At 57.3% G+C, this 57,671-nt stretch carries 52 protein-coding genes and 1 tRNA gene (2 of these 53 cut by a window edge); 34 read left to right on the top strand and 19 right to left on the bottom strand.

Going from position 1 to position 57,671, the window contains the following annotated elements; all coding sequences use genetic code 11:
• The 3 genes in view from B145_RS0106350 to B145_RS0106340 are tightly spaced (at most 31 nt apart) and all read left to right on the top strand, a layout consistent with a single transcriptional unit that may run on beyond the window.
• Positions 1 to 343, top strand: partial view of a class I SAM-dependent methyltransferase gene (locus B145_RS0106350; protein WP_018605988.1) — the final stretch only. The gene continues 398 nt to the left of window position 1, outside the view; the window shows 343 of its 741 coding nt (coding positions 399-741); its start codon lies beyond the left edge, outside the window; the stop codon is at positions 341 to 343.
• Between the two features lie 17 nt (positions 344 to 360).
• Positions 361 to 825 (top strand): ribonuclease HI, encoded by a 465-nt coding sequence (rnhA, locus tag B145_RS0106345; protein ID WP_026258882.1) that lies wholly within the window; start codon positions 361 to 363, stop codon positions 823 to 825.
• A gap of 31 nt (positions 826 to 856) precedes the next feature.
• The gene (locus B145_RS0106340) at positions 857 to 1,327 is read left to right on the top strand and encodes a thioredoxin family protein (protein ID WP_018605983.1); all 471 of its coding nucleotides are present in this window, start codon (positions 857 to 859) and stop codon (positions 1,325 to 1,327) included.
• Between the two features lie 49 nt (positions 1,328 to 1,376).
• On the opposite strand, the gene B145_RS0106335 is transcribed toward B145_RS0106340, so the two are convergent.
• From B145_RS0106335 to dinB, 5 genes are all read right to left on the bottom strand, one after another.
• A complete protein-coding gene (locus tag B145_RS0106335) occupies positions 1,377 to 2,465 on the bottom strand; it encodes a potassium channel family protein (RefSeq protein ID WP_018605981.1) in 1,089 nt (362 codons plus the stop codon).
• 169 nt (positions 2,466 to 2,634) lie between these two features.
• Positions 2,635 to 4,440, bottom strand: a complete 1,806-nt coding sequence (gene tfpB / locus B145_RS0106330) for a type IV pilus assembly ATPase TfpB (RefSeq protein ID WP_018605980.1) — start codon at positions 4,438 to 4,440, stop codon at positions 2,635 to 2,637.
• Entirely contained in the window at positions 4,437 to 4,994 is a 558-nt protein-coding gene (locus B145_RS0106325; RefSeq protein ID WP_018605978.1) for a flavin reductase family protein, read from the bottom strand. Before B145_RS0106325 ends, tfpB begins: the two co-directional genes overlap by 4 nt.
• Positions 4,995 to 5,102: 108 nt before the next feature.
• On the bottom strand, positions 5,103 to 5,765 hold the full coding sequence (locus B145_RS0106320; protein ID WP_018605976.1) for a pseudouridine synthase: 663 nt from the start codon (positions 5,763 to 5,765) through the stop codon (positions 5,103 to 5,105).
• A gap of 10 nt (positions 5,766 to 5,775) precedes the next feature.
• Positions 5,776 to 6,930, bottom strand: a complete 1,155-nt coding sequence (dinB, locus tag B145_RS0106315; protein WP_018605974.1) for a DNA polymerase IV — start codon at positions 6,928 to 6,930, stop codon at positions 5,776 to 5,778.
• A 328-nt stretch (positions 6,931 to 7,258) separates the two neighbouring features.
• On the opposite strand from dinB, the gene ppdK reads away from it, so the two are divergent.
• The gene (gene ppdK / locus B145_RS0106310; protein ID WP_018605973.1) at positions 7,259 to 10,051 is read left to right on the top strand and encodes a pyruvate, phosphate dikinase; all 2,793 of its coding nucleotides are present in this window, start codon (positions 7,259 to 7,261) and stop codon (positions 10,049 to 10,051) included.
• Positions 10,052 to 10,151: 100 nt separating this feature from the next.
• Complete coding sequence (locus B145_RS0106305; RefSeq protein WP_018605972.1) at positions 10,152 to 10,895, top strand: metallophosphoesterase; 744 nt, start codon at positions 10,152 to 10,154, stop codon at positions 10,893 to 10,895.
• 6 nt (positions 10,896 to 10,901) lie between these two features.
• On the opposite strand, the gene B145_RS0106300 is transcribed toward B145_RS0106305, so the two are convergent.
• The 8 genes from B145_RS0106300 to B145_RS0106265 form a co-directional block, all read right to left on the bottom strand.
• The gene (locus B145_RS0106300; protein WP_018605971.1) at positions 10,902 to 11,549 is read right to left on the bottom strand and encodes a bacteriohemerythrin; all 648 of its coding nucleotides are present in this window, start codon (positions 11,547 to 11,549) and stop codon (positions 10,902 to 10,904) included.
• Positions 11,550 to 11,729: 180 nt separating this feature from the next.
• Positions 11,730 to 12,164 (bottom strand): RICIN domain-containing protein, encoded by a 435-nt coding sequence (locus B145_RS27270; protein ID WP_018605970.1) that lies wholly within the window; start codon positions 12,162 to 12,164, stop codon positions 11,730 to 11,732.
• Positions 12,165 to 12,716: 552 nt separating this feature from the next.
• Positions 12,717 to 13,850: an ABC transporter permease gene (locus tag B145_RS0106290; RefSeq protein ID WP_018605969.1), complete on the bottom strand. Its 1,134-nt coding sequence runs from the start codon at positions 13,848 to 13,850 to the stop codon at positions 12,717 to 12,719.
• The gene (locus tag B145_RS0106285; protein ID WP_018605968.1) at positions 13,847 to 14,794 is read right to left on the bottom strand and encodes an ABC transporter ATP-binding protein; all 948 of its coding nucleotides are present in this window, start codon (positions 14,792 to 14,794) and stop codon (positions 13,847 to 13,849) included. The genes B145_RS0106290 and B145_RS0106285 overlap by 4 nt, the downstream gene beginning before the upstream one ends.
• Positions 14,791 to 15,750 (bottom strand): HlyD family secretion protein, encoded by a 960-nt coding sequence (locus B145_RS0106280; protein ID WP_083917640.1) that lies wholly within the window; start codon positions 15,748 to 15,750, stop codon positions 14,791 to 14,793. Before B145_RS0106280 ends, B145_RS0106285 begins: the two co-directional genes overlap by 4 nt.
• Positions 15,737 to 16,408 (bottom strand): TetR/AcrR family transcriptional regulator, encoded by a 672-nt coding sequence (locus B145_RS24600; RefSeq protein ID WP_018605966.1) that lies wholly within the window; start codon positions 16,406 to 16,408, stop codon positions 15,737 to 15,739. Before B145_RS24600 ends, B145_RS0106280 begins: the two co-directional genes overlap by 14 nt.
• Before the next feature lie 159 nt (positions 16,409 to 16,567).
• Positions 16,568 to 17,266, bottom strand: coding sequence for an aspartate/glutamate racemase family protein (locus B145_RS0106270; protein WP_018605965.1), 699 nt, complete (start codon positions 17,264 to 17,266; stop codon positions 16,568 to 16,570).
• Between the two features lie 32 nt (positions 17,267 to 17,298).
• Positions 17,299 to 18,057, bottom strand: a complete 759-nt coding sequence (locus B145_RS0106265) for an energy transducer TonB (RefSeq protein WP_018605964.1) — start codon at positions 18,055 to 18,057, stop codon at positions 17,299 to 17,301.
• A gap of 126 nt (positions 18,058 to 18,183) precedes the next feature.
• On the opposite strand from B145_RS0106265, the gene B145_RS0106255 reads away from it, so the two are divergent.
• The 5 genes from B145_RS0106255 to B145_RS0106235 all read left to right on the top strand — a co-directional run bounded on the left by B145_RS0106255 (position 18,184) and on the right by B145_RS0106235 (position 24,715).
• Positions 18,184 to 19,356, top strand: coding sequence for a M20 aminoacylase family protein (locus tag B145_RS0106255; protein ID WP_018605962.1), 1,173 nt, complete (start codon positions 18,184 to 18,186; stop codon positions 19,354 to 19,356).
• Between the two features lie 2 nt (positions 19,357 to 19,358).
• Entirely contained in the window at positions 19,359 to 20,630 is a 1,272-nt protein-coding gene (locus tag B145_RS0106250; RefSeq protein WP_018605960.1) for a tetratricopeptide repeat protein, read from the top strand.
• A gap of 74 nt (positions 20,631 to 20,704) precedes the next feature.
• Positions 20,705 to 23,206, top strand: coding sequence for an ABC transporter permease (locus B145_RS0106245; protein WP_018605956.1), 2,502 nt, complete (start codon positions 20,705 to 20,707; stop codon positions 23,204 to 23,206).
• The gene (locus B145_RS24595) at positions 23,203 to 23,934 is read left to right on the top strand and encodes an EI24 domain-containing protein (RefSeq protein ID WP_018605954.1); all 732 of its coding nucleotides are present in this window, start codon (positions 23,203 to 23,205) and stop codon (positions 23,932 to 23,934) included. The genes B145_RS0106245 and B145_RS24595 overlap by 4 nt, the downstream gene beginning before the upstream one ends.
• Before the next feature lie 16 nt (positions 23,935 to 23,950).
• Positions 23,951 to 24,715, top strand: coding sequence for a competence/damage-inducible protein A (locus B145_RS0106235; protein ID WP_026258880.1), 765 nt, complete (start codon positions 23,951 to 23,953; stop codon positions 24,713 to 24,715).
• A 55-nt stretch (positions 24,716 to 24,770) separates the two neighbouring features.
• Here the strand turns inward: B145_RS0106235 and B145_RS0106230 are convergent, their stop codons facing one another.
• A complete protein-coding gene (locus tag B145_RS0106230) occupies positions 24,771 to 25,553 on the bottom strand; it encodes a hypothetical protein (protein WP_018605951.1) in 783 nt (260 codons plus the stop codon).
• A gap of 106 nt (positions 25,554 to 25,659) precedes the next feature.
• Entirely contained in the window at positions 25,660 to 27,495 is a 1,836-nt protein-coding gene (locus B145_RS0106225) for an ABC transporter ATP-binding protein (RefSeq protein WP_033406481.1), read from the bottom strand.
• Between the two features lie 309 nt (positions 27,496 to 27,804).
• Between B145_RS0106225 and B145_RS0106215 the strand changes: the two genes are divergently transcribed.
• Positions 27,805 to 28,086, top strand: a complete 282-nt coding sequence (locus B145_RS0106215; RefSeq protein WP_018605946.1) for an HU family DNA-binding protein — start codon at positions 27,805 to 27,807, stop codon at positions 28,084 to 28,086.
• Between the two features lie 213 nt (positions 28,087 to 28,299).
• Here the strand turns inward: B145_RS0106215 and acnB are convergent, their stop codons facing one another.
• From acnB to B145_RS0106200, 3 genes are read right to left on the bottom strand one after another with little or no spacing between them, the layout of a single operon-like run.
• Positions 28,300 to 30,891: a bifunctional aconitate hydratase 2/2-methylisocitrate dehydratase gene (gene acnB / locus B145_RS0106210; protein ID WP_018605944.1), complete on the bottom strand. Its 2,592-nt coding sequence runs from the start codon at positions 30,889 to 30,891 to the stop codon at positions 28,300 to 28,302.
• Entirely contained in the window at positions 30,884 to 31,924 is a 1,041-nt protein-coding gene (locus tag B145_RS0106205) for an HpcH/HpaI aldolase/citrate lyase family protein (RefSeq protein ID WP_018605942.1), read from the bottom strand. Before B145_RS0106205 ends, acnB begins: the two co-directional genes overlap by 8 nt.
• A gap of 21 nt (positions 31,925 to 31,945) precedes the next feature.
• Complete coding sequence (locus B145_RS0106200; RefSeq protein WP_018605940.1) at positions 31,946 to 32,938, bottom strand: malate dehydrogenase; 993 nt, start codon at positions 32,936 to 32,938, stop codon at positions 31,946 to 31,948.
• Positions 32,939 to 33,156: 218 nt separating this feature from the next.
• On the opposite strand from B145_RS0106200, the gene B145_RS0106195 reads away from it, so the two are divergent.
• The 13 genes from B145_RS0106195 to hemH all read left to right on the top strand — a co-directional run bounded on the left by B145_RS0106195 (position 33,157) and on the right by hemH (position 48,694).
• Entirely contained in the window at positions 33,157 to 33,885 is a 729-nt protein-coding gene (locus B145_RS0106195) for a GntR family transcriptional regulator (RefSeq protein WP_018605939.1), read from the top strand.
• Positions 33,886 to 33,933: 48 nt separating this feature from the next.
• Positions 33,934 to 34,338 carry a succinate dehydrogenase, cytochrome b556 subunit gene (gene sdhC / locus B145_RS0106190; protein ID WP_018605938.1) on the top strand — a complete coding sequence of 135 codons (405 nt, stop codon included), beginning with the start codon at positions 33,934 to 33,936 and terminating at the stop codon, positions 34,336 to 34,338.
• The gene (gene sdhD / locus B145_RS0106185; protein WP_018605937.1) at positions 34,332 to 34,679 is read left to right on the top strand and encodes a succinate dehydrogenase, hydrophobic membrane anchor protein; all 348 of its coding nucleotides are present in this window, start codon (positions 34,332 to 34,334) and stop codon (positions 34,677 to 34,679) included. Before sdhC ends, sdhD begins: the two co-directional genes overlap by 7 nt.
• On the top strand, positions 34,680 to 36,452 hold the full coding sequence (gene sdhA / locus B145_RS0106180; RefSeq protein ID WP_018605936.1) for a succinate dehydrogenase flavoprotein subunit: 1,773 nt from the start codon (positions 34,680 to 34,682) through the stop codon (positions 36,450 to 36,452).
• Positions 36,453 to 36,474: 22 nt separating this feature from the next.
• On the top strand, positions 36,475 to 37,185 hold the full coding sequence (locus B145_RS0106175; protein ID WP_018605935.1) for a succinate dehydrogenase iron-sulfur subunit: 711 nt from the start codon (positions 36,475 to 36,477) through the stop codon (positions 37,183 to 37,185).
• Entirely contained in the window at positions 37,182 to 37,460 is a 279-nt protein-coding gene (locus B145_RS0106170) for an FAD assembly factor SdhE (RefSeq protein ID WP_018605934.1), read from the top strand. The genes B145_RS0106175 and B145_RS0106170 overlap by 4 nt, the downstream gene beginning before the upstream one ends.
• A gap of 5 nt (positions 37,461 to 37,465) precedes the next feature.
• The gene (gltA, locus tag B145_RS0106165) at positions 37,466 to 38,770 is read left to right on the top strand and encodes a citrate synthase (protein WP_026258878.1); all 1,305 of its coding nucleotides are present in this window, start codon (positions 37,466 to 37,468) and stop codon (positions 38,768 to 38,770) included.
• Between the two features lie 117 nt (positions 38,771 to 38,887).
• Positions 38,888 to 41,737, top strand: coding sequence for a 2-oxoglutarate dehydrogenase E1 component (locus B145_RS0106160; RefSeq protein ID WP_018605932.1), 2,850 nt, complete (start codon positions 38,888 to 38,890; stop codon positions 41,735 to 41,737).
• Positions 41,738 to 41,771: 34 nt separating this feature from the next.
• Positions 41,772 to 43,028: a 2-oxoglutarate dehydrogenase complex dihydrolipoyllysine-residue succinyltransferase gene (gene odhB, locus B145_RS0106155; protein ID WP_018605931.1), complete on the top strand. Its 1,257-nt coding sequence runs from the start codon at positions 41,772 to 41,774 to the stop codon at positions 43,026 to 43,028.
• Positions 43,029 to 43,101: 73 nt separating this feature from the next.
• On the top strand, positions 43,102 to 44,526 hold the full coding sequence (gene lpdA, locus B145_RS0106150) for a dihydrolipoyl dehydrogenase (protein ID WP_018605930.1): 1,425 nt from the start codon (positions 43,102 to 43,104) through the stop codon (positions 44,524 to 44,526).
• Between the two features lie 91 nt (positions 44,527 to 44,617).
• Positions 44,618 to 45,733, top strand: a complete 1,116-nt coding sequence (gene zapE / locus B145_RS0106145; protein ID WP_018605929.1) for a cell division protein ZapE — start codon at positions 44,618 to 44,620, stop codon at positions 45,731 to 45,733.
• Between the two features lie 350 nt (positions 45,734 to 46,083).
• Complete coding sequence (gene pap / locus B145_RS0106140; protein ID WP_018605928.1) at positions 46,084 to 47,568, top strand: polyphosphate:AMP phosphotransferase; 1,485 nt, start codon at positions 46,084 to 46,086, stop codon at positions 47,566 to 47,568.
• Between the two features lie 28 nt (positions 47,569 to 47,596).
• The gene (gene hemH, locus B145_RS0106135; RefSeq protein ID WP_018605927.1) at positions 47,597 to 48,694 is read left to right on the top strand and encodes a ferrochelatase; all 1,098 of its coding nucleotides are present in this window, start codon (positions 47,597 to 47,599) and stop codon (positions 48,692 to 48,694) included.
• 62 nt (positions 48,695 to 48,756) lie between these two features.
• On the opposite strand, the gene aroG is transcribed toward hemH, so the two are convergent.
• Positions 48,757 to 49,839, bottom strand: a complete 1,083-nt coding sequence (gene aroG / locus B145_RS0106130) for a 3-deoxy-7-phosphoheptulonate synthase AroG (RefSeq protein WP_018605926.1) — start codon at positions 49,837 to 49,839, stop codon at positions 48,757 to 48,759.
• Positions 49,840 to 50,006: 167 nt separating this feature from the next.
• Between aroG and secG the strand changes: the two genes are divergently transcribed.
• The 10 genes from secG to nuoH all read left to right on the top strand — a co-directional run.
• Complete coding sequence (secG, locus tag B145_RS0106125; protein WP_018605925.1) at positions 50,007 to 50,357, top strand: preprotein translocase subunit SecG; 351 nt, start codon at positions 50,007 to 50,009, stop codon at positions 50,355 to 50,357.
• A 69-nt stretch (positions 50,358 to 50,426) separates the two neighbouring features.
• Positions 50,427 to 50,511 (top strand) — tRNA-Leu (locus B145_RS0106120).
• Positions 50,512 to 50,578: 67 nt separating this feature from the next.
• Entirely contained in the window at positions 50,579 to 50,953 is a 375-nt protein-coding gene (locus tag B145_RS0106115) for an NADH-quinone oxidoreductase subunit A (RefSeq protein ID WP_026258876.1), read from the top strand.
• A gap of 45 nt (positions 50,954 to 50,998) precedes the next feature.
• On the top strand, positions 50,999 to 51,475 hold the full coding sequence (locus tag B145_RS0106110) for a NuoB/complex I 20 kDa subunit family protein (protein ID WP_026258875.1): 477 nt from the start codon (positions 50,999 to 51,001) through the stop codon (positions 51,473 to 51,475).
• 14 nt (positions 51,476 to 51,489) lie between these two features.
• Positions 51,490 to 52,089, top strand: a complete 600-nt coding sequence (locus tag B145_RS0106105; protein ID WP_018605922.1) for an NADH-quinone oxidoreductase subunit C — start codon at positions 51,490 to 51,492, stop codon at positions 52,087 to 52,089.
• Positions 52,082 to 53,335, top strand: coding sequence for an NADH-quinone oxidoreductase subunit D (locus tag B145_RS0106100; RefSeq protein WP_026258874.1), 1,254 nt, complete (start codon positions 52,082 to 52,084; stop codon positions 53,333 to 53,335). The genes B145_RS0106105 and B145_RS0106100 overlap by 8 nt, the downstream gene beginning before the upstream one ends.
• 13 nt (positions 53,336 to 53,348) lie before the next feature.
• Positions 53,349 to 53,825, top strand: a complete 477-nt coding sequence (gene nuoE / locus B145_RS0106095) for an NADH-quinone oxidoreductase subunit NuoE (protein WP_018605919.1) — start codon at positions 53,349 to 53,351, stop codon at positions 53,823 to 53,825.
• Positions 53,822 to 55,147 carry an NADH-quinone oxidoreductase subunit NuoF gene (gene nuoF / locus B145_RS0106090; RefSeq protein WP_018605918.1) on the top strand — a complete coding sequence of 442 codons (1,326 nt, stop codon included), beginning with the start codon at positions 53,822 to 53,824 and terminating at the stop codon, positions 55,145 to 55,147. Before nuoE ends, nuoF begins: the two co-directional genes overlap by 4 nt.
• 2 nt (positions 55,148 to 55,149) lie before the next feature.
• Positions 55,150 to 57,483: an NADH-quinone oxidoreductase subunit NuoG gene (nuoG, locus tag B145_RS0106085; protein WP_018605917.1), complete on the top strand. Its 2,334-nt coding sequence runs from the start codon at positions 55,150 to 55,152 to the stop codon at positions 57,481 to 57,483.
• Positions 57,483 to 57,671: the 5' end (the start) of an NADH-quinone oxidoreductase subunit NuoH gene (gene nuoH, locus B145_RS0106080; protein WP_018605916.1), read on the top strand. It continues 867 nt past the right edge of the window; 189 of the gene's 1,056 nt are visible here — the first part of the coding sequence; it begins with the start codon at positions 57,483 to 57,485; the stop codon falls past the right edge of the window. Before nuoG ends, nuoH begins: the two co-directional genes overlap by 1 nt.

Genomic DNA, 57,671 nt, shown 5'->3' with positions numbered 1-57,671 from the left:
CTTTTCCGGCAATCTGGGGGAAATGCCTTGGCAGGGGCAATATATTTCAATGCTCCGGCTCAAGGATTGGCTCTCCCTGCTGGGGTTTGAAGTTCGCCACACGGAATTCGGCTGTTTTGCCCCACCGCTTGCCAGCGAGGAGTGGCTCAGGCGCTGGTCCTTCATGGATGCGCTCGGCCAAAGGTTCTGGCCGGTTGCGGGCGGAGCCTATATCCTGCAAGCCGTCAAACGGGTGCCCGGCATGCGCTTGATTACGCCTCGATGGCGTAACGCGAAACGGCGCAAGGCAATGGTCCCCGCAGTTCATCATTCAACGGAAAATCAATGGAACAAGCATCAGTAAGTAAACAAGACGAAGCGATTCAGGTGGTGGATATCTATTCCGACGGAGCATGCTCCGGCAACCCTGGCCCTGGCGGCTGGGGAGCCCTTTTGCGTGCGGGGAAACATGAAAAAGAAGTTTGGGGAGGCGAACCTGCCACCACCAATAACCGCATGGAACTCACTGCAGTAATCCGCGCCCTGGCGCTGCTGAATCGCCCCATGAAAGTACGCGTGCATACTGATTCGCAATACGTGCAAAAGGGTATTTCTGAATGGATTCATGGCTGGAAAAAACGCGGCTGGAAAACGGCTGACAAACAGCCTGTGAAAAATGAAGATCTTTGGCGGGCGTTGGACGAGGAAGCCGCCCGGCACCAGATCGAATGGCTATGGGTCAAGGGCCACGCAGGCCACCCCGAGAACGAGCGCGCCGATGCGCTCGCCCGGCAAGGTGTGGATGCCACGCGCAAGGCCGGACATTCGGTGAGCACCGGAACCTGATTGTTATGTAATTCGTATAAACGGGGATGCAATGCAAGTCTGGAAAAAGTCGCTGATCTGTTTGAGTCTGCTGCTGGGTGTCAGTCTAAGCTATGCGCAAACTACCTCACCGCTGCCTTATGACGAGCAGGCGGATGCCCATGCCGAGATCAAACACGCAATCGAACAGGCCAAATCCCACCACAAAAAAGTGCTTTTGGTCTTTGGCGCCAACTGGTGCCCCGATTGCCGTTCCCTCTCAGCCCAAATGCATGAAGGTGGCTTGGCGAAAAAGCTCAAGCAGCGCTACGTGGTGGTCAAGGTCAATGTCGGCAATTGGGATCGCAACATGGATATTGCCGCCGAATATGGTAATCCACCCAAAAAAGGCATCCCCGCCATTGCGGTACTTAGCACCAATGGTCAATTGCTCAATGCCACGTTGGCAGGGGAGTTGAGCGTAGCGCGTTCCATGAGTACAGAGGATGTGCTGAAGGTCTTTGAAAAAGTCAGCTCTCAATAATATTTTGGTTTACTATTTTTGGGCTGTAGCAAGAATGCTTATATTCTTGTCATGCATTCTTCAACAGTTCTTCAAACTCCATACGCCCGGCTGGCGTGGTCATGGTGACGAGCACTTGGCCGGGGTGCAGTTCGAAGTCGTCTTGCGGGTTGAAGTGCCAGTCTTTACCGATGCGCACGGCGACCAGCACGTATTCCGGGCTGCGTAGTTTCAGGTTGCCCAGAGGGCGTGGGGTGAAACGATGGGGGATGGGGGTTTCCTCCATGCGGACTTTCTGGTCGGAGCGTTGCATTTCTTCAAGCAGGTTTGCCAGATGAGGGCGAACCATCATGGTGACGATGCGTGTGCCGCCGGTGAAATCTGGCAGCACCACCTGATCGGCACCCGCCTTCTTGAGCTTTTCCTCGTTGCGCACCTCGTGGCAGCGTGCTACCACACGTAGCTTGGGATTGAGCTGTTTGGCGGTGAGCGCGATCATCATGTTCTTGGCGTCGTCGTTGGACACGGCAAAGATGCCGATGGCGCGGTCGATTCCTGCGGAGATGAGTTGATCGTCATCGGTGGCATCCCCGTGCTGCCAGATCAGGCGGTCATCGCGGTCCGCCAGTTCCAGCAACAGGGGCAAGTCTTGCTCAATGGCGACGAAGGGTCGCCCGGTGGCGATCAGTTCGCCCCCTACGTTTTGCCCCACCCGGCCATAGCCGCAGACGATGAAATGATTGTTCAGACGGTCGATTTTCTTGTTCATGCGTCGTCTCCGCAAGCTGACATCAAAGTCGCTTTCCAGGAAGAATACAGTCAGGCTGGTGAAGAGAAAGGTGACTGCGCCAAAGCCTGCGAAGGCGATCAGGCCGGCAAAGAGTCTTGCCCAGATTCCATGCAAAGGCACCACCTCACCATAGCCTACCGTGGTGATGGTGATCAGGGTCATGTACAGCGCATCGGAGAACGTGGCGGTGCCACGGCCAATCCACAGAAAACCCAGCGTGCCCAGCAGCGTCATGACGACCATCAGCCCGGCGGCAAAATAGATGCGGAGCAGGATGCGCGGCAGTTGCCCTCGGCTATGTGCCGGTTCAACGCGTTTTTTGCGGTGTTTGCGCTTGAAAAATTTTGGAGGCCAGAAGCGGCGTTTCATTGCAGACAGAATTCCCGAGCCAAAGATGCCAAGCCTGTTGTGTGGATGCGCCAGATAAACCCACCCTGTTATCAGGGTGGGACATATTATCCATGCTTCCTATCTGCTTGGGCCAGCCCGTTGTTGGTGAGTGGTGCGAATCTCACCACACTATCTGGCAAGGAGGGGGTCAAGAACCATCGGCCGCCGGGGTATTGCGCAGGATTTCTTCAGCGGTCGTCAGGCCCGCTGCAACCTTCATGGCGCCTGCGATGCGTAGCGGGCGCATGCCTTCACGGCAGGCGGCTTCGCGCAGAGCGGCCAGATCCACTGTATCGGTGACCAAGGTGCGCAGCGTGGGGGTCAGCGGCATGATTTCGTAGATGCCGGTTCGGCCATGAAAGCCTGTCATCCGGCATTCGAGGCAACCCGTGGGGTTGGCGACGCGGGCAGGCGGGTTGGACTTCCAGGGGCGAACCATGTCATGCCAGAGTTGTTCGTCGGGCTCTGTCATGGTACGGCAGTGCGGGCAGATTGTACGGGCGAGCCGTTGCGCCAGTACCCCCAGCACGGTGGCGCGGATCAGGTAGGCGGGCACGCCCAGGTCCAGCAGACGGGCGACGGCGGAGGGGGCATCGTTGGTGTGCAGGGTAGTGAGCACCAGGTGCCCGGTCAGAGCGGCCTGCACGGCCATTTCGGCGGTTTCCAGATCGCGGATTTCACCAATCATGATGATGTCCGGGTCTTGCCGCATCAGGGTGCGCACACCGCTGGCAAAATCCAGGTCCAGGTTATGCTGTACCTGCATCTGGTTCAGGTTCGGGTAGACCATTTCGATCGGGTCTTCCACCGTACAGACGTTGACTTCGGGTGTAGCCAGCTCGCGCAGCGTGGAATACAGCGTGGTGGTTTTGCCTGAACCGGTCGGGCCCGTGACCAGGATAATGCCATGCGGTTGGTGAATCAGCGATTGCCAGCGTTGTTGCTCCTCGTCCGAGAAGCCAAGTTCCAGATAATTCTTGAGCAGAACGTCGGGGTTGAAGATCCGCAGCACCAGTTTTTCGCCAAATGCTGTTGGCATGGATGAGAGGCGTAGTTCGATTTCTTCGCCTTTTGGCGTTTTTGTTTTGATCCGCCCGTCCTGTGGGCGGCGTTTCTCCACCACATCCATGCGAGCAAGGTGTTTGATGCGGTTGATGATGGCGCCCATTACCTGAACGGGGGCCTGGTAGACCATCTGCATCACCCCGTCGATGCGGAAACGCACCAGGCATACATCGCGCCGAGGCTCGATGTGAATATCGCTGGCGCGCTGCTCAAAGGCATATTGCAACAACCAGTCTACGATATGGACAATGGATTGGTCGTTGGCATCCAGCGAGCTGGAGTTGCCAAGCTGGACGAGCTGCTCAAAATTGGTGATGCTGTTGGGCAGGTTCTGATGCTGGTCAAGTGCATGTCGCACCGAGCGGGCGAGGCTGTAGAACTCGGCCAGGAAGCGCAAGATGTCCGCCGGATTAGCGACCACCCGGGTAATCTTGCGGCGCGTGACCTGTTCGAGCACGCTGATCCATTCGCGCTGGAAGGGTTCCGCAGTGGCTATGACAACTTCATCAGCATTGACGGCTACGGGTAGAATGTGAAAGCGCGTGGCATAAGCGTGAGAAACCACTGTGCATACGGCGGATACATCAATCTTGAGCGGGTCGATGTGGTAGTAGGGCAGGCGGACGGCCCCCGCGAGCCATTCCGTGAGCGTTTCCACGTTCAGGGTTTTGTCTGGCGTGCGGGCATCTGGCAGATTGCGTTCGCCAATGAGGATCAGCGGGTGGGTATCCTGCCACTTGCGTGAGCGTGTGGCGAGCATGTCGGCCACATCCCGGTTGGTCAGCAGGCCATCTGCGGCGAGCATGCGCAGAATCTCGCGGGCATCCAGTTTTTTGTCGCCCTGGGGGTGGCCGCTGGCTTGTGATTTTTCCTTGACGGGGGCGTTCATGCCGAAACCTCCAGCGTTTCACCGGTGACAAAGAAGTTGCCACCTGCAACATAGTGTAGGGTATGCCATTCTTCACTGCTGAAATTCCAGTGCCCATCGGCAAAAGCCCGGCTATCAGCCGCAGCCGCCACAACTTCGGCAAGGAATAGATCGTGCTGGGCGGCTATGTCCGGGTTGGGGATGACACGGCACTCAAGCCAGCCTGCGCAGCCGCCGATACGCGGTGCCTTGACGATTTCCGCAGGCAGGGCTTCTAACCCGTAGTGGGCAAATTTGTCTGTATCCCGCCCCGAGCTTGAGCCGACCTGCAAGGTGGCTTGGGCGAGGCGGCGACAGGGAATGTTGAGCACAAATTCGCCTGAGGCGTCGATCAATTCGCGAGTATAGGTGTTTTTGTCGATGACCACGCTGATCTTGGGCGGGTCGAAATCCAGCGGCATCGACCATGCTGCCGCCATGACGTTGCGCGCCGGGCCATGTGCGCTACTGACCAATACAACAGGGCCGTGGTTGAGAAGACGATAGGCTTTTTTCAATTCAACAGGCAGGATCATGGCTTAACACGCAAATATCAGAATTACCCACATTATTACGCGGCAACCCCGTGTTCGTCTTTGCATTACGCCTTTTTACCAGTAGATATTTTGTGTTAAGACCCCGGCTCAGAAAGGCGTTGCGCTGCGAAATAGCATGTGTCGCCCGTCGGCTGGGTGCGTGATGTCCAATTGTTCAGCATGCAGCATCAGCCGACTGGAGGCATCGCGCACTTCAGGCGGAGCATAGAGGTCGTCCCCCAGGATCGGGTGGCCGAGTTGCTGCATGTGCACACGGAGTTGGTGCGAGCGCCCTGTTACCGGCTCCAGCTCCACACAGCTTGTGTGGGTGTGTGGGTCTCTTGCCAGCACGCGGTAACGGGTCAGCGAGGGTTTGCCCAGTTCAAAATCCACCTTCTGGCGGGGGCGGTTGGGCCAGTCGCAGATCAGGGGGAGGGCGACCTCGCCGGATTCGGCTTCCAAAATACCTGCCACCCGTGCCACATAGCGTTTGTGGACTTTGCGTTGTTCGAATGCCATCGACAGCGCCCGATGCATGACCGCACCCCGGGCCAGGATCAGCAGGCCGGAGGTTGCCATATCCAGCCGGTGCACGATCAAGGCATCGGGGAATTCCGCCTGTACGCGGCTGGCCATGCAATCGGCCTTGTCTTCGCCCCGGCCCGGCACGGAAAGCAGCCCGGCAGGTTTGTCGACCACCACCAGGTAGTCGTCGGCATGGATGGGCTCAAGGGCCTGCCGGGGTGGCGGCGTGTAGGGGCTGGATATCATTGATCTTGCTTCAGGTGTTAAAGGGGAGTTCGGCTTGTACGGCAGCCGTGGCGTCGTCAGTCTGGCTATCGAGTTGCAGGGCAGAGACGCGCACACCCAAGAGGCGCAAGCGTCGCTCCAGCGGAACGCGTTTGAGGCATTCCCCGGCAGCACGGCGGATGATGGCCGCGTCACGGGTGGGAGAGGGCAGACTGAGGTCACGGGTGACGGTGCTGAAATCGTCGTAGCGTAGTTTGATGCCAATCGTTTTGCCTGTGCACGCCTTGCGTGCCAGATCTTCGCTGACCCGCTGGCACAGGTGGGTGAAGATTTCGCTCAGGCGGGCGCGGTCGTGCCGGGGATGGAGGTCATGCTCAAAGGTGGTTTCGCGGCTGATCGATTTGGGGTCGGAGTGCGTGACCACCTCGCGCTCATCTTGTCCGTGTGCGGCCTGATGCAACCAGGTGCCGTAATGCAGACCGAAATGTTCCACCAGCCATTGCGGTGCTGCTGCCGCGAGTTGCCCGATGGTCTCTATCCCCAGTGCCTTGAGCTTGATTTCAGCCTTGGGGCCGATGCCATTGACCTTGCGCACCGCCAGGGGCCAGATGCGGGTGGGCATATCTTCCAGGCCAACGACGGTCAGTCCGTCAGGTTTTTCCAGGTCTGAGCAGATTTTGGCGAGCAGCTTGTTGGGACAGATGCCCATTGAGCAGGAAAGGCCCGTGGTTGCACGAACGGATTGTTTGATGCACTGGGCCAGTTCGCGCGTTTCGCCTGGGATGTCGGTGAGGTCGATATAGATTTCATCAATGCCTCTGTCTTCAATCAGTGGGGCGATTTCGGTGACTGCGGCCTTGAAGAGACGGGACAGGCGCCGGTATTCCTCAAAATCTGCGGGTAGCAGCAGGGCGTCTGGCGCGAGCTGGGCGGACTTCATGATGCCCATGCCAGAGAACACGCCTAGCGCTCGTGCTTCATACGTGGAAGTCGTGACCACGCCGCGCCCCACATAGTCGCGCAGGCAGGCGCATTGCAGGCTGCCGTCGGCCATGAGCGTGGGGGCAGGCACGCTGCGCCCGCCTACCACGACCGGCTGACCGCGTAGCGTCGGGTAACGGAGCAACTCCACGGAGGCGAAGAACGCATCCATGTCGAGGTGGGCGATACGGCGTGGAACGGACATGAGAAGACGGGATCTGATACGTGCCCGGCGCAAGGCAGGGCATAGGGGCTGCAAGGTAAAGGCTTCTACTTTACGGGTATTTCGCCGCTTGTCCAGATGCTGACAAAAGAAGCCTGCCCGATAGGGCGAACAATTTGCATATAAGTGGAGACAATGTGAGAAAGGGAAGTCGCTATGCTGATCGAGTGGTTATTGAGCATAGTGAAGAGGGCTTGATCAATCTCAGATCGATGCGTTTTGACAATGCGACGAGCGCACGTGATTTCTCTACAGTACCGAATGGCAACACACTTGAAGTGCTGCCTCTAACAACATGGAGAAGACAAAAATGGTCCGCTATGTGTATCCGTTTGAAGAAGGTGACGGCAAGAATAAGATGCTGCTTGGCGGCAAGGGTGCCAACCTTGCCGAGATGACGCAAATCGGTCTGAATGTTCCTCCCGGTTTCACGATTACCACCGAGGCCTGCCTAGCCTACCTGGAAAATGATCGCCTCCCGCCTGGCCTGATGGATGAAGTGCTCACCAGCATCCGTGATCTGGAGCAGAAAACCGGCAAAGGTTTTGGCTCCTCCACCAATCCGCTGTTGGTGTCGGTGCGCTCGGGTTCTGCCATGTCGATGCCCGGCATGATGGATACGATTTTGAACCTGGGCCTGAACCCCACCACCTTGAAGGGGCTGATCGAAAACACGCGGAATCCGCGCTTCGGTTTTGACGCATGGCGACGCTTCATCCAGCTCTTTGGCAAGATTGCCCAAGGCATTCCTGATGAAGAATTCGATCACGCCATGGAAAGCATCAAGCGCAAGACCGGTGCCCAGCAGGACGTGGATCTTGGCGCCGAAGATCTGGAAGCGCTGGCCAATGAATTCCTCAAGATCATTGAACACCATACCGGCCAGCCTTTCCCGCTGGACCCGTATGCCCAGTTGGAATATGCCATTTGTGCAGTCTTCAGATCCTGGATGGGCAAGCGCGCCATTGATTATCGCCGCCAGTTCAAGATCACCAAAGATATGGCCAACGGTACGGCCGTCAACGTCTGTACCATGGTATTCGGCAACATGGGTAATGACTCGGGCACTGGCGTAGGCTTTACCCGCAATCCCGGCAATGGTGAAAACGCCATCTATGGCGAATATCTCGTCAATGCACAGGGCGAGGACGTGGTGGCCGGTATCCGCACGCCGAAGCCCTTGGCACTCATGCAGATCGATATGCCGGACATTTACCGGCAATTGATGGAATTGCGCGAACGCCTCGAACGTCACTACAAGGAAGTACAGGATTTTGAATTCACCATTGAGCACGGCAAGCTCTACTGCCTGCAAACCCGCAACGGCAAGATGAATGCCCGTGCCATGGTGGTGACTTCGGTTGAAATGCTCCGCGAAGGGCTGGTTACCAAAGAGCAGGCGCTGTTGCGCGTCAATCCTTCCCTGCTGGAACAATTGATGGTGCCCACACTTGCACCCAACTCCAAGGTTGAAGCGCTGTGTGTCGGCTTGCCAGCCTCTCCAGGGGCGGCTTCCGGCAAGGTGGTGTTCGATGCCGATACCGCTGAATTGCTTGGCAAGGCAGGCGAGAAGGTGATTCTGGTACGTGAAGAAACCAAGCCGGAAGATATTCACGGCTTTTTCATGGCGCAGGGGATTCTGACTTCGCGTGGCGGCAAGACCTCTCACGCTGCTGTGGTGGCGCGTGGTATGGGCAAGCCCTGCGTGTCGGGCTGTGATGCCATCCAGATTGATGTGCATGCCAAACGCGCCAAGGTTGGTGTGATGAGTTTTGGTGAAGGGGATGTAATCACCATTGATGGGACGACCGGCAAGGTGTATGCGGGCCGGATTCCTACCGTGGATGCCGAATTCTTCGACGAACTGGACACGCTGCTCAAGTGGGCTGATGAAGTGGCAACCCTCAAGGTGCATGCTAACGCCGACACCCCGCGGGACGCAGAACGCGCCCGCCGGTTTGGCGCAGTAGGGGTGGGGCTGTGCCGTACCGAACGCATGTTCAATGATACGGATCGCCTGCCCATCGTGCAGGAGATGATTCTGGCTGAAACGCCGGAAGCCCGTCAGGCCGCGCTGGATCGTCTGTTGCCCTTCCAGCGTGGGGATTTCATCGGCATCTACAAGGCCATGGAAGGGCTGCCGGTGACAGTACGCCTGCTTGACCCGCCGATTCACGAATTCCTGCCTACCGCCTCACAACTGGAATTCGAGATCGACCACTTGCGTAACCTCAAGCGGGCCGTGCGCAGCATGGGTGAGTTGCCGGAAACCCTCAAAATGCTTGATCCCGCCTTGCACACCCAATATGTCGACAGTCTTGACCACTTGGGCGCCAATCTGGCGGAATATCAGCAGAACAAGCGTTTCGATCTGTTGATTGAAAAGCGCGAAGTCATGCTCCGCAAAGTGCGCGCACTCTCCGAAGTTAACCCGATGCTGGGTCACCGTGGTGTGCGTCTGGGGCTCACGAATCCGGAAATCTATACCATGCAGTTGAAGGCATTGGTGGAGGCCGGGGCGCAGTGCGTGAAGGAAGGTATCAAGGTCAAGGCCGAAGTGATGGTGCCGCAGGTGTGCACGACCGAGGAACTCAAGCGCGTCAAGGACATTTTGGACAAGGAGCTGGATGCCGCTGAGAAGAAATTCGGTGTGCGCCCGATCATTTCCTTCGGCAGCATGATCGAAGTTGTGCGCGCGGTATTGCGTGCGGCGGACATCGCCAAGATTGCAGAGTTCTTCTCCTTTGGCACGAACGATCTGACACAGGCTGCGTTCTCCTTCTCCCGCGAAGATGCCGAGAACAAGTTTCTGCCCTTCTATCAGGAACAAGGCATCCTCAAAGAAAACCCCTTTGAAGTGCTGGATGTGAAGGGCGTTGGCCGCCTGATGGAGATGGCTGTGAAGTGGGGCCGCGAAACCCGGCCAGACCTCAAGGTCGGTATCTGCGGCGAGCAAGGCGGTCAACCTGATTCGGTGCGTTTCTGTCACCACATCGGGCTGACCTACGTTTCCTGCTCCGCGCCGCGTGTGCCGATTGCCCGCTTGGCGGCCGCACAGGCTAAGCTGCGCGAAAATGAGTACGACCCGCAAGTACTGCTCTAGGTCAGGGGGTTGATACAACAGAAAAGGGGCTTTGCGCCCCTTTTCTTGTTTGCGTGGTAGTCTCCCGTTGGTGATTTTAGATATGTAGCGGCGGCACCTTATGCAAATCCAGATTCTCAGCGACCTGCATCGCGAGTTTTTCGGCCAGGATGTTGAACCCTGCCTTGCGGATGTCGTTGTGCTGGCCGGAGATATCGATATCGGCAATCGTGGCGTGCTCTGGGCGCAGGAGACATTCATCGGCACACCGGTCATCTACGTGTGCGGCAATCATGAGTACTATGGCAAGGCTTATCCCAAGCTTTTGGCAACGCTCAAGGATCTGGCAAAGGGATCGAACGTTTTCGTTCTGGAAAACGATAGCGTTGTGCTCGATGGGGTACGTTTTTTAGGCTGCACGCTCTGGACGGATTTCTCTTTGTTGGGCGATCCACGCATAGCGGGTGCGGAAGCCAACAACAAGATGAGCGATTATATGAAAATCCGCGTCAGCCCGGATTATCGCAGGATGCGCTCAATCGATACCGCGATGATCCACCGGACATCGCGGGAGTGGCTTGAGCAGGAACTCGCTGTGGCAACAGAGAAGACCGTGGTTGTGACCCATCATGCCCCCAGCGCCACATCTTTGTTCGAGGGGTTCCAGAAAGAACTCCTGAGTGCGGCGTATGCCTCGAATCTGGATGGAGTGGTACAGAACAGCCAAGCCCGCCTGTGGGTGCACGGGCATATTCATTCTTCATTTGATTACATGTTGGGTGATACGCGCGTAATATCCAACCCGCGTGGCTACCCCGATGAGCGCAATGAAGATTTTCAGGCCGACTTGGTGGTGGAAATTTAGCTTGTATTACATTGAAGCGGTGCTCTTGGCTTCAAGCTGGCGGGCTTTTTCTTCCAGGAATTGAATGGTCTTCTGCAGAATCCGGGTGCGGGATTGCACGATATCTTCTATTTTTTCCTGCTCCTCTTTCAGCGCATGATTGCGTTGGAGTGCAATATCGCATAGTCGTTGCATGGCCGTGAGGACGACATTGATGCTGCTGGCTTGATTGCCGGGTTCTTCCTGATCGTATGCGTGAGCGGGAGAGCTGCCATTGCGGATGCTGTGGACCTGTTTGACCATGATCTGGTCCGTACCCATGATGTGATGGACAAGCCAGCCGATCAGGAATTGGAGAACGATTTCAACGTCCAGACTCGTTCTAAAATCAGCACGCATGATCGTAAGCTGCCGCACAAATTCCCGATGTGCCTGAGTGTGTGTCGTGACATGGCGAGGGTCACATCCAACGTCAGACATGAAGACTTCCTCGTGCCTGAAGTGATTGCCCGCGTAATCCACCAACGCATCAAAAATCGGTTCCAGCCGCTCCATCGAGGCGTTTTCGTCGCGCATGCGGAACAGCCTGTTGATGAGGTTGACCAAGCCGTGATGTTCTTTGTCGATGACCGCCTCACCCGTGAGATAGCGTTCATCCCATTCAAAGACATCCATGTGTTGGCCTCCCGATGGCGTTTTTCACGGATTCATTGGATCAGAACAAGGGTCATCGGGCAAGCAAGAAACCCTTTAGGCCGTATTTCATGGCCGACATCACGCCCCCTATAGCTTGCAAGCACGTTTCAGAATGCCTGAACCGGGTGTGCACGGATATGCACACCCGTGATGGATCAATCAAACAGTTGCAGCTTCTTTGGCGGCATCGGCCATGAAGTTTGCGTAAGACATGAATGCCCATTGTTGGGCCGGGGAGCCGTTGAAGGTATACAGCCAAACCACCCCACCTGGATTACGGCTTTGGACATCAATTGCCAGTTTCGTCCCCTTGAGCATGATGAAGCCAGGTTTGCTCGCAAAGTCCCACGTGGCGACATTGTCGACCGTCAGAATCAGAGCGTTTCCGCTGCTGGGAGAACCCGCGTAGCCCAGATACAGTTGGCCGCTCGCGTAGTTCAGGCGAATGATGCCGGCGTCCTTGTCGACTTCCCATTTTGCGTAGTCGGAGCTGATCTGTTTAAGATGTACGTTGGAGCCTGAGCACGGGTCGTCCGCAGCAATGCCGAGGGAGTGATTTTCTTGCCAACGGATTACACCAGATTTTTCAGCCATTTTTTCCTCCTGCACGATTTATGCTGATTTTTACTGATTACATAGAAGTTTGGCTTCGGTATTCTTGATTCCCCAAGCCAATACATGCAGTCGCACAGCAATTTGGTAATCACTGGTGTGCTGCCACCTAGTATTAGCATTGGAGAAATAAACTTACCATGGCAATTCGGGCAGGATGTTGTGAGGCTTATGTGGCTGGATTTTTGATGGTGAAAAGCAATGCGCTTTCATAAACAGTATTTTGATTTTTTACGCCAATTTATTGGATAAATAGCTTGGTTTGGCTAATGGTCTATTTCGAATGGTGTATGACTTTATGATTTGCAAATTCTTAAACCATTTTTGAAAAAGTATCTGGAAAGCCATATTTGGCGAAGAAGTGCTTTGGCTGCGCTTTTGGCGGGTGGGGCCTTGTTGTGTCAGGCACGGTTTGTTGTGTGTGCTCGTCTAGCGAATCAAAATGTTTTATGCGTAGTAGAAATAATATTTCAACCCACAAAAAATACGTTGATTCTAATAGGGGTATTCTCTAGCAGGGCATGAATGTGAAGCCTAATCCAGTGTGCGGCGGAAGCGTACCAGCCCGATACACATCACAACCAGCATGAACAGCAGCAGTGGCCAAAGTTCTGACCAGCTTTCCGTGAGACCATTACCCTTGAGCATGACTCCGCGTGAGATGCGCATGAAATGCGTGTTGGGCAGGATTTCTCCTATGTATTGCGCCCAGCGTGGCATGCCCCGGAAGGGAAACATGAAGCCGGAGAGCAGGATGGAAGGTAGGAAGAAGAAAAATGACATTTGCAATGCCTGCATCTGATTGCGCGCTACACTCGATATGGTGATACCCACCACCAGATTAGCGGCAATGAAGATAATGACTACGGCAACTAGCAGCCACAGGCTGCCTATGAAGGGAACGGCGAAGAGCCATCGGGCGGCGGAGAGTACCAATATCATGGAAACCAGCCCCACGATGATGTAAGGCAGAATCTTGCCGATCATCACTTCCAGAGGGCGCACCGGGGTGGCAAGCAGATTTTCCATGGTGCCGCGTTCGACTTCGCGGGTCAGCCCCAGCGCGGTGGACATGATCATGGTCATGGTTAGAATGACTCCGATCAGGCCTGGTACGACATTGTATTGCGAGAGGGCATCCGGGTTGTAGCGTCGATGAATGATGATTTCATAGGGCATGCTGGTGGTGGCTGCATAGGCAAGCGGGCCTTTGAGGTCGTGGCTGAGCAGGCTGGTGGTCATCTGTTGCAGGGCAGAGATGGCATTTCCGGTGGCAGAGGGGTCGGTCGCATCCGCCTCGATCAGCAGCTGTGCCTTCTCGCCACGTAACACATGGCGCGTGAAGTCCGCCGGAATGATAATGGAAAATTGCACCTCGCCACGCGCCAGCATTCCTTCTGCATCACGCTCGCCAATTGAGGTGGATTGAATGTCGAAGTAGCCCGAATGCTGCATGGCCTGCACGATGGAGCGTGAAAAGGTGCTTTGTTCATGCGAAACGACTACGGTAGGCAGGTGCTTGGGGTCGCTGTTGATGGCATAACCAAATAGCGTGAGTTGCAGCAGCGGGATGCCGATCATCATCGCAAAGGTGATACGGTCGCGGCGAATCTGGATGAATTCTTTTTTGACGACGGCGAGCAGGCGAGCGAAGCTGAAGATCGTCATTTTTTTGCCTCCAGCCCATAATTGTCCTGGGCCTTGCCCATCAGGTGGATGAATAAATCTTCCAACTGTGGAGTGCCCAGGGTCCAGTGTTGTTGTGGATTGTCTCGATAGGGGGCTGTGGCTGCGTCCAGCGCGGCAAGGTCTTCACCGCTCACATGCAGGGTGTTGCCAAAGCGCGTCACCATATCAATGCCATGCAGATCGGTGAGGCTGTCGGCCAGATCGGAGATGTCTTCACCAGATATGCTCCAGGTATGAAAACCGCTATTGGCTACAAGCTCCTTTGGCGTACCGCTGGCCATCAGCCGCCCATAGGCGATATAGCCCAGGCGGTGGCAGCGTTCAGCCTCATCCATGTAGTGGGTGGACACCAGTACGGTAATGCCTTCTGCAGCAAGTTTGTGGATCTCTTCCCAGAAATCGCGTCGCGCCTTGGGATCAACGCCCGCCGTGGGTTCGTCCAGCAGGAGGAGCTTTGGCTCATGCAGCATGCATGCAGCCAGTGCCATGCGCTGCTTCCACCCGCCGGAGAGTCCGCCCGCGAGTTGTTTCTGCCGTCCTTGCAGGCCCAGGCGTTCCAGGGCGTGATCGACGCGTTCGCGGCGTCGGTCCATCTCGTATACACTGGCAATGAAGTCCAGATTCTCGCGGATCGAGAGGTCTTCATAGAGGCCGAAACGCTGTGTCATATAGCCCACTTCGCGTTTGATCTTGGCAGCTTCGTGCATGATGTCATAGCCCAGGGTGTGGCCTTCTCCACTATCAGGTGTGAGCAGGCCGCACATCATGCGGATGCTGGTGGTTTTGCCTGAGCCGTTCGGGCCGAGAAAACCGAAGACTTCGCCACGACGTAGCTGCATGCTCAGCCCATCGACTACGGTTTTGTGGCCGTAGCGTTTGGTGATGTGGCGGACGTCAACGGCCAGATCCACCTCATCATTCATGGTGTGGCTCCTGTCAAAATGTCGACAGGCAGGCCGGGGCTGAGTCTGCCAGGATTGTCAGGCAAGGCTTCAACCATGAACACCATGCGGGCGCGGTTTTCCTGGCTGTAAATGACAGGCGGGTTGAATTCCGCGCTTTTGGCAATGTAGCTGATCCGCGCACCAAAGGGCTCGCCACAGCCATCGCAATGAGCACGGATGCGTGTGCCGATTGCATACTTTGGCAGTGCGTCCTGTGGTACGAAGAAGCGGAGCTTCAGCGCCCCTGGCATCAGCATGCTGACTATCGGTGAGCCTGCTGGCACCCATTCCCCTTCGCGATAGAGCGTGTCATCAATGCGGCCGGAGGCGGGCGCAGAAACCGCTTTCTGATCGCGGCGAATTTCGTTTTGCGTGAGCACGGCGCGGGCGGTGGCGATGTCCGCCTCGGCTGCGGTGCGGGTATCCTGGCGGGCGGCCAAGCGTGCGACTTGCAGATTGGCGCGGATCTCTGCAAGCTTGGCCGCATCTGCCCGTTGGCGGGCTTCCAGGCTATCGAGCGATGCGCCGCTGATGAAGCCGCTGGTAGCCAGAGCACGCTGCCGTTTCAAATCGGATTCACTCAGGGCCAGTTGTGCTTCGGCCTGTTTTTCTTGCGCGGCCAGCACGGCAATTTCTTCGCGGCGCTTACCTTTGGCGAGGTCCGCTGCGGTAGCATCCTGATGTTTGAGGCGGGCATTGGCTTCGGCAATGGCGGCATTTTCCTGATCCTGGTCGAGTATGAAAAGTGGCGTGCCTACTGCTACGTCCATGCCTTTGGCAACCTTGAGCGCTACCAGTCGTCCTGCAGTAGGGGAAGCCAGGCGTGTGTATTCTGCCTCCACATAACCGGGCAGGCCGGGTGGGGGGGATTTGCTACAAGCCGTAAGCATTGCGGCTGTGAGTGCTATGAGCAGGATGCGTTCAATCCACATCATCAGCCTCCCATTGTTGACGTAGCGCCTGCAGCCCGCCCCAGGTGAAAGTGGCGATATGTTTGGTGGTGTTGGCGATCATGGCTTCATCCTGAAAAAACTCCGGGGCCACGCGGCTGATCACAGGCCGTCCGGTGGCGTAGATGATGCATTGGCCCATCAGCGAGAACAGTGCCCGGCGTACCACTGTGGCAGGCACCTTTGGCCCCAGTGCATCGGCCAGGAGTACCTGTAGATACTGCACCTGTGGCAAGGTGAAATGCTCGATCATCACCTCCAGGGCATCTGTGGGGTTGCTCAACTCCCGCAGCATGAACTGTGCAATGCGGCTGGGCATGCGTGTATCCAGAAAGCGCCGCAGAATCGCCTCTACTGCAATCTGCAAGCGTACCTGGGGCGAAGCATCGGCGGGCATCGGGTCTAGCGGTGTCTGTGTCAATGCCACTTCGGCGTGGTGGCGCAGCACGGCCAAGTACAAACCTTCTTTGCTGCCGAAATGGTAATTGATGGCCGATAGCCGTTGCTCCGCGCGCCGGGCAATCTCCTGTACGCGGGCAGCCCGGAAGCCGTCTTCCAGAAAAACCTCGGTCGCCGCCTGGATCAGCCGCGCCCGTGTTTCATCACCTGTGGCATGGCGTGGGGGCGTCGAAGATTTGAACATCTATATGGAAAAATGTTTTGGAAAAGTTTTTCTAGTTTAGGTGTGCTTTGAGCCAAATACAAGGAAGATGTTGTCGAGCCGGGTTAGTATTTGCCAGGGCATGCGTACCCTGGCGCCGCCTTGGAACCTGTTCTTACGCGGCGGGCAGGCAGATCGATATTATGTCTTTGAGATGGCTTGCAAGGCTGCAGCGGTGGCATGCAGGCTGGCGGTGTCGAAGAGTGGTACGGTGGCGTCTTCGGCGCTGACAAGCAGCGCAATTTCAGTACAGCCCAGTATCACCGCCTGGGCACCCTGGGCCACCAGATCGGCGATGATGCGTCGGTATGCCAGCCGGGAGTCTTCTCGTAGCTTGCCCAGGCAGAGTTCATCGTAGATTACACGGTGGACGATCTCTCGGTCGGCTTCTTCTGGAATCAAGACCTCTATGCCATGGCGTTCGCTCAGGCGCTGGCGGTAGAACGCCTGCTCCATAGTAAAGCGTGTGCCAAGCAGGCCTACTTTATGCAGCCCCGCTTGTTTAACGGCTTCGGCGGTGGGGTCGGCGATGTGGAGCAGGGGGATGGTGACGGAGGATTCGATTACGCCAGCCACCTTGTGCATGGTGTTGGTACACAGCACGAGGAAGTCCGCACCCGCTGCCTGCAGGGCTCGTGCTGCGTCGGCAAGGCGTTGCCCGGCGCTATCCCAGTCGCCTGCATGTTGCAGGTGTTCGATCTCCTGGAAGTCCACGCTGTAGAGCACAAGCTTGGCCGAATGCAGGCCGCCCAGGTGGTCGCGCACGGTTTCGTTGATCTGCCGGTAATACGGCACAGTGGATTCCCAACTCATGCCGCCAATCAGGCCAATGGTTTTCATGTGTGATGTGCTGCTGTGATGAAGCAAATAGTCTAGCGCGCCTGGAAGCTGAAAGGCACCACTACGCTACTCGCTTGCCCGCTCTGACAATGCCATTGCAGCGCAGCCTTGCGTACGGCATTCTCGAAATAGCCGGGTGGGGTGGCTTCCAGGATGTCTACGCCGGTGACATGTCCCTCCGCATCAAGCAACAGGCGGGCGCGGACTTCACCGCGATTGATGGAATCCTCAAGCGCCAGTTTTGGGAAGGCAGGCTTGATCTGGCTGGGGCAGCGGATGGATAGAGCGTCTTGGCCACTGCGTGGTGGGGCAGACGCACCACCTCCTGCCATTCCTTTATCTGCAGCGCTAGACGGGGGATTGCCGGGTGGGGCTGCGTTGACTGCGCCCGCTGCGGCGATAGGGGAGTGTGGCTCGGTGCTGGCAGCTTGTGGTGCGGCGGGCATTTCCGGGGGCGGTGGAGCGGGGATGAGCCGAGGCGGGATGATCGGCTCGGGGGCTTTTGGCCCGGTGGCTTGGCGCTTGGCTTGTGCGGATTGTGCGGGTTGTGGACGCGCAGAGGGCGCCTCCCGAATCGTAGCGGGTGCAGGTGTCGGGCCCAGTTCGGCGTGAAGCTGGCGGGGTGAGGCGGATGGCAAGGGGCGGTATCCGGTGGCAAGCGCAGCCAGGACCAGCAGGGTTGTGCTGATGCTCAAGCCCCAGGCCAGCGGCCAGCGCAGGGCGTCCCAACGCGTTTGGGCGCTGGTCAGTGGAAAGGTCTGCGAGGAAGGTGGCTGGGTGTAACGGAGCATGGCGGGCGCTAGTGTAGCTGCTTGCCGGGCGGGTGCCAAAACGCCTGGGTCTGCATACCGTGCAGAGCAGGCTTTCACGAAAGGGGATATCATTTCTGGCTTGGCGTTGTTTCAGGTGTCTGTTCTATGAAGCTTGTTCCCGAAATCGTGGCGCGTCAGGCTGAACTTACGCGTATCCGGCATGACATTCATGCCCACCCAGAGCTGGCCTATCAGGAAAAACGTACTTCCGCCCTGGTGGCGGAGCGGCTGAAGGCCTGGGGGATTGAGGTGCATGAGGGGCTGGGCGGCACGGGCTTGGTGGGCGTGATCCGCAACGGCAACTCTCCCCGGATGATCGCGCTACGGGCGGATATGGATGCACTGCCGATTGAGGAAGCCAACAGTTTTGCGCATCGTTCCCAACACGCAGGCTGCATGCACGCCTGCGGGCATGACGGGCATACCACCATGCTGCTGGGGGCGGCAGAATACTTGGCTTCGCATCGTGATTTTGATGGCACTGTGGTGCTGGTCTTCCAACCTGCCGAGGAAGGGCAGGGTGGGGCTGCTGCGATGATTGCAGATGGCTTCTTTGAGCGCTTCCCGGTCCAGTCCATCTACGGCATGCACAACTGGCCGGGTATGCCTGCTGGGCATTTCGGGATTGCACCGGGGGCGGTGATGGCCAGCGCGGATCGTTTCGATATCCAGATCACCGGCAGGGGGGCGCATGCGGCCATGCCGCATCAAGGCACCGACACTGTGCTGGCAGGCTGCCAGCTCGTTTCCTCACTGCAGATGATTGCTGCGCGCACGGTTGACCCCTTGGATGCAGCGGTGGTTTCTGTGACCCAGTTTCATGCCGGGGATGCCTACAATGTGATGCCAGAGCGGGCCGCACTGGCCGGTACGGTGCGGGCTCTTGGCCCGCAGACCCGTGATTTTGTGTTGGCCAGCGTTCAGCGAGTGTGCGATGGCATTGCGGCGGCTTATGGGGTTGGGATCGAATTGTCATGGAAAGGCGGGTATTATCCCGCCACCATCAACACTTTGCCTGAAGCGCAGGTCTGCCGCGAGGTGGCCGAGGCTGTGGCCGGGCAGGGTAAGGTGGAGTGGGCGCCATTGCCTAGCATGGGGGCCGAGGATTTTTCCTTCTTCCTCCAGCATCGCCCAGGTTGTTATGTGTGGCTGGGTAATGGCCCGACCGAGGGCGGGTGTTTATTGCACAACCCGTCTTACGATTTTAATGATGATGCGCTGGTCGTCGGGGCCAGCTATTGGGTTCGGCTTGCCGAGGCCCTATTGAAGAAAGCATAAAAATGTCTATTTACCGTTTCGTCGCTTCGCCTGTTTTGTGGGTGGCGCTGGCCATGGGGATGGCTGGTTGTTCTACGTCTTCAACCAAGCAGGAACAGGCCCAGAATGCCGGCCTGTGTTTCCGGGATTCCTGCTGCAATCAGGCGCCCTCTTTGGCTTTTATGCCCCACCGCCTGCGTTGTGAAGCGCTGGGTGCAGAAAAGATGGCTTTGTGGGCAGAGGCGGATCGCAACCTGACAGAATCGATCCGTCTGGCACGTGCGGCCACGGGTGAGCAGGCGCGTTCAGGCGCACAGGTGCTGTGTCTGTCTCTGACGGATATTGCACGAGTTGGTGATGCACAAGGCAAGCTTGAGCGGGCGGTGAATCAGTATGACGAGGCGGTACATGTTTGTCAGGGCGCCTATGGCGACAAGAGTTCGGAGTTCGCCCGTGCACAAGTGGGCTTGGCCAATGCTCGCATTGATAGTGGCAGGCTGAATGAAGCGGATGTCGGTTTGCAGAACCTGCTGGAAATCGCCCGTCTGCATGAGGACAAGGAATTGCGTAGTGCAGCGCTGGATGCTGCCGGGCGACTGGAAGACAAGCGGGGCGATCACTCCAAGGCTCGTAGTCTGCTCAAGCAGGCATTGGAACTGCGCCAGCAGGTGTTTGGCGAGCGCAGCATAGAAGCTTCACACTCCATGGTGCACCTGGGTGACAATGCCATGCTGCTGCGCGGTTGGAGCGATGCGCGAGGCTGGTATCTGCGTGCCATCGATGTGATCGAGCAAAGTGCGGGCAAGCGTAACCGCTACTATTTCAATGCTAAGAGTGCGCTGGCCGCAGCTTATATGCATGATAAACGCTATGAGTCATTGCCCCCTGTGTATGAAGACCTGCTCAAGCTGAGCCGTGAATTGTTCGGCACCCAGAGTGAGGAATACGCAGGTACCCTGAACGATGCTGCTGCCTTGCAATATATGCAGAAGCAATATGCTCCGGCGTTTGATCGTTTCCGTCAGGTTGTGGATATCCGCCGCACGACCATGCCAGGGAGCCTGCTGCTGGGCTGGACGGATCTGAATGCCGCCAAGGCCAAGCTGGAGATTTCCTCCTGCGGCCCGGCCCGGCCCTATCTGCAAGAGGCTCAGGATATCCTCAAGCGCCAGGTCAACAGCAAGGACCCGGAGCTGGCTGATTACGTGATGGAATACCAGCGCGTTTCACAGTTGTGCCTGGTTCGTCCGGATGCCAATCAGACTGCACCGGGCAAGGGCCGGAAAAAGCGTTGAGAATCTGCCGCAGGGAATTCTCTGATCGTCCGGCGGTCTATGGATGAATATGCCTTTTACCGCTGGGAGCATTGATGAATGATCTGAGGCTGGCGCTGCGCATGCTGCGGCGTGATTTGCGTGCTGGGGAACTGAGCCTGCTGATAGTGGCCTTGCTGCTGGCGGTGGTAGCACTCAGCAGCGTCGGTTTTCTGACTGACCGGGTCGCTCAGGGTCTGCGCCGCGATGCCACGCAGATGCTGGGGGGCGACCTGCTGGTCAGCGCCGACCATCCTGTAGCAGAAGCCCTGGCGCCTAAGGCGCGTGAGCTTGCTTTGCGGGTGACGAACACCGTCACCTTCAACAGCATGGTCACCACTGCTGATGCTGCGCAGCTCGCCGCAGTCAAGGCGGTGGAGGCGGCTTATCCCTTGCGTGGCAGCCTCCAGATTGCCCCCAACCTTACCGATACGCCGCAGGAGGCGGGCCGGATTCCCGCAGTGGGTGAAGCGTGGTTGGACGAGCAATTGATGGCGGCGCTGCAACTCAGGCCAGGGGATAAACTTCAATTGGGTTATCTGAATCTGCGGGTGGGGGCATTCATCCGTTATGAGTCAGACCGTGGGATGGGTTTTGCCAGCTTTGCCCCCCGCATCATGATCAACACGGCAGACCTCGCGGCCAGTGGTTTGATGCAGGAAGGCAGCCGGGCACGCTACCGCATGCAGTTGGCGGGCAGGCCTGAGTCTGTCGCGCGTTTCGAAGCCTGGGTGCGTCCACGCCTGGGGCGGGGCGAGACGCTGGAAAGCCTGGATAACGCCCGGCCTGAAATCCGTAACGGTATGGATCGCGCCGCCCGTTTCCTGCGGCTGACCGCCATGCTGGCCGTGGTGCTTGCGGCCGTGGCTATCGGCCTGTCTTCACGGCGCTACCTGCATCGGCACTTCAATTCCTGTGCGGTGATGCGTTGCTTTGGCGCCCAGCGTGGGCAGCTGCTGCGCTTGTATCTTACTGAATTCTTCGTGCTGGGGTTGGTGGTTGCCCTCGTTGGTTGCACGTTGGGATATGCTATCCAATTTGGCTTGCTGTATCTGGCGCGTGACCTGATCAATATGGAACTGCCCGCTCCCGGTATGCTGCCGGTGGTACACGGCATGATCATCGGTGTGGTGTTGATGCTGGGTTTTGTTGCCCCCCAGTTGCTCAAATTATCTGCTGTACCACCCATCAGCGTGCTGCGCCGTGAGTGGGGCGGTGCACAGGCCATCAGCCTGGGGGCCTGGGGATTTGGGGCCGCCTTGCTGGCGGCGCTGATGTTCTGGCTGGCGGGTGAATGGCTTTTGGGCGCAATGGTGATTGGTGGCTTTGCCGTGGCAATCCTGCTTTTTGCCGGACTGGGCTGGTTGGCTTTGAGTGCGCTGGGGCATATCCGGGGCCTTGGGCAGCAATGGGGCTTACGCTATGGATTGGCCAGCCTGCACCGCCGCCGGGCTGCCAGCGTGGTGCAGGTGGTGGCTTTGGGGCTGGGGCTGACTGCACTGATTTTGCTGGGACTGGTGAGCCGGGATCTGATGGCAAGCTGGCGGGGCAAGATCGGCCCCGAAGCCCCCAATCGATTTGTCATCAACATCCAGCCACCACAAAAGGACGCTGTACTGATGTGGCTGCGCGAGCATCAATTGCCGCAGGCACGGCTGGAGCCGATGATCCGGGGGCGCATGCTGAGTATCAATGGCAGACCGGTTGCGGCCAAGGATTACCCCGATGAGCAGGCCAAGAGTCTGGTGGAACGCGAATTCAGCTTGTCGTGGAGCGACCGGCTGCCTGTTGATAACCGCATTGTGGCAGGTGCTTGGCATGGTGCCAGCCATGAGCCGGTCTTCTCGATGGAGCAGGGGATCGGGCGCACACTTGGAATCAAACAAGGGGATAAGGTGGAATTCCAGGTTGGTGGCCAGCGGGTCAGTGCCCGTGTTGGCAGCATCCGCAAGCTCTCCTGGGATTCCATGCGGGTGAATTTTTTCTTTATTGCGGCTCCTGGCTTGTTGGATGATATGCCATCAAGCTATATCACCAGCTTTTACCTGCCGCCTGCCAAGAGCGGGTACGTGCGTGATCTGGTCACTGCTTTCCCGAATCTGACTATTGTTGACGTCACGACCGTGTTGGCACAGGTACAAAGTGTGAGCGAGCGGCTGACGCTGCTGGTGCAGTTTGTATCTGCATTTGCGTTGATAGCGGGCATCATCGTACTGGTTTCTGCGCAATTGAGCACCCATGATGAACGCGTATATGAAGTCTCTGTATTGCGCGCATTGGGTGCACGCATGGGGCAATTGCGCGCAGCCTTGCTCGCGGAACTCGCTGTGCTGGCTGCAATTGCCATCCTTCTTGCGGCGGCTGCTTCGCAGATCTATGGTTATTGCCTCGCGCGTTTTGTGTTTGAGATGGAGTATCACGCCGATATGGTGAGTCTGGCCCTTGTTGCGGGCTTGGCTTTCCTGGGGATATTGGGCTTTGGTTGGCCCGCGTTGCGCCACGCCATCATGGGGACGGTGGCTGAAGGTTTGCGTGAAAGCGAGAGCGGGGCGCAATGATCAAGGATATCTCTGGCGCATATCTGAAAGCTTTTCGTAGTCTGTTTTCGCGTGATGTATTTGTGCACATGCTCTGGCCCGCAGGGGTTTCCCTTGTGGTGTGGGTGTTGGGTTTGTGCTTTGCATGGGGGCCGGTCAGTGATGGCTTGCAAGGCTGGCTGGCGTCCTGGCCGGTGTTGGGGGTCTGGTTGAACAATGCCTGGGTCAGTGTAGCAACGGGGGTTTTATTGAAGCTCTTGTTGCTGATGCTGTTGATTTATTTTGCATATGTGTTGGCCGTTTTAATTTTTGCTGTATTTGCCATGCCGATGATGGTTGAGTGCGTAGCCAAAACTGATTATTCCGGCCTTGAACGCAGGGCGGGCGGCTCCCTGTGGGGGAGTGCAGCCAATGCGGGGGTGTCGGTCTTTCTGTTCGGTTTTCTCTGTGTGCTTGGGTTGCCGATGTTGTTTGTTCCGGTCGTCAATGTGGTGGTTGTCGTGGTGCTGGCTGCGTGGTTCAATGCCCGCTGCTTTTCATATGATGCGCTCATGAGCCACGCGGATGCGCAGGAATTGCGGCAAATTCCGCTTGCCCGCCGTGGCACTTTGTTTGTGGTGGGGACCGTTGGCGGACTGCTGGGTTTGGTGCCCGTGGTGAATCTGCTCGCACCTGCCTTATCCGGGCTGGCATTTACCCACTATCTGTTGCAGGCTTTGCAACGTGAGCGTCAACAAGGAGCTGGTTGAAATGGTAGATCAGGCGGTGAAGATCGGGTTGGTGATTATCGGTGACGAAATTCTTTCGGGGCGTCGTCAAGACAAACATCTGCCCAAGGCAATCGAATTGCTCTCTGCCAGAGGTTTGCGGTTGAGCTGGGTGCGTATCTGTGCAGACGATGCGCCCAGTCTGGTCGACGTCTTCCGGCAGACTCTTGCAAGTGGGGATATCGTTTTCTCATTTGGCGGTATTGGTGCGACCCCGGACGACCATACGCGTGCTGCCGTTGCAAGCGCCACGGGGCTTGAGTTGGTGCTGCACCCGGATGCCGAGCGTGAAATCCGCGCAAAGTTCGGAGAGGAGACGACGCCTTATCGCCTGGAGATGGGGCATTATCCGGTGGGGAGCAGGATTATTCCGAACCCTTATAACCGCATCCCCGGGTTTTCTTATGCCAGTCACCACTTTTTGCCCGGATTTCCGCAAATGGCTTGGCCGATGATGGAATGGGTACTCGACACCGAATATGCGGATCTGCATGATGTGCGTTCCTGGGCGGAGGATTCGATCGCCGTTTTCAATGCCACCGAAAGCAAACTGGTCGACATCATGCACACGCTTGAGGCGCTTTATGGGGTGACGGTTTTCAGTCTGCCCCACCTGGGGAGTGAGGAGCTGCCTGCGCATATCGAACTGGGTGCCAAGGGCAAGCCGGAGGCTGTGGCGTTGGCCATGGCAGAGATGCGCGCCGAGGTGGCGCGCCGTGCCTACCCGGTCAGCGAGATCAAGGAATTACGTACAGATCACTGAGTAATGATGAAGTCATGAAGGGCGGCCTCTGTGCCGCCCTTTTTGCATGGCTGATTCAGCGTGGATCAGGGGTGAAGCCAGGGAAGGGGTTGGGGGTATACCCCAATTGGGTACGGGATTGGGGGATGACGCCCATGGCGATCAGGCGTGCCCGACTGTCATAGCGTAGGCGGACGATTTCGTTGGGGCGGTTGTCTGCGCGTTCGAATTCGGTATAGCTCGTGGGGTCATATAGGCGTTCTCCGTGGCCAGTTCCCAGGCGTTTGGCCCGGGTTTCTGCACGGGCCAACTCACCTTCCCGCGCTGCGGGTGCCGGGGCATTTGCACGGCCAGCGATTGAGTCTTGTGCACTTGCTGCAGGCGCAAAGCTTTCTTCGATGCGGATCGGCTCCTGTTCCTGGAATACAGCGGCCCCGATAATGCCGACGTTGTCTGGGCGATGGGTGCGTGCCGCATAGCTATCGGCGAGTGAGGTAAAGTAGAAGGCGGCCGTTTCAGTTGTACTCTTGCGCCAGCCGGTGATCTCCGCCGAGGCATGTGGATTGAGTACATAGCCGCTTTGTGATGGATCGGCGCTTGCACCAGTGATGGCGTTGACGCCATCGACCGATAGCACTACCAGAACCCGGGCAGATGTGCAGTTGGTTATTTGTATTGCATATCGTGCGCCCGGTTGTCCGGCCACGAAGTCCTGTCGTTGGTAACGATAAATGTCCAACGGGGATGAGGTATTGCGATCAATGATCTCCATGTTGACGAGCTTGCCCGTCGCGTGGGCGGGCAAGCTAGCAAACAGTCCGATGGCAAGGGCCAGGATAGGGGTGATGAAGCGGCGCATGACAGTCTCCGTAGAAGCAAGGTGTATGCATTGAACGGATGAACTGCCGGGTTGGGGTTAAGAAGCCAGAACTATTGCACTCCATTTTGTTCCGGCTTCTAAGGCATCATTCCTCTGTTTCTTCCCCCAGGAAGCCGCCGCTTTGATGCGCCCAAAGCCGAGCATAGAGGCCGCCTTTGGCAAGCAGGCTCTGGTGATCGCCTTCCTCCACGATGTGCCCCTGATCAATTACAACCAGACGATCCATTGCTGCGATGGTGGAGAGGCGGTGGGCGATGGCCACCACGGTCTTGCCTTCCATCAGGGAGTACAGGCTTTGCTGGATGGCGGCTTCCACTTCGGAATCCAGCGCGCTGGTGGCTTCATCTAGCAACAGGATGGGGGCATCCTTGAGCATGACGCGGGCAATGGCAATGCGTTGGCGTTGCCCGCCAGAGAGTTTGACGCCACGCTCGCCCACGTGGGCGTCATAGCCTATGCGCTCATGCGGATCGGTGAGTGTGGCGATGAACTCGTGAGCCTCGGCACGCTTGGCGGCACGGATCATGTCTTCGTCATTGGCATCCGGGCGCCCATACAGCAGGTTGTCGCGCACGCTGCGGTGGAGGAGCGAGGTGTCTTGCGTCACCATGCCGATCTGGGCACGCAGGCTTTCCTGGGTGACGGCAGCAATATCCTGCCCATCGATCAAGACACGGCCAGATTCCACATCGTAGAAGCGCAGCAAGAGGTTGACCAGGGTCGATTTGCCCGCGCCGGAGCGCCCGACCAGCCCGATCTTCTCGCCGGGGCGGATGCGCAGGGAGAAGTCCTTGATGATCCGGTCTTTGCCGCCGTAGGCGAAACTGACGTTGTCGAACACGATTTCGCCTTGGCTGACCTTGAGGGGCTTGGCTCCCTGCTGGTCAGTGATGGCATATTGCCGGGAAAGGGTGTTCATGCCGTCTTCTACGGTGCCGATGTTCTCGAACAGGCGGGCGGTTTCCCACATCACCCAGTGTGAGATGCCGTTGAGCCGCAGGGCCATTGAGGTGGCCGCTGCGACTGCACCGATTTCGGCTTGCCCGTGTGTCCATAGCCACAGCGAGGTGCCAGCCGTGGCGATCACCAACAGGATGTTGAGGGTGTAATTGACGATCTCAATGCCGGTGACAAGGCGCATCTGTATATGCGCAGTACGCATGAAATCCCGCATGGCCGTGCGTGCGTAGCTGGCCTCGCGGCTGGCGTGGGAGAAGAGCTTGACGGTGGCAATGTTGGTATAGGCGTCCGTGACCCGTCCCGTCATCAGCGAGCGGGCATCGGCCTGTTGTTGCGAGACCTTGCCCAGGCGCGGAACAAAGTAGCGCAGGGCCAAACTATACAACGCCAGCCAGATCAGGAAGGGAGCGAGCAGCCAGATGTTGAAGCTGGCAGCAACCACCACCATGCTGAGGAAATAGATGATGACGTAGACCAGAATGTCAGTGACGATCAGTACGGCGTCCCGCACCGCAAGGGCGGTCTGCATCACCTTGGCGGCCACGCGTCCAGCGAATTCATCCTGGTAAAAGCTCAGGCTCTGGCCGAGCATCAGGCGGTGGTAGTTCCAGCGCAGCAGCATCGGGAAATTGGCGGCCAGTGTCTGTTGCTTGATCAGGGCCTGGATGAAGGCCACCAGGGGGCTGAGCAGAAGGACTACCGTCAGCACAATCAGCGTTCGTCCTTCTTCCTGCCACAGTTTGTCCGGGTGGATGTGCCCAAGCCAGCTCACCACATTGCCCATCGCGCCAAACAGGAAGGCTTCGAATGCGCCAATCAGTGCGGTGAGCACTGCCATGACGAGGATGTAGGGACGCAGCCCATGGGTTCCCGCCCATAGGAAAGCAAGCAGGCGGCGGGGCGGGGTCTGCGGAGTTTCATCGGGGTAGGGGTCAACAAACGACTCAAAGCGCGACAGCACGTACTTCTCCAGGGAGAGAATGATGGGGGAATCGACAGACGGTTGATTGTTGTGTTTCTCTGTCAATGGAGAATTATGCACAGTTTGACTCAGACTGACCACGCCGAAATCCCCGCCAAGCCTGGGGGCCCATACCGATTTTGGGAGGCTGCGATCAAAAAAGTGGGCTTCGGACGATTTTTTTTGCTAAAGATGCCCCTTCAGGCGGCGAATGGCATCGCTTATCGTCTCGACTTCAGCTAATGTTCACGCTCAGGACGCCCTTGTGGCGCCGCGTTTTATCCATTCACAATAAGCGAGATCATCCAGATGAACAAAACAGACCTGATTGCAAACATCGCGGCTGAAACCGAACTGTCCAAGGTTGCCGTGGCCAGCGTGCTCGACAAATTCATCGAAACCGTTCAGGCCACCGTGGGTGGCGGCGAAGAAGTTGTGCTGGTTGGCTTTGGCACCTTCAAGGCTTCTGCCCGTGCAGCCCGCACCGGCAAGAACCCCCGTACTGGCGAAACCCTGAAGATTGAAGCGACGACTGTTCCTTCCTTCAAGCCGGGCGCCAAGTTCAAGGAAATCGTCGCCAAGGCCAAGTAATGCAAGGGTGAGTCCAGCATCTCGTATGCTGGGCAACTGTTGTCGCAAGAAAAAGCCGTTTGGGTTTCAATGGCCCACGCGGTTTTTTTTGCCAGTTTCTTGCACGAAATAGTCAAAGAATAGTCAAAGGCCCATCTGGTTTTACCGGATGGGCCTTTGTTTGCTACGGGTACAGCCTCTCTGTTAGCGCTGGGAGCGCCTTGTAGGAGCCTTTTATACTGCCTCGGCTTTTTCCTTATATTCCTCGATCTGGTCGAAATTCATATAGCGGTACACTTTGCCGGAGTCCGCGTTGATCACACCCATATCGGCGTGGTATTCGGCCACGGTGGGGATGCGCCCAAGCTTGGAGGCAATGGCGGCCAGCTCTGCCGAAGCAAGGTAGACGTTGGTATTGAGCCCCAAACGGTTCGGGAAGTTCCGTGTGGAGGTGGATACCACCGTAGCCCCTTCACGTACCTGGGCCTGGTTGCCCATGCACAGCGAGCAGCCGGGCATTTCGGTACGCGCGCCAGCGGTGCCGAATACGCCATAGTGGCCTTCCTTGGTCAGCTCAGAGGCGTCCATCTTGGTCGGCGGCGCAATCCACAACTTGACCGGGATATCGCGCCTGCCTTCGAGCAGCTTGGAGGCTGCGCGAAAGTGGCCGATGTTGGTCATGCACGAGCCGATGAATACTTCGTCAATCTTGGTGTTCTGCACTTCGGAGAGGAACTTGGCGTCGTCCGGGTCGTTCGGGCAGCACAGGATCGGTTCCTTGATCTCAGCAAGATCGATCTCGATGACAGAGGCGTATTCGGCATCAGCATCGGCTTCCAGCAGTTGCGGGTTCGCCAGCCATTCTTCCATCTTCTGGATGCGGCGCTCCAGCGAGCGCTTATCCTGATAGCCGTCGGCGATCATGTTCTTGAGCAGCACGATGTTGCTGTTCATGTACTCGATGATCGGTTCCTTGTTCAAGCGGATGGAGCAGCCTGCGGCAGAGCGCTCGGCGGAGGCGTCCGAGAGTTCAAAGGCTTGCTCGACCTTCAGGTTGGGCAGCCCTTCGATTTCCAGGATGCGGCCCGAGAACACGTTCTTCTTGCCAGCCTTGGCCACGGTGAGCAGCCCTTGTTTGATGGCGTACAGCGGGATGGCATGCACCAGATCGCGCAGGGTGATGCCCGGTTGCATGCTGCCCTTGAAGCGCACCAGCACCGATTCCGGCATGTCCAGCGGCATCACACCCGTGGCTGCGGCAAAAGCGACCAAGCCGGAGCCAGCGGGGAAGCTGATGCCGATGGGGAAGCGGGTATGGGAGTCGCCGCCCGTGCCCACGGTATCTGGCAACAGCATGCGGTTGAGCCAGCTATGGATCACGCCATCGCCGGGGCGCAGCGAGATGCCGCCGCGATTGGCCATGAACTTGGGCAGATCATGATGCATCTTCACATCCACAGGCTTTGGGTAGGCCGCAGTGTGGCAGAAGGATTGCATGACCAGATCGGCAGAGAAGCCCAGACAGGCCAGATCCTTGAGTTCATCGCGGGTCATCGGGCCCGTGGTGTCTTGCGAGCCGACCGAGGTCATCTTGGGTTCGCAGTAGGTGCCTGGGCGCACACCTTCACCTTCAGGCAGGCCGCAAGCCCGGCCGACCATCTTCTGGGCCAGCGAGAAGCCCTTGCTACTATTGGCGGGCACTTGGGGCAGACGGAACAGGGTGGAGGCAGAGAGCCCCAGGAATTCACGTGCCTTGGCTGTGAGGCTGCGACCAATGATCAGGTTGATACGGCCACCGGCGCGCACTTCATCAAGCAGCACCAGGGTTTTGAGCTGTGATTCGCCAACGGTGGCACCACCCTTGAGGGCTGTGATTTTACCCGTTGCGTGGTCGATGCGTAGCTCGACTTCGTCGCCCATGTCCATCTTGGAAACGTCGATTTCAATCGCCAGTGCGCCAGCATCTTCCTGGGTGTTGAAGAAAATCGGGGCGATCTTGCCACCCAGGCAGATGCCGCCGAACTTCTTGTTCGGCACGTAGGGGATGTCTTCACCAGTCCACCATAAGACCGAGTTGGTGGCGGATTTGCGGGAGGAGCCAGTGCCGACCACGTCCCCCACATAGGCCACCGGCTTGCCCTTGGCGGCTAGATCCTGGATCAACTTGATTGGGCCACGCTTGCCGTTTTCTTCCGGGGTGATGCCGGGGCGGGCGTTCTTGAGCATGGCCAGAGCGTGCAGTGGGATGTCTGGGCGGCTCCAGGCGTCTGGGGCAGGGGAGAGATCGTCAGTGTTGGTTTCACCGGCGACCTTGAAGACGGTCAGCGTCAGGTTCTTGGGCACTTCGGGGCGGGAGGTGAACCACTCTGCATCAGCCCAGCTCTGAATGATTTCCTTGGCGTGGGCATTGCCTGCCTTGGCCTTTTCGGCCACGTCATGGAAATAGTCGAACATCAGCAAGGTCTTCTTGAGACCTGAGGCGGCGGTGGCGGCCAGATCGGGTTTGTCGAGCAGATCAATCAGCGGCTTGACGTTGAAGCCGCCGACCATGGTGCCCAAAAGTTCAGCAGCCTTTTGGGCAGAGATCAACGGGCAGGTTGTGCTACCCAGCGCCAAGGCCGCCAGAAAGGAAGCCTTGACCTGTGCTGCATCATCCACGCCGGGTGGTACACGATGGGTGATCAGGTCAAGCAGGGTCTGTTCCTCACCTGCGGGGGGATTCTTCAGCAGTTCGATGAGTTCCGCTGTCTGCTTGGCGTCGAGTGGCAGAGGGGGAATGCCAAGGGCGGCGCGCTCTGCGACGTGTTTGCGATAGGCTTCAAGCACGGTGATGTCCTCCTGAGGTGTGGCTCGGATTGAGCATGTTTTGGGCGAAGAAGCGCTGCCGCGTGGCTTCGGGCAGCGTTGCTCCGGTGGCCTGTGCACGTTTGAGCACCTGCCAGTAATAGCGGTAAGAGGCGCGATCATGCAGGCGGTTCCCTTGGCGGGTGGGCCCCCAGTTCGCGTCCTGAGCGTGTTCGATGATGCGCGTGGCTTCCTCAATATCCAGGCTGGCCGGTTGCATGGCCCGCAGGATTGGATCGATCTGCGCAGGGTGGATGCTCCACATGCGCAGAAAGCCGTAATCCGTTCTGGCTTGGTGGGCATCGGCTTCCACCTGTTCCAGATTGGCCAGCTCAACGCTTACGTTGTGCGCAGGCACCACTGCATGTGCCAGTGCTGCTGAGGCTGTTTCGGCCTTGGCACGGGTAATGAGCGGGTGGGTGAATTGGCCTGGGCTGGTCATGCAGGAGGAAGGCAGCGCGCCGTGATGGGCACTCACAAAATCCATCAGCCCAAAGTCCAGTGTCTCCACCCCAGGCAGGGCGGCAATCTGCCAGGCCTGATGGACTGCGCCGTGGGTTTCGATGATGACGTGAAGCGGAATTTCCCGCCCCAGGCCACTGCGGACCTCAATGGCGCGCAGATGGGCCATGACCCGTTCCACATCTGATACGCCGCGTGCCTTGGGGAGACTGATGTATGCCAGTCGCCAACCCGCCAGTCCAACGATGAGGTCCAGGTCCTGCTTCCAGGCCGGGTGCGTAATGTCGTGGATGCGGGCGCCAATACGGTTGAAGCGGTTGTCGCTATGCATGAGCAGGGCGGCAACCAGTTCTGCATGGGCTTGCTCATCGCCCGCCTTGGCGCCATCTTCGCAGTCCAAGGTGATGTCAAACACTGGTCCACGCTCGGCCTGGATGGCAATGGCCTTGCGCATGAGTTTTTCGCTGCCAGCGAAATGCTCAATGGCTGGAATGCTCGGCAGCAGCTTCTCTTCGCTGTAGAGCACCAGATCGGGGTGGACGGATGTATTCATCGACTTGGGCGAGATCGCGGGTCAGACCAGAAGATCAGCAACGCCTGCGCGCTCTTCTTCCAGTTCCTTGAGGGTCAGATCCATCCGCTCGCGCGAGAAAGCATCGATTTCCAGGCCTTCAACACGCTTGTATTCGCCGTTGGCAGTAATCACGGGTACGCCGTAGATGATGCCTGCGGGGATGCCGTAGGAACCGTCAGACTCGATACCCATGGTGACCCACTCACCGTTGCTGCCTAGGAACCAGTCGTGCATGTGGTCGATGGCGGCATTGGCGGCCGAGGCTGCGGACGATAGGCCACGTGCTTCGATGATGGCTGCACCACGTTTGCCAACGGTGGGTAGGAATACATCACGGTTCCAGGCGTCGTCATTGATCAGCGCCTTGACCTTGTCGCCGTTGGAAGTCACGAAGCGGTAATCGGCATACATGGTGGGCGAGTGGTTGCCCCAGACGACCAGACTCTTCAGGCTGGAGACCGGGCGGCCGATCTTGCCCGCCAGTTGCGAGAGCGCACGGTTGTGGTCCAGGCGCAGCATGGCGGTGAAATTCTTGCTTGGGACGCGCCCAAACTTCTTGGCGCTTTCCTTGGCGATGTAGGCATTGGTGTTGCAGGGGTTGCCTACGACCAGCACCCGGCAGTCCGGGGCTGCGTATTGGCCGATAGCGGCACCTTGTACGGTGAAAATCTTGGCGTTTTCAGCCAGCAGATCACGCCGTTCCATACCGGGGCCGCGTGGGCGGGCACCGACCAGAAGGGCCGCCTGGGTGTCTTTGAAAGCGACTGCAGGATCATCGGTGGCGATCACCCCTGCCAGCAGTGGGAAGGCACAGTCTTCAAGCTCCATGATCACGCCTGCCAGCGCCTTTTGTGCCTGGGGCAGATCCAGCAGTTGCAGGATGACGGGTTGATCCTTGCCCAGCATTTCGCCACTGGCGATGCGGAACAACAGGCTGTAACCAATTTGCCCGGCTGCGCCGGTAACGGTGACTCGAATGGGTGACTTGGACATCTGAAGGCTCCTTGAACTCTGCTGAGGCAACCTGGGTTGCCGCATTGATGGTTTTTTTTGCCCCTCGTCGGGTGCGGTGGTTCCAGGCGGATATTGCCTAAATCTGCAAGGGAAGTATATGGGAGGGATGGTTAAAATGTCAAAATATATCTTATATCTTATATAAGACACTAAATAAATTATGGACTTGACGTGTTCTTTATGATTGAATTACCAGCATGGCAAAAGACTCCCCTACATTTAGCCCGCTCTACAAGCAAATCAAGCGCCTAACCGTGCAGGCGCTTGAGGCCGGTGAGTGGCAGCCCGGGCAGGTGATCCCCAGTGAGCAGGATCTGGCGTTACGCTTTGGGGTGAGCCAGGGGACCGTGCGCAAGGCTGTTGACGAGCTGGCGTTGGAGAATATTCTTGTCCGCAAGCAGGGCAAAGGAACGTATGTCTCGACTCACCAGGACCCTCGTGCTGCATTTCGCTTCTTGCGCCTGAAGGCTTTGGACGGGCATCTGATCAGCCCCAAGAGTCTGCCGCTGGAATGCATCCGTGCCAAGGCAGGGTGTGAGGCCGCGCGCAATCTCGGGTTGGAACCCGGCGGCCCGATAGTGATGTTGCGCAGATTGCTGCGTTTTGAAGGCAAGCCTATCGTGATCGAAGAAATGTATTTGCCCGGTGAAGTGTTCCCGGGCTTGAACATGGAGGTCATCAAGGATTGGCATGGTTCTCTGTATAGTCTGTTTGAATCGCGTTTTGGTGTGCGCATGATTCGGGCCGAAGAGAAGGTACGCGCTGTGGCGGCAGACAAAACAGTCGCGGAACTATTGAATGTAGCCGAGAGCACCCCGTTGCTCTCGGTTGAGCGTTTGGCTTTTACGTATGGGGATAAACCGGTTGAGTGGCGCCGTGGCTTGTACTCCACGGCGGACTACTATTATGCAAATGAGTTAAGTTAGTGCGTGCGCCGCCCGCCTGGGGCGCCAACAGAGAGGAGGTCTGTAAGAATGGCTGAAGCAGTTATCAAAAAAAATCGGCCCAAGCATCTGAATGTCACTCAGATCAGGCTGCCATTACCAGGGATCGTATCAATCCTGCATCGCGTCAGCGGGGTAGGCTTGTTCCTGTTCCTGCCCATGTTGATCTGGCTTTTTGGTGCCAGTGTAGGGGGGCCTGAACAGCTTGATACCTATCATGCTGCAATGGCCTTTACCCTTGCGGGCATACCCATCATCAAGCTTGTTTTGCTGGGGTTGATGTGGGCGTTTCTTCATCACTTCTGTGCGGGCATCCGTTTCATACTGCTGGATGTGCATGTTGGCGTGGATCTCCCCGCCGCGCGCCTGGGCGCCAAGCTGGTGCTGGCCGTGAGTCTGGCCTTGACGGTGTTGATAGGAGCGCTCGTATGGTAAAGCGTCTGGTGGTCGGAGCCCACTACGGCTTCCGCGATTGGCTGGCGCAGCGCGTGACAGCCACGGTTATGGCCTTATATACGGTCTATCTCCTGGTTCGTGTCGCCTTGATGCCCACGCATGACAATGCGGCATGGCATACCCTGATGGCAGGGGGCTTCACCAAATTCCTCACCTTCCTCTTTGCCCTGTCCCTGTTCTACCACGCCTGGGTTGGCGTGCGCGATATCTGGATGGATTACGTAAAGCCGCTCGGACTGCGTCTGGCTCTGCATGTGCTCACCCTTTTGGCTCTTATCGGCTATTCCGGCTGGATGGCCCAGATTTTGTGGAGGCTGTAATTGAAAGTCGCCAAGCGAACGTTTGATGCAGTGATCGTCGGGGCTGGTGGCGCGGGCATGCGCGCTGCGGTCACATTGGCCGAATCGGGCCTCAAGACAGCGGTGATTTCAAAAGTCTTCCCCACACGCTCCCACACAGTTGCCGCGCAAGGCGGGGTGTCTGCCTCTTTGGGGAATTCCGAGCCGGATCATTGGACCTGGCACATGTATGACACGGTGAAGGGTTCCGACTGGCTCGGCGACCAGGATGCCATCGAGTTCATGTGCAAGCAGGCGCCGCAGGTCGTGGTGGAGCTTGAGCACTATGGCATGCCGTTTGATCGCACCGATGAGGGCAAGATCTATCAACGCCCATTCGGTGGGCATATGTCGAATTTCGGCGAAAAGCCGGTGCGCCGTGCCTGTGCTGCGGCAGACCGCACAGGGCACGCTATGCTCCATGCATTGTATCAGCGCAATGTGCGGGCCAACACCCAGTTCTTTGTCGAATGGCTGGCCCTTGATCTGTTGCGCGGCGTGGATGGCAGTGTGCTGGGCGTGATTGCCATGGAACTGGAAACCGGCGAAGTGACCGTGTTCCAGGCCAAGGCCACCCTGTTTGCCACGGGTGGGGCAGGGCGGATCTATTACTCTTCGACCAACGCGTTCATCAATACTGGTGATGGCGTTGGTATGGCAGCGCGGGCAGGAATTCCGCTCGAAGACATGGAATTCTGGCAATTCCACCCCACTGGCGTGGCCGGTGCCGGGGTGCTGATTACCGAAGGGGTGCGTGGCGAAGGCGGCATTCTGCGCAATGCCAGCGGCGAGCGTTTCATGGAACGCTATGCGCCAAACGCCAAGGATCTCGCCTCGCGGGATGTGGTCTCCCGCGCCATGGTGACGGAAATGAACGAGGGGCGCGGCTGTGGGCCTGCGAAGGATCATGTGATGCTCGACATCACTCACCTTGATCCCAAGACCATCATGACCCGTCTGCCGGGGATTCGTGAAATCGCCATTCAGTTTGCGGGCGTTGATCCCATCAAGGAACCGATTCCTGTTGTACCGACCTGTCATTACCAGATGGGGGGGATTCCCACCAATTACCATGGTCAGGTGATGGCGGAAGATGGTGTGGTGCCCGGCTTCTATGCCGCAGGTGAATGTGCCTGCGCCTCGGTGCACGGTGCCAACCGCCTGGGGACGAATTCCCTGCTAGATCTGCTGGTCTTCGGCAAGAGTTCCGGTGAATCAATGATCGAGCAGATCCGCAAGGAACCTGCTGCCTTGCCGGAAATTCCGCAGGGCGAGATTGATAAAACGCTGGCCCGCCTGAATCGCTTGGATCAGCAGAAGCAGGGCGCCAGTGTGCATGAGACCCGCTTGGCTATGCAGCGCAGTATGCAAAAGCATGCTGGCGTGTTCCGTTTCAAGAATCTCTTGCAGGAAGGCGTCGAACAGATTCTCGCCATCGAGAAGCAGGTTCAGCAAACCGAGATCAAGGATAAATCCCAGGTCTGGAATACCGCGCGCATGGAAGCGCTGGAGCTGGATAACCTGATTGAAGTGGCCAAGGCGACCATTGTCTCCGCGAATGCCCGTACCGAGTCGCGTGGTGCCCACGTGCGCGACGATGCACCGGATACGCCCGAGCATCCAGATGGTCGAGACGACGTGAATTGGCTCAAGCATACACTGTGGTATCGGGATGGTAATCGCCTGTCCTATAAGCCGGTGGTGATGAAACCGCTGACCGTCGAGCCTGTCGCGCTGAAGAAGCGTGCCTACTGATCGCCCCAGGAGCACAGAAGAGATGGCAACCCGAACTCTGAATTTCAAGATTTATCGCTACGATCCTGATAAGGACGCATCACCATACATGCAAGACATCAGCATTGAGATCGACTCCACGGATCGCAAGCTGCTTGATGTCTTGGTCAAACTCAAGGCCAAGGATGATTCGCTGGCATTCCGCCGTTCCTGTCGTGAAGGCGTGTGCGGGTCGGATGCCATGAACATCAACGGCAAGAATGGGCTGGCCTGCCTGACCGAAATCGACAGCCTTGCACAACCGATCGTGCTGCGTCCGTTGCCGGGTTTGCCGGTGATCCGCGACTTGATCGTGGATATGACGCAGTTCTTCAAACAGTACCATTCGATCAAGCCTTACGTGGTCAACAACTCTCCGGCGCCGGAAAAAGAACGCCTGCAAACACCGGAAGAGCGCGAAGAACTCAACGGCTTGTACGAATGCATCTTGTGTGCGTGCTGCTCGACGAGTTGCCCGAGCTTCTGGTGGAACCCCGACAAGTTCGTGGGGCCTGCAGGATTGCTGGCGGCATATCGTTTCATTGCCGATACACGTGACGAGGTGACCAACGAGCGTCTGGATAATCTGGAAGACCCGTATCGCCTGTTCCGCTGCCACACCATTATGAATTGCGTGGATGTGTGCCCGAAGCATCTGAACCCGACCAAGGCGATCGGCAAGATCAAAGAACTCATGCTGTCGCGTGCGGTATGAGCGCGCTGCTCGAAAGCGTCAAGTGGCGCAGCCGCAGAGGCTTGCTGGAACTGGACTTGGTTTTCACCCGGTTTTATGCAGCCCGGCAGGAGAGCTTAAAACAGGCCGATCTGGAAGAATTGCAGGATCTGCTGGTTTGCGACGATCATGAATTGTGGGCCATGCTCAATGGCTCGAAGCAGTGTGATAATCCGCACTGGAAGAGAATGGTGGCGATGATCAGGGAAACGTGTATCAGCCCTGACTCGGCGAATGAATGTCAACAGAAGGGATGAACGGCATGACGACACAGAAGATTGCGACCCTTGGCCTGAATGGCCAAACATACGAGTTTCCCGTCATTACCGGGACGATTGGGCCGGAGGTCATCGACATCCGCTCCTTGTATGGCAAAACCAATGCCTTCACGTTCGACCCCGGATTCATGTCAACGGCATCATGCCGCTCGTCGATCACCTATATAGATGGTGACAAGGGCGAATTGCTCTATCGCGGTTACCCCATCGAACAATTGGCTGTCAATTGCGATTACCTGGAAACCTGTTATCTGCTCAAGAACGGCGAGTTGCCCACCAAGATTGAGTATGAAGAATTCGTAGGCACCGTGCGTCAGCACACGATGGTGCACGAACAGCTTACTCGTCTGTATCAAGGCTTCCGCCGCGACGCCCACCCGATGGCCATTCTGGTCGGCATGGTAGGTTCCTTGTCTGCCTACTATCAGGATTCGCTGGACATCAACAATCCAGAGCACCGTGCCGTTGCGGCCATGCGCCTGATCGCCAAGATGCCGACGATTGCCGCCATGGCCTACAAGTACACGATTGGCGAGCCTTTCATGTACCCGCGCAACGACCTGGATTATGCAGGCAACTTCCTGCATATGATGTTTGCAACGCCGTGCGAGAAGTATGAGCCCAATCCGGTACTTTCGCGTGCGCTGGATCGCATCCTGATCCTGCATGCTGATCACGAGCAGAACGCCTCGACTTCTACCGTGCGCCTGTCCGGTTCTTCCGGTGCCAATCCTTTTGCCTGTATTGCGGCAGGGATTGCCTGCCTGTGGGGACCTGCCCACGGCGGTGCAAACGAAGCCTGCCTGAAGATGCTGGACGATATCCAGAAAAATGGTGGGGTTGCCAAGATCGGTGAGTTTATCGAGAAGGTGAAGGATAAGAATTCCAACGTCAAGCTCATGGGTTTCGGACACCGCGTCTATAAGAATTACGACCCGCGTGCCAAGCTGATGCGTGAAACCTGCCATGAAGTGCTGCACGAACTGGGTCTGCAAAACGATCCGCTCTTCAAGCTGGCCATGGAATTGGAGCGTATCGCGCTGGAAGACGATTACTTTGTCTCCCGCAAGCTCTACCCGAACGTCGATTTTTACTCAGGTATTGTGCAGAAGGCCATGGGTATTCCGGTTTCGTTGTTTACCGGGATCTTTGCGATGGCCCGCACAATCGGCTGGATTGCCCAGTGGAACGAGATGATCGGCGATACCGAGCAGAAGATCGGTCGCCCGCGTCAGCTCTACACGGGTGCTCCGCGCCGTGACGTACGGCCGATGCCTTTGCGTACCTGAGTTTGAACACATACAGCGCCATGTTCCGATGCATGGCGCTGTTGTATGAGATGGTGCAGTAGTCATAATCCGGTACGGCATTCCTGCAATGACCGTACTCCAACAGGTGAACCCATCATGAGACAGTTTCTGACCAACTCCTACCTGTTTGGCAGCAACGCTCCTTTTATCGAGGAGCTTTATGAAGCCTATCTGGAAAACCCCGCTTCTGTTGCCGACCAGTGGCGTAGCTATTTCGATTCGCTACAGAACATGCCCGGTAGTGGGCGTGATGTAGCCCATGCTCCAGTCATTGCTTCGTTTGCCCAGATGGCCAAGCAAGGCAAGCCGCTCGCCTCGGCAATCACCACGCCGGGGATTGCCGACAAGCGCCAGATTGGCGTGTTGCAAATGATCAATGCGTATCGCTTCCAGGGCAACCGCTGGGCGCAGCTTGATCCGCTCCGGCGGCAAGAGCGCCCGCCGATTGCCGAGTTGGAGCCGTCTTATTATGGCTTCACTGAAGCTGATCTGTCGGCGGCCTTCAACGTCGGCTCCTTCCAGTTCCAGGAAAGCAACCAGGCATCGCTGCGCCAGATCATTGAGGCAGTGCGCCAGACGTATTGCGGCACGCTGACCGTTGAATACATGTACATGGCCGACGTGCAGCAAAAGCGTTGGATTCAGAGCAAGCTGGAACCGATCCGCTCCACACCGTCATATGACGCAGCCACCAAGAAGCGCATCCTTGAGCGCCTGACCGCAGCCGAAACCTTGGAAAAATATCTGCACACCAAGTACGTGGGGCAGAAACGTTTCTCGCTCGAAGGGGGGGATTCGTCCATCGTGGCGATGGATACCTTCATCAATACTGCGGGTAGCATGGGGGTGCAGGAAATTGTGATCGGCATGGCCCACCGTGGGCGGCTCAACGTGCTGGTCAATGTGCTGGGCAAAGCGCCGCGCATGCTCTTCGAGGAATTCGAAGGCAAGCACGTTGCTGATCTGGAAGCAGGCGATGTGAAATACCACATGGGCTTCTCCAGCGATGTGAACACCACGGGCGGCCCGGTTCACCTGACTTTGGCTTTCAACCCATCTCACCTTGAAATTGTGAACCCGGTGGTGCAAGGCTCTGTGTATGCACGGCAGAAGCGTCGGGATGACACACGCAAGAATCAGGTCATGGCGGTATTGATTCATGGTGACGCGGCAGTTGCTGGGCAGGGCATCAACCAGGAACTGCTCAACTTCAGCCAGACGCGTGGCTACGGCACAGGGGGTTCCATCCATCTGGTGATCAACAACCAGATTGGTTTCACCACTTCTGATCCGCGTGATTCGCGTTCCTCGCTCTATTGCACTGACATTTTCAAGATGGCCGAAGCGCCCATCTTCCACGTCAATGGGGATGACCCTGAGGCGGTGGCCTTGGCATGCCAGTTTGCTATAGAATTCCGCCAGACCTTCAAGAAGGACGTGGTGGTCGACCTGCTGTGTTACCGCAAATTGGGGCACAACGAGCAGGACGAGCCGATGGTGACCCAACCCCTGATGTACAAGAAGATCGCCCAGCATCCTGGCACGCGCAAGGTATATGCCGACAAGTTGGTGGCCCAGGGTGTATGTGCCAGTAGCGAACCCGAACAGATGATTGCGCAATACCGTGAGCATCTGGATCGTGGTGAATTGCTCTATAACCCGGCACTCTCCGGCCACAACCGCAAATTCATGCAGGATTGGTCGCCCTTCCAGAAGATCGGCTATACGGATGAGGCTGATACCGCTGTGCCGATGGGCGAACTCAAGCGGTTGGCGAAAAAACTGGCCGAGATTCCTGATGGGTTCAGCCTGCATCCGCGCGTAGCGAATATTATTGATGCGCGTCGCGCGATGGGTGAAGGCACCCAGTTGCTGGATTGGGGGATGGCTGAGAACATGGCCTATGCCTCTCTGGTTGCCCAAGGATATGGCGTTCGCATTTCTGGTCAGGATTGCGGTCGTGGTACCTTCTTCCACCGCCATGCGGTATTGCATGACCAGAACCGCGAACGTTGGGATGCGGGCATCCATGTGCCGCTGTCCAACATCCAGCCTGACCAGGCTCCGTTTACGGTGATTGATTCAGTGCTGTCCGAATCGGGTATTCTCGGTTTCGAATACGGTTATGCCACGGCAGAGCCGAATCAACTGGTGGTGTGGGAAGCCCAGTTTGGTGACTTTGGCAACTGCGCCCAAGTGGTGATCGACCAGTTCATCAGCTCTGGCGAAGCCAAGTGGGGGCGCCTGTCGGGCATCACCATGCTGCTGCCGCACGGTTACGAAGGGCAGGGTCCGGAGCACTCATCCGCCCGTCCGGAACGCTATATGCAGTTGTGTGCAGAAAACAACTGGCAGGTATGCATCCCCTCCACGCCCGCGCAGATTTTCCACCTGCTGCGTCGCCAGATGGTGCGTAGCTTGCGCAAACCGCTGGTGGTGATGACCCCCAAATCCTTGCTGCGCCACAAAGATGCGGTCTCTTCGCTGGACGATCTGGCCAACGGGCAGTTCCGTACCGTGATCAGCGAAGTTGATAAGTTTGAGAACAAGAAGGTCAAGCGCATCGTGCTGTGTTCCGGCAAGCTTTACTACGAACTGCTCGCGGAGCGCCGTGCCAAGGATATCAAGGATGCCGTCATCATCCGGATCGAGCAACTCTATCCTTTCCCTAATGATGCGTTTGCGACTGAGTTGGCCAAATACCCGAATGCCAAGGATGTGGTCTGGTGTCAGGAAGAGCCGCGTAACCAGGGGGCATGGTATTGGATCTCTTCCCGCCAGCACCTTGCACGATCTTTGGATAAGCATCATTCCTTGCATTTGGTCAGCCGCCCGGCTTCTGCTTCGCCAGCCGTGGGCTATTACGCCAAGCACAACATACAACAGCGTGAAGTGGTGGAAGGCGCCTTTGGCCCCCTCGGACAAGACCAGGCTCCACGCTTCTGAGCGTGCCTGACGGATAAAACTGGAGAATCAGAAAATGATCATCGAAGTCAAAGTTCCGCAACTTTCGGAGTCCGTCTCCGAGGCAACCCTGGTGAGCTGGCATTTCAAGGAAGGCGAAGCCGTCAAGCGCGATCAGAACCTGATCGATATCGAGACCGACAAGGTCGTGCTGGAAACCCCAGCGCCTGCTGATGGCGTGCTGATCAAGATCATCAAGAGCGATGGTGCAACGGTAGCCAGTGGCGATCTGATCGCCCAGATCGATACCGAAGCAAGCGCGGGTGTCAGCTCTACTCCCGCTGCCGCACTCGCTTCGGCAACGGCAGCCCCGGCCTCTACCACGACGAATGTGCCCGGCATGGGGCCGGCTGCCCGCAAGATTCTGGCCGAGAAGGGGATTGACCCCGCTGCGGCGCAAGGCTCTGGCCCAGGCGGGCGGGTGACGAAGTCGGACGCTTTGGGTCTGGTCAAGCCTGCTGCGGGGAGTTCTGTTGCCGCGCCGCCCGTTGCGGTTGCAGCGGCACCGGCAGCCCCTGCCGCCAGTCTGCCCCAGCCACCTGTGCCCGTGGCGGTGGAAGCCGTATTGGCCGACCGCCCCGAGCAACGTGTGCCGATGAGCCGCCTGCGTGCCCGCGTTGCCGAACGCTTGCTGCAATCCCAGGCCACCAACGCCATCCTGACCACCTTCAACGAGGTGAACATGGCGCCGGTGATGGAGTTGCGTAAGAAGTATCTGGAGAAGTTCGAGAAGGAACATGGTATCCGTCTGGGTTTCATGTCCTTTTTCGTCAAGGCTGCCGTGGCTGCGCTCAAGAAGTACCCGGTACTCAATGCATCCGTGGATGGCAATGACATTGTCTATCACGGCTACTTTGACATTGGTATTGCAGTCGGCTCGCCGCGTGGGCTGGTGGTGCCGATCCTGCGTAATGCAGATCAGATGAGTATTGCTCAGATTGAGAAGAAGATCGCTGAATTTGGCGCCAAAGCCAAGGATGGTAAGCTCTCCATTGAGGAACTGACTGGCGGCACCTTCTCGATCTCCAATGGTGGCGTGTTCGGCTCCATGCTTTCCACCCCCATTATCAATCCGCCGCAATCGGCGATCCTGGGCATTCATGCCACCAAGGACCGCCCGGTGGTTGAGAATGGGCAGATCGTGATCCGCCCGATCAACTATCTGGCCATGTCTTATGATCACCGCATCATCGACGGGCGTGAGGCCGTGCTTGGGCTTGTGGCAATGAAAGAGGCGCTCGAAGACCCAGCCCGCTTGTTGCTTGAGATCTAAGAGTCAAATACAGACGACGAGGCGCATTCCCCTGTGTCCCGTCGTTGAAAACTGCTTATCCCGAGGATAGGAAATGAGCCAAGAATTTGATGTCGTAGTCATCGGCGGTGGCCCAGCCGGATATGTTGCCGCGATTCGTGCTGCGCAACTGGGCCTTAAGACCGCGTGTTGCGAATACAATGCCTATGCCGATCCCAAAGGCGAGCCACGCCTGGGCGGCACCTGCCTGAACGTGGGCTGCATCCCCTCCAAGGCGCTGTTGCATTCGTCCGAGTTGTACCATCAGGCCGAGCATTCCTTCATCATGCACGGCATCAAGATGGAAGGCGTGTCGATTGATGTACCTTCCATGGTGCGGCGCAAGGACAATATCGTCAATCAGCTTACCCAGGGTATCAAGGGCCTGTTCAAGAAATACAAGGTCACCTTCCTGCCCGGTCTGGGCAGCTTTGTCGCGCAGGCGGATGGCAAATGGCAGGTCAAAGTGGGGGAAGAGGTTGTGACCACCACCCATGTGATCATCGCCACCGGTTCCCGGGCACGTCATCTGCCGGGTATCAAGGTTGATCAGAAGCTGATCGTGGACAACGAAGGCGCCTTGTCGACCACCGAAGTACCCAAGCGCCTGGGCGTGATTGGTGCCGGGGTGATCGGCCTGGAAATGAGTTCTGTGTGGAAGCGTCTGGGCTCGCAGGTCACCATTCTTGAAGCTGCACCGGATTTTCTCGCTGCGGCCGACACCGCTGTCACCAAGGAAGCCTGGAAGATCTTCACCAAGAAGCAGGGCCTGGATATCCAGTTGGGCATCCAGATCAAGGATGTGAAGGTTGGTGAAAATACGGTTGTCATCCAGTACGAGAATGACGATGGCGACCAGACCCTGGAAGTCGACAAGCTGATTGTAGCCGTGGGGCGCGTGCCCAATACCGATGGCTTGAATGCTGAAGTCGTAGGGCTGCAGCTTGATGACCGTGGCCGGATCAAGGTGGATGCGCATTGCGCGACCAATCTGCCCAATGTGTGGGCGGTGGGCGATGTCGTGCCCGGCCCGATGCTGGCGCACAAGGGGATGGAAGAAGGGGTGATGGTGGCCGAATGCATCGTAGGGCAGGCAGGCCATGTGAATTATGACGCCATTCCCTGGGTGATCTACACCCAGCCGGAAGTCGCCTGGGTGGGTAAGACCGAGCAGCAACTCAAGGCCGAGAACATTCCGTTCAAGCAGGGGCAGATTCCCTTTCAGGCCAATGGACGCGCCTTGGGCCAAGGGGATACCACTGGGTTTGTGAAGGTGCTCGCACACAGCGAAACCGACCAGATCCTGGGGGTGCATATTATCGGTGCAAGCGCCTCCGAACTGATTGCCGAGGCCGTGGTGGCGATGGAGTTCGGCGGTGCGGCCGAGGATCTGGCCCGCATCGCACATGCTCACCCCACCTTGTCTGAAGTCATGCATGAAGCAGCTTTGGCCGTGGATAAACGCTCCTTGCACTTCTGATTCACGTGCTATGCTGATGTGGTAACAGGAAAGGGGAATGAGTATAGGCTCTTCCCCTTTCTTCACTTGAAGTCCTTGTTGGTTGCATCAAATGTCTGCCCACACGATTCTGAATGTACCTGAACATGGCGTCCGTGATGCCTACGAACGCTTGTTGAGTGAGCGCGGCTATAAGGCCGATACCGCGCAGTTGACGGCGATTGCGCGCTTGCAGCGTCTGTATGATGAATTGATCGATTTCAAGGCCAGACGCCGTACCCGACTGCGCAAACTGTTCATTCATCCTGATTTGCCGCGCAGCGTGTATCTGTGGGGTGGGGTGGGGCGTGGCAAGAGCTTCATCATGGATGCGTTCTTTGAAGCGCTGCCTTATCGACGCAAACGGCGTGTGCACTTCCATGCCTTCATGCAGGATATTCACGCCCAGATGCGTGCCCACAAGAGTGAGCCTGATCCCTTGGCCCGTGTGGCTGATATCCTGGCTGTGCAGGTTCGCTTGCTGTGCTTTGACGAATTCCATGTTTCGGACATCGCGGACGCCATGATCCTTGGGCGTCTGATGGAAGCCTTGTTCCAGCGCGGCGTGGTATTCGTGATGACATCCAATTACCCGCCGGAGGGGCTGTATCCCAACGGCCTGCAGCGGCAGAATTTCCTGCCTACCATTGAACTGATGAAGCGTCAGTTCGATGTGTTGGAGGTGGATGATGGCACGGATTACCGCATGCGTTCGCTCTCACGTATGCAACTGTATATCGTCCCTGGAGGAGAGGCCGCGAACCATGATTTGGCGGCTCACTTTCAGGAGATTGCGGGGGAGGTTGGCACGCCCGGTGAAATCACGGTGCTGGAGCGCCAGATTTCCGCCCGCCGCATCGCGCCTGGGGTGATCTGGTTCGATTTTGCCGAGCTGTGTGAAGGGCCGCGCTCCCAGAACGATTATCTGGAAATTGCCCGCGAGTACCATACCGTAGTGCTTTCGGATGTGCCGCAGATGGCACGTTCGCAAGCGAACGAAGCACGGCGTTTTACCTGGTTGATTGATGTGCTGTATGACTGTCGGGTCAAGCTTATCCTGAGTGCGCAGGTGGGCGCACATATGCTGTACCGGGAAGGCCCGAATGCGCAGGAGTTTCCGCGTACCGTATCGCGTCTGGTCGAGATGCGCACGCGTGAATATCTGGCTGAGCCCCATCGGCCACAATAGTTCGATGCACAGCTTGGCAGAGTCCGATTTTGGGTATCGGGCTTTGCTCATTTCCTGCCATCTGGCGTAGCGCTTTGCCGTTCTGCATCGTTCCGATGTGAACCACGAATACCTTGATGTCTTTGTCGCCTATACCGGTCCACGCTAGGCCGCCAGCAGAAATTTTTCATTGAGATGCTCTTGAACCGTAAAGGCAGGGGCGGGTATGTGAAAAAATGTGTCTTGTGTTGAACAAGTCGCCCAGTGGCATTGCTGATGGCTGCTTTTCCTGCGCGATTGGCAACGCATAAACAACGGGACGAGGAAAATGGCGCTATGCTTCTATCTTGGCCAGTTCAAAGGGGACAGGAATGTTTGAGTCTGCTGAAGTGGGGCATTTCATCGATAAAAAGACCTTTCGCCAGGAAGAGGAAGTCCTGAGAAAAGAATTGCTGACTGCACAGAATGCCTTGCGTGAGTTGGGCAAATTCCCAGTCGTGCTGCTGATCTCCGGCGTGGATGGGGCGGGCAAGGGGGAGACGATTTCCACCCTGTACGAATGGATGGACCCGCGTTATCTATCCACCCTGGCATTTGCCGACCCCAGTGACGAAGAGCGCGAACGGCCCTACATGTGGCGCTATTGGCGCGCCTTGCCACCCAAAGGGCGGATTGGGATATTTTCCGGCTCCTGGTATTCCATTCCCATTACCCAGCGCATAGCGCGTGAGATGACACGTGGGGAACTGGATAATCGCCTCGACCAGATCAATCGGTTCGAGTCGATGCTGGTCAACGAAGGGGCGTTGGTATTGAAGTTCTGGTTCCATCTTTCCAAGGAAGGGCAGAAGGTTCGCCTCAAGAAGCTGGAAAAGGACCCACGTACCGCATGGCGGGTGACTAAGTTATCGTGGGAGCGCACCAAAACCTATGATGACCTTCAGGATGTGGCCGGCCACGTCTTGCGCGTGAGCAATACGGCCTGGGCACCGTGGATCATTGTGGATGGCACGGATGACAATTACCGTAACCTGCGTGTAGGCAAGGCCTTGCTGGATGCCTTGAAGCAACGCCTGGAAAGCCCCATGGGGCAAAGCGTGGCTGTAGCGCCACCGATCACGCCGCGCATTGATGATCGCAACGTCATTACCGCGCTGGATCTGAGCCAATCTTTTACCGCCAAAGAATACGACCGCGAACTTGCCAAGTGGCAGGGACGCCTGTTGAGTTTGTCGCGTGACAAGCGCTTTGCCAAACGCTCACTGGTACTTGCTTTTGAAGGCATGGATGCAGCGGGCAAGGGCGGGGCGATTCGACGCATTACCACGGCACTGGACCCGCGTCAGTATCAGATTGTGCCGATTGCCGCACCAAGCGACGAAGAGCGGGCGCAACCCTATCTATGGCGATTCTGGCGGCATATTCCTCGGCAGGGGCGGGTAACGATTTTTGATCGCTCGTGGTATGGTCGTGTGCTGGTTGAGCGTATTGAGGGCTTCTGCTCAGAAGCTGATTGGTTGCGCGCTTATGCTGAAATCAACGATTTTGAGCATGAACTGGTGGAGGCGGGCGCCGTTGTACTCAAGTTCTGGCTGCAGATTGATCAGGAAGAGCAGTTGCGTCGCTTCAAGGAGCGCGAGGAGATTGAGCACAAGCGCTTCAAGATTACAGAGGAAGACTGGCGCAATCGGGATAAATGGGATGCCTATCAGGCCGCAGCCGTGGATATGATTGACCGCACCAGCACAGGGCAGGCACCATGGGTTGTGGTGGAGGCCAATGACAAGGGTTTTACCAGGGTAAAAATCCTCAAAGCAGTTTGTCAGAGCCTGGAAGCAGCCTTGGAACAGGATTGAAGCAACGGTATTGACCCGGAGGTTATGGATGTCTCGATTTTTGGCGGAGCCGGAATACAAGCACGGCTCCATGCAGCGTGTTGGCATATTATTGGTGAACCTTGGTTCCCCTGAGGCGCCAACGCCCAAGGCTGTACGCAAGTATCTGGCTGAATTCCTGTGGGACCCGCGTGTGGTGGAAGTGCCGCGCCCGCTGTGGTGGCTGATCCTTAACGGCATTATCCTCACGACCCGGCCGGCAAAGTCCGCTGCCAAATATGCCAAGGTGTGGACCAAGTATGGTTCGCCCCTGCGGATACATACGGAAAACCAAGCCAAGATGCTGGCTGGGTACTTTATGCAGGATGGGGCGAAAGATGTGGTGGTGGAATATGCCATGCGTTATGGCGAACCATCGGTTGAAAATGCGCTCCTCAAACTCAAGGCGAAGCAGTGCAACCGTATTTTGGTTGTACCCCTGTATCCGCAGTATGCCGCCAGTACCACCGCAAGCGTGTTCGACGCGGTAGCCCAGGCCATGCTCAAGATTCGCAATCTGCCCGAAATCCGCCTGATGCGTAGCTTCTGCGACCACCCAGCCTATATCGAAGCGCAGGCCTTGCAGTTGATTGATCACTGGAAACGTGAGGGCATCCCGGACAAATTGGTGATGAGTTTTCATGGTGTGCCACGTGCTTCCCTGGATAAAGGGGACCCGTATTTCTGTGAATGCCACAAAACTGCGCGGCTCTTGGCTGAATATCTTTCACTCAAGCCTGAGCAGTATGTGGTGACATTTCAATCCCGCTTTGGGCGTGCTGAATGGTTGCAACCCTATACGGAGCCGACGCTGCGCGAATTGGCCAAGAAAGGCGTGGGGACGGTGGATGTGGTCTGCCCCGGCTTTGTGTCTGATTGCCTTGAAACACTGGAAGAAATCTCTTTGGAGGGCAAGGAGGCTTTCCTGTCTTCAGGCGGGAAGTTTTTCCGCTATGTGCCTTGCCTGAATGAGCGGCATGAGTTCATTGTGGTGTTGCGCACCATTGCCCGGGAGCATATTTCGGACTGGCTATCCAAAACCCCGCCTACGCAGGATGAATGTGTGGCTTCTGCCATGCGGGCGGCTCGTTTGGGCGCGAAACAATGATTGGGATGGATGGCAACAAAAAAGCGACCACTATGGTCGCTTTTTTGTTGGGTGTGGTCTGCTCAGTCCGCATCCGTGCGATTGACACGGCGCTGGCGCACGCCTTCGGCCAGCGTTTCGAGCAGGCCGATTGAATCTTCCCAGCCGATGCAGGCATCGGTGACGCTCAGGCCGTATTCCAACTGCTTGCCCGGCTTCAGGTCTTGGCGACCTTCGACCAGGTTGGATTCGCACATGATGCCGAAAATACGGTCATCGCCTGCTGCAAGTTGCTGCGCCACATCCTTGGCGACATCCATCTGCAACTTGTATTGCTTGCGGCTGTTGGCATGCGAGAAATCGATCATCACCTTGGATGCCACCCCCGAGGCAGCCAAGTCTTTGCAAGCCTTGTCGACGCTGCCTGCGTCATAATTTGGCTCTTTGCCACCGCGCAGGATCACATGGCAATCCTCGTTGCCTGCGGTCGATACGATAGCCGAATGCCCAGCCTTGGTTACAGAGAGGAAGTGGTGCGGAGATTGTGCTGCCTTGATGGCGTCAACAGCAATTTTCACGTTGCCGTCCGTGCCATTCTTGAAGCCGACTGGACAGGAGAGTCCCGAAGCCAGCTCACGGTGCACCTGGCTTTCTGTGGTTCGGGCGCCGATAGCCCCCCAGGAGATCAGATCCGCAATGTATTGTGGAGTGATCATGTCCAGGAATTCCGTGGCAGCGGGCAACCCCAGTTCGTTGATTTCCCACAGCAGCTTGCGGGCCAGACGCAGGCCGTCGTTGATGCGGAAACTCTTGTCCATGTTGGGGTCGTTGATCAAGCCCTTCCAGCCCACCGTGGTGCGTGGTTTCTCAAAGTACACCCGCATGGCGATCAGCAGGTCATCCTTGAAGCGCGCAGCCTGTTCCTTGAGCTTGCGCGCATAGTCGACGGCTGCTGCCGGATCGTGGATGGAGCAGGGGCCGATGATGACCAGCAGACGGTCGTCAGCGCCATACAGAATGCGATGAATGTCCCGCCGGGCATCAAATGCGGTTTGTGCGGCTTGAGCCGTGACCGGAAACTCACGCAGGACGTGGCTGGGGGGCAGAAGCTCCTTGATCTCACGGATACGGACATCGTCGATATGAAGCAAGGTTGAGGCATTCATCTTGTGTACGGATAATGAGGTGCGAAACCTCAGATTCTAGCCCAGCAAGGCGCATTTGCCGCCTATTAAGGCGATATGAAGCCCAAAGCGTTTGCTGGTATTGACGCAGGCGGAAGAAATCCCCATAATGCTGATCTTTACTTATCCAGCGCTGTTCGCTCCTTGAAATGGGAAGTTTCTACTTTGGACTCTTGCTTGTAGTGCACGTGTTGGTCGGCGCAGCCATCATTGGTTTTGTGTTGATGCAGCATGGTAAGGGTGCGGATATGGGGGCGGCGTTTGGTAGTGGCGCTTCGGGGAGTCTTTTTGGCTCATCCGGGTCGGCGAACTTCCTCAGTCGCACGACCGCAGTGCTAGCTACGATATTCTTTATCACGAGCCTGTCTCTGACCTACTTGGCGAGCAACCGTGGTCAGCATGGCCCGAAGAGCTTGATGGAAGGTGTGGCGGCTCAATCTGCTCCGGTGGCTTCCTCGGCTCCGGCAGCAGGCGATAAAGGCCAGAACGTACCTAAGTAATACACAAGGTTTTCCCTTGGCGGCCTAGAGCCTGTCAGGTATAATAAGTATTAAAGATTTACAAGCAGTGCCGACGTGGTGAAATTGGTAGACACGCCATCTTGAGGGGGTGGTGGCGCAAGCCGTATGAGTTCGAGTCTCATCGTCGGCACCAGAGAGATTAAAACGCCCGCTCCAAGCGGGCGTTTTTCGAGAGGCAGGGTGTTCTTATGGAAGCAGTGATGCTAGATAGCTACTTTCCCGTTCTGCTTTTTGTGGTGGTTGGTGTTGCCATTGGCATCGCGCCATTGGTACTCGGCCACTTGCTAGCCCCCAACAGACCAGACCCAGAAAAATTATCTCCCTACGAATGTGGGTTTGACGCCTTTGAAGATGCGCGCATGCGCTTCGACGTGCGTTATTATCTGATCGCAATTCTATTCATCCTGTTCGATCTTGAAGTAGCGTTTCTGCTGCCTTGGGCATCGATTGTGAAAGAATTGGCGGGCGACAGTTCGGTTCGTCTGTTCGGGTTCTTTGAAATGCTTGTGTTTCTCGGAATTCTCGTGGTTGGATATGTGTACGTCTGGAAGAAGGGCGCTCTCGACTGGGAGTAGTTGTACTGCCGCTTCTTTTGGCGCCCACGTCTATGAGGGGTCGCTGTGAGTATCGAAGGAGTGTTTTCCGAAGGGTTTATGACCACGTCGCTGGATGCCGTCATCAACTGGACGCGTACCGGCTCCCTGTGGCCCATGACCTTTGGCTTGGCCTGCTGTGCGGTGGAGATGATCCACGCAGGCTGTTCCCGCTATGACCTTGACCGCTTTGGGGTCGTTTTCCGTCCGAGTCCTCGTCAATCCGATCTGATGATTGTTGCAGGTACGCTTTGCAACAAGATGGCACCTGCCTTGCGCCGGGTGTATGATCAAATGGCAGAGCCCCGTTGGGTGATCTCCATGGGCTCCTGCGCCAATGGCGGCGGTTACTACCATTATTCCTATTCTGTTGTTCGCGGGTGCGACCGTATCGTGCCTGTGGACGTCTATGTGCCCGGATGCCCGCCAACGGCTGAAGCCTTGGTCTATGGGATCATCCAGCTGCAAAACAAGATTCGCAAAACCAATACGATAGCCCGCTGACGGGTGGAGCCAGAATGACAAAGCTGGAGCGTCTCGCGCAAGTGCTCGAAAATGTGTTGGCGGGCAGGCTGTCTGCCGTCACTGTGGACCGTGATGAGATTACGGCCGAGGTGACCGCCTCCGAGTACCTGAATGTTGCGCAGATCTTGCGTGACCACGAAGAACTTGCCTTTGAGCAATTGATTGACCTGTGTGGCGTGGACTACGCGGGTTACGGCGGTTCCCGCAGCCATGCCAAACGGTTTGCGGCTGTATCCCACCTGTTGTCTTTGCGCCATAACTGGCGGTTGCGCTTGCGGGTGTATGCCGATGACGACGAGTTCCCGGTTGTGGCCTCGGTCAATGACATCTGGTCCTCGGCCAATTGGTTCGAGCGTGAAGCTTTTGATTTCTTTGGCATCATGTTTGAGGGGCACCCCGATCTGCGGCGCATCCTCACCGATTATGGCTTTGTGGGCCATCCGTTCCGCAAGGATTTCCCTGTTTCCGGGTTCATGGAAATGCGTTATGACGCAGAACAGGGCCGCGTGATCTACCAGCCGGTAACGATTGAGCCGCGTGAGATTACTCCGCGCATCGTCCGTGAAGAGTCTTATGGGGGCGCCCGTGGCTGAAATTCGTAATTACACAATCAACTTTGGGCCACAGCACCCCGCAGCGCACGGCGTGTTGCGCTTGGTGCTGGAGCTTGATGGCGAAGTGGTTGAACGCGCTGATCCGCATATTGGTCTTTTGCATCGCGGCACGGAAAAACTCGCTGAAACACGCACCTGGATTCAGTCGGTGCCCTACATGGATCGGCTCGACTATGTGTCCATGATGAGCAATGAGCATGCGTATTGCATGGCAATCGAACGTCTGCTGGGTATTGAAGTGCCGCTGCGCGCACAATACATCCGCGTGATGTTCGATGAGATCACCCGTCTGCTCAATCACCTGTTGAACATCGGTACGCATGCCCTGGATATCGGCGCCATGACCATGGTGCTCTACACCTTCCGTGAGCGTGAGGATCTGATGGATGCGTATGAGGCTGTCTCAGGTGCTCGTATGCATGCTGCGTATTATCGCCCGGGTGGTGTGTATCGTGATCTGCCCGATGCCATGCCCAAGTACGCAGTCTCCAAATTCAAAAATGCTGGACGGGTAAAGGAACTGAATGCCGCGCGTGAAGGTTCACTGCTGGATTTCCTGGATGATTTCACGCAGCGCTTCCCGAAGTATTTGGCTGAATACCACACCCTGCTGACGGATAACCGTATCTGGAAGCAGCGTACCGTGGGCATCGGCGTGGTCTCCCCCGAGCGTGCCAAGTCCCTAGGTTTCACGGGGGCGATGTTGCGTGGCTCCGGCATTCTGTGGGATCTGCGCAAAATGCAGCCCTATGAAGTCTATGACAAGCTGGATTTCGATATTCCGGTGGGCGTCAATGGCGATTGCTACGATCGCTATCTGGTGCGCATGGAAGAAATGAGGCAGAGCAACCGTATCATCCGCCAGTGTATCGAGTGGCTGCGTGCCAACCCCGGTCCGGTGATTACGGATAATTACAAGGTCGCCCCGCCCAAGCGCGAGCAGATGAAGAGCAATATGGAGGAGTTGATCCACCACTTCAAGCTCTTCACCGAAGGTATGCATGTGCCTGAAGGCGAGGCTTATGCGGCAGTGGAACATCCGAAGGGTGAGTTTGGTGTGTATGCCATCTCCGACGGAGCCAACAAGCCCTGGCGCCTGAAATTGCGCGCGCCAGGTTTTGCCCACTTGGCAGCGATGGAAGAAATGGCCAAGGGCCACATGATTGCAGACGTGGTGGCAATCATCGGTACCATGGATATTGTGTTTGGCGAGATCGACCGCTGAGAACTGACTGATTATGTTGAGCGCTGAATCCCTGCGGTCCATTGACCGCGAAGTGAGCAAATACCCCACTGACCAGAAGCAGTCGGCGGTGATGGGGGCGCTGCGCATTGCGCAGCAGGAAAAGCGCTGGCTTTCCAGCGAAACGATTGAAGAAGTGGCCAATTACCTTGGCATGCCTCCTATGGCTGTGTATGAGGTGGCAAGCTTCTACAACATGTACGATCTCAAGCCCGTGGCCGAGCACAAGATCACCGTGTGCACCAATCTGCCCTGCGCCCTCTCCGGTGCCGTCGATGCGGCTGAATATCTCAAGGCCAAGCTTGGGATCGGCTTCAACGAAACCACGGCAGACGGCAAATTCACCCTCAAGGAAGGTGAATGCATGGGCGCCTGCGGCGATGCGCCTGTGATGCTGCACAACAACCACAAGATGTGCTGCAAGATGACCACGGTGGAAATCGACAAGCTCATCGAGGAGTTGTCCAAATGAGCGCCACCAAGAATGGAATGCTGATACTGGCCAATCTGGATGGTGATCGCAGTTGGGGCCTGGATGACTACGTCAAGCGCGGTGGTTATGCAGCGCTCAAAAAGATCGTCGCCGACAAGACTGCGCCTGAAGATGTGATCGCCACGCTGAAAGCCTCCAATCTGCGTGGGCGCGGTGGTGCGGGCTTCCCCACCGGCCTGAAGTGGAGCTTCATGCCGAAGGCTTATACCGGGCCGAAGTATGTTGTCTGTAATTCGGATGAAGGCGAGCCGGGCACTTTCAAGGATCGTGACATCCTGCGTTACAACCCGCATGCCGTGATTGAAGGCATGATCATCGCGGGTTATGCGATGGGGTGCGTGGCAGGCTACAACTACATTCACGGCGAAATCTTCGAAATCTACGAGCGTTTCGAGCAAGCGCTGGCCGAAGCACGCGCAGCCGGATTGTTGGGGCAGCGTATCCTCGGTTCCGATTTCAGTTTCGACCTCTTCGCCCATCACGGCTATGGCGCCTATGTGTGCGGTGAAGAAACCGGTCTGCTGGAGTCGCTTGAAGGCAAAAAGGGGCAGCCGCGCTACAAGCCGCCGTTCCCCGCCAGTTTCGGCCTGTATGGCAAGCCGACTACAATCAACAACACCGAAACCTTCGCCTCTGTTCCCTTTATCCTGAACATGGGGCCAGAAGCCTTCCTGGGATTGGGCAAGCCGAACAACGGCGGCACCAAGATTTTCTCGGTGTCCGGCCACGTCAATCGTCCGGGCAACTACGAGGTTTCCCTGGGTACTCCGTTTGCCACACTGCTGGAAATGGCAGGTGGCGTGCGCGGTGGTCGCAAGCTCAAGGCAGTGATCCCCGGCGGCTCTTCCGCCCCGGTGTTGCCTGCGAACATCATCATGGAGACCACCATGGATTACGATGCCATCGCCAAGGCCGGCTCAATGCTGGGTTCCGGCGCGGTGATCGTAATGGATGAATCCACCTGCATGGTCAAGGCACTTGAACGCTTGTCCTACTTCTATTTTGAAGAGTCCTGCGGCCAGTGCACCCCCTGCCGTGAGGGTACGGGCTGGATGTATCGCATGATGCACCGGATCGAGAACGGGCAGGGCAGGCCGGATGATCTCGCCCTCCTGGACAATGTTGCTGAGAACATCATGGGGCGCACCATCTGTGCCCTGGGGGATGCGGCGGCGATGCCGGTGCGTGGCTTCCTCAAGCACTACCGCGACGAGTTCGCGTATCACATTGAAAACAAGCGCTGTCTGGTTCCGGTGGAATTGCAGCGTGAAGGCAGTCGGATTTACGTGGCCCAGGATTGAGCATGCTAGAGATCGAAATCGACGGCCAGAAAGTGGAAGTGGCGCCCGGCAGCACCGTGATGGAAGCTGCGCACAAAATCGGCAAGCACATTCCGCATTTCTGCTACCACAAGAAACTGTCCATCGCCGCCAACTGCCGCATGTGTCTGGTAGAGGTGGAGAAGATGCCCAAGGCCGTGCCTGCCTGTGCTACGCCTGTGGCCGCAGACATGAAGGTCACCACCAATTCGGAAAAGGCGACCAAGGCACAGCGTGCGGTCATGGAGTTCCTGCTCATCAATCACCCGCTGGATTGCCCGATCTGTGACCAGGGTGGTGAATGCCAGTTGCAGGATCTTGCGGTGGGCTACGGAGCCTCTGCTTCGCGCTACCAGGAAGAAAAGCGTGTCGTGTTCAACAAGAACCTCGGCCCGCTGATCAATACCGACATGACGCGTTGCATCCATTGCTCGCGTTGCGTGCGTTTTGGTCAGGAAATCTCCGGCGTGATGGAGCTGGGGATCGCGGGTCGTGGCGAACACTCCGAGGTGATGGCCTTTATCGATCGCTCGGTGGATTCCGAACTCTCCGGTAACGCCATTGATCTATGCCCGGTTGGCGCGCTCACCTCCAAGCCTTTCCGCTTCGGTGCCCGCTCCTGGGAAATGACGCGTTACAAATCTGTGGCTCCGCATGATTCGCTAGGTGCCAACATCGTTGCGCAGGTCAAGCATGGCAAAGTCATGCGTGTGCTGCCGCTGGAAAATGAAGAGATCAACGAATGCTGGATCTCGGACAAGGATCGTTTCTCCTACGAAGGTCTGTATGCCGAAGACCGCCTGACTGCACCGCAGATCAAGCATGATGGGCAATGGCATACCGTGGATTGGCAGACGGCGCTCGAATACGTGGTCCGTACGCTCAAGGATATCAAGGGTGAATTCGGTGCCGAGCAGATCGCAGCGCTGGTTTCCCCACATAGCACGGTTGAGGAACAGTTCCTGGCTCAAAAGCTCTTGCGTGCCTTGGGTTCCGACAACATTGACAGCCGCCTGCGCCAAAGTGACTTTTCGCTAGATGGAAAGCGCAAGGGCGCGCCCTGGCTGGGTCTGCCCGTTGCCGAGTTGAGTACTCTGGATGCCACCCTCGTGATCGGCAGTTTCCTGCGCAAGGATCACCCGCTGATGGCGCAACGCCTGCGCCAATCCGTGCGGCGTGGCGGCAAGCTCGCTCGCGTCAATGCCTATGGCGATGACTGGCTGATCCCGCTGGCTGCGCAAGCCGTAGTGGCTCCCGCCGCTATTGTTGGCAAGCTTGCCGAAGTGTTGGCGGCACTGGTCGCCACGACTGGTACTGCAGCGGCTGAATCTTGCGTCGCCCTGCTTGCCTTGGTGAAGGTGGGGGAAGACGCCCAGGCGATAGCGGATGCCCTGTTGCAAGGACAGAAGCGTGCGGTGTTCCTGGGTAATCTGGCTGTGCAACACCCGAACGCGGCTTCAATCCAGGTGCTAGCTGGTGAGATTGCCCGTCTGGCAGGTGCCACGCTCGGCGTGCTGGGCGAAGCTGCTAATAGCACAGGTGCCTATCTGGCGAAGGCCGTGCCGCAGACTGGCTTGAATGCGAAGGAGATGTTCACTTCGCTGCGTAAGGCTTATGTTCTGCTTGGGGTTGAACCCGTACTCGACTCTGCCGATGGTGCTGCCGCCAGGGCAGCGCTGGCACAGGCTGGCAGCGTGATTCACCTGGGCAGCTTTGTCGGTCAGGCCCGCGAATATGCGGATGTGTTGTTGCCGATTGCTCCGTTTGCCGAGACCTCTGGCACGTTTGTGAGCGCCGAAGGTCGTGTTCAGTCCTTCAACGCCGTAGCAACCCCGGTGGGCGAGACCCGACCGGCCTGGAAGGTACTGCGCGTGCTGGGCAATCTGTTCGGCTTGGAAGGTTTCGACTACGATTCCTCCGAGCAGGTGCGTGCAGAAGCGCTGCCGGAGGATGTGGCAGCGGCCCTGAGCAATGCGTCCGAAAGCGTGCAGCCCAAGCTGGATAAGGTCCCTGCTGGTTTGCAGCGCATTGCTGACGTTCCCCTGTATTTTGCTGACCCCCTGGTACGACGGGCAACTTCCTTGCAGAAGACGCGTGATGCTGCAGCCCCGGCGCTGCGTGCCCATGCCAGCACCTTGCAGGCTCTGGGGCTGACGGACAAGGCTGAAGCCCGGGTGAAATCCGTAGCCGGTGAAGCCGTGCTGCGTGTGCTTGCAGATGCAGCCGTGCCTGCCGGATGTGTGCGGGTCTCGACAGCGCATGCCTCGACTGTGGCTTTGGGTAGCCAATTTGCCGAACTCAGCGTGGAGCAGATCTAATGCTTGAACAGATTCAGACATTTGGCACCCATCTCCTCGGCCCGACCCTGTGGGCCTTGGTGTGGACGCTGGTCAAGATCGTCGTCATCGTCGCCCCCTTGATGGGCTGTGTGGCTTACCTCACGCTGCTTGAGCGCAAGGTGATCGGCTACATCCAGGTGCGGATCGGCCCGAACCGTGTGGGTCCG

Source organism: Uliginosibacterium gangwonense DSM 18521, from assembly GCF_000373965.1.
GTDB lineage: Bacteria > Pseudomonadota > Gammaproteobacteria > Burkholderiales > Rhodocyclaceae > Uliginosibacterium > Uliginosibacterium gangwonense.
Note: the sequence above shows the minus strand (reverse complement) of the source record. Positions and strands in the feature narration are given on the sequence as shown.

Bases quoted from the DNA above. Each gene is read 5' to 3' on its own strand.
- B145_RS0106340 (WP_018605983.1), top strand. From the start codon at position 857: ATGCAAGTCTGGAAAAAGTCGCTGATCTGTTTGAGTCTGCTGCTGGGT.
- B145_RS0106335 (WP_018605981.1), bottom strand. From the start codon at position 2,465: ATGAAACGCCGCTTCTGGCCTCCAAAATTTTTCAAGCGCAAACACCGC.
- tfpB (WP_018605980.1), bottom strand. From the start codon at position 4,440: ATGAACGCCCCCGTCAAGGAAAAATCACAAGCCAGCGGCCACCCCCAG.
- B145_RS0106325 (WP_018605978.1), bottom strand. From the start codon at position 4,994: ATGATCCTGCCTGTTGAATTGAAAAAAGCCTATCGTCTTCTCAACCAC.
- B145_RS0106320 (WP_018605976.1), bottom strand. From the start codon at position 5,765: ATGATATCCAGCCCCTACACGCCGCCACCCCGGCAGGCCCTTGAGCCC.
- dinB (WP_018605974.1), bottom strand. From the start codon at position 6,930: ATGTCCGTTCCACGCCGTATCGCCCACCTCGACATGGATGCGTTCTTC.
- ppdK (WP_018605973.1), top strand. From the start codon at position 7,259: ATGGTCCGCTATGTGTATCCGTTTGAAGAAGGTGACGGCAAGAATAAG.
- B145_RS0106305 (WP_018605972.1), top strand. From the start codon at position 10,152: ATGCAAATCCAGATTCTCAGCGACCTGCATCGCGAGTTTTTCGGCCAG.
- B145_RS0106300 (WP_018605971.1), bottom strand. From the start codon at position 11,549: ATGGATGTCTTTGAATGGGATGAACGCTATCTCACGGGTGAGGCGGTC.
- B145_RS27270 (WP_018605970.1), bottom strand. From the start codon at position 12,164: ATGGCTGAAAAATCTGGTGTAATCCGTTGGCAAGAAAATCACTCCCTC.
- B145_RS0106290 (WP_018605969.1), bottom strand. From the start codon at position 13,850: ATGACGATCTTCAGCTTCGCTCGCCTGCTCGCCGTCGTCAAAAAAGAA.
- B145_RS0106285 (WP_018605968.1), bottom strand. From the start codon at position 14,794: ATGAATGATGAGGTGGATCTGGCCGTTGACGTCCGCCACATCACCAAA.
- B145_RS0106280 (WP_083917640.1), bottom strand. From the start codon at position 15,750: ATGATGTGGATTGAACGCATCCTGCTCATAGCACTCACAGCCGCAATG.
- B145_RS24600 (WP_018605966.1), bottom strand. From the start codon at position 16,408: ATGTTCAAATCTTCGACGCCCCCACGCCATGCCACAGGTGATGAAACA.
- B145_RS0106270 (WP_018605965.1), bottom strand. From the start codon at position 17,266: ATGAAAACCATTGGCCTGATTGGCGGCATGAGTTGGGAATCCACTGTG.
- B145_RS0106265 (WP_018605964.1), bottom strand. From the start codon at position 18,057: ATGCTCCGTTACACCCAGCCACCTTCCTCGCAGACCTTTCCACTGACC.
- B145_RS0106255 (WP_018605962.1), top strand. From the start codon at position 18,184: ATGAAGCTTGTTCCCGAAATCGTGGCGCGTCAGGCTGAACTTACGCGT.
- B145_RS0106250 (WP_018605960.1), top strand. From the start codon at position 19,359: ATGTCTATTTACCGTTTCGTCGCTTCGCCTGTTTTGTGGGTGGCGCTG.
- B145_RS0106245 (WP_018605956.1), top strand. From the start codon at position 20,705: ATGAATGATCTGAGGCTGGCGCTGCGCATGCTGCGGCGTGATTTGCGT.
- B145_RS24595 (WP_018605954.1), top strand. From the start codon at position 23,203: ATGATCAAGGATATCTCTGGCGCATATCTGAAAGCTTTTCGTAGTCTG.
- B145_RS0106230 (WP_018605951.1), bottom strand. From the start codon at position 25,553: ATGCGCCGCTTCATCACCCCTATCCTGGCCCTTGCCATCGGACTGTTT.
- B145_RS0106215 (WP_018605946.1), top strand. From the start codon at position 27,805: ATGAACAAAACAGACCTGATTGCAAACATCGCGGCTGAAACCGAACTG.
- B145_RS0106205 (WP_018605942.1), bottom strand. From the start codon at position 31,924: ATGAATACATCCGTCCACCCCGATCTGGTGCTCTACAGCGAAGAGAAG.
- B145_RS0106200 (WP_018605940.1), bottom strand. From the start codon at position 32,938: ATGTCCAAGTCACCCATTCGAGTCACCGTTACCGGCGCAGCCGGGCAA.
- B145_RS0106195 (WP_018605939.1), top strand. From the start codon at position 33,157: ATGGCAAAAGACTCCCCTACATTTAGCCCGCTCTACAAGCAAATCAAG.
- sdhC (WP_018605938.1), top strand. From the start codon at position 33,934: ATGGCTGAAGCAGTTATCAAAAAAAATCGGCCCAAGCATCTGAATGTC.
- sdhD (WP_018605937.1), top strand. From the start codon at position 34,332: ATGGTAAAGCGTCTGGTGGTCGGAGCCCACTACGGCTTCCGCGATTGG.
- B145_RS0106175 (WP_018605935.1), top strand. From the start codon at position 36,475: ATGGCAACCCGAACTCTGAATTTCAAGATTTATCGCTACGATCCTGAT.
- B145_RS0106170 (WP_018605934.1), top strand. From the start codon at position 37,182: ATGAGCGCGCTGCTCGAAAGCGTCAAGTGGCGCAGCCGCAGAGGCTTG.
- gltA (WP_026258878.1), top strand. From the start codon at position 37,466: ATGACGACACAGAAGATTGCGACCCTTGGCCTGAATGGCCAAACATAC.
- B145_RS0106160 (WP_018605932.1), top strand. From the start codon at position 38,888: ATGAGACAGTTTCTGACCAACTCCTACCTGTTTGGCAGCAACGCTCCT.
- odhB (WP_018605931.1), top strand. From the start codon at position 41,772: ATGATCATCGAAGTCAAAGTTCCGCAACTTTCGGAGTCCGTCTCCGAG.
- lpdA (WP_018605930.1), top strand. From the start codon at position 43,102: ATGAGCCAAGAATTTGATGTCGTAGTCATCGGCGGTGGCCCAGCCGGA.
- zapE (WP_018605929.1), top strand. From the start codon at position 44,618: ATGTCTGCCCACACGATTCTGAATGTACCTGAACATGGCGTCCGTGAT.
- pap (WP_018605928.1), top strand. From the start codon at position 46,084: ATGTTTGAGTCTGCTGAAGTGGGGCATTTCATCGATAAAAAGACCTTT.
- hemH (WP_018605927.1), top strand. From the start codon at position 47,597: ATGTCTCGATTTTTGGCGGAGCCGGAATACAAGCACGGCTCCATGCAG.
- aroG (WP_018605926.1), bottom strand. From the start codon at position 49,839: ATGAATGCCTCAACCTTGCTTCATATCGACGATGTCCGTATCCGTGAG.
- secG (WP_018605925.1), top strand. From the start codon at position 50,007: ATGGGAAGTTTCTACTTTGGACTCTTGCTTGTAGTGCACGTGTTGGTC.
- B145_RS0106115 (WP_026258876.1), top strand. From the start codon at position 50,579: ATGCTAGATAGCTACTTTCCCGTTCTGCTTTTTGTGGTGGTTGGTGTT.
- B145_RS0106105 (WP_018605922.1), top strand. From the start codon at position 51,490: ATGACAAAGCTGGAGCGTCTCGCGCAAGTGCTCGAAAATGTGTTGGCG.
- nuoE (WP_018605919.1), top strand. From the start codon at position 53,349: ATGTTGAGCGCTGAATCCCTGCGGTCCATTGACCGCGAAGTGAGCAAA.
- nuoF (WP_018605918.1), top strand. From the start codon at position 53,822: ATGAGCGCCACCAAGAATGGAATGCTGATACTGGCCAATCTGGATGGT.
- nuoG (WP_018605917.1), top strand. From the start codon at position 55,150: ATGCTAGAGATCGAAATCGACGGCCAGAAAGTGGAAGTGGCGCCCGGC.